Raw genomic sequence first — 57,671 nt, 5'->3', positions numbered from 1 at the left:
TGGTTATCGAAAGCTGCACCATCGATGTTTGGTAATACAACTTGGATATCTGCAAATAGAGCTTTGAAAGAGGCTTCCAGCTCATTGATTTGCAGTTCAGCTTCACCATTGCGAAGCGCACCTTCAATCACCGCTACCAGCTTGTTGGTTGTTTTGCCAGGTGCAGAAAGTACCACTGCGACTTCTTCTTGTTGTGCGTTGTTGGCGATGATATCCGCTGCTCTCAAAAAGCGATCTGCATCTGCTAATGATGAGCCGCCAAACTTTAATACTCGCATCCCTTCCTCCGATGTATCTTCTTAAATCTGTCTAAATTCTGTATAAAAAAGCATAAAAAAAGGCCTGTATCTTGTTGGATACAGGCCTTTTTTGTGAATTTCTTTCGCTCAGCAGCCTGCCCCAACATTGATCGTGTTGGTAATAATAATGGTTGTGGTCATTACTACTTGGCTGTGAGATGTCATAAATAAATATTCAACGATAATTATGTGTTTGCTTAACTCTACGTTTACCGAGTTTCGTAAACAGAGTCAACAAAAAATTGTTTATTTTCCGGCCTTGCAGAGATTTCTGCTACGCAATGTCATTGATATTTCAAAGTAATTACAAGGATTTACCGTTACAGCGGTTTGGGTTACTTTTTTGTGCACAGTTCGAGCCTCACTAAAAACCAAATCATCGAATGATCCTTGAGCCGATCTTAAACGCTGAGCACAAGATCAAAATGCCATCCTTTACTGACGTTACTTAACAAACACTTAACCGTGATCAATGTTCATAGGATCGAATTAAACAGAAAATAAATGAGCTGGATTTCATATTCTATGCTTTAATAGTGAGAAGCTTTTAGCACATACTAATAACAAAGTTAGACACAAGGAGTGGTCAACATGAAAAAATGGATTTTTCTGTTACTGTTCGTTGTGCCTGGCATTTCTGTCGCCAGTGATCTTCCGCCTTTACCGGGCAAAACTTCCTCGTCTCCACACAAACTTTTCATTTCTAGTGAAAACTACCAAACCGACAGCTTTGATGTCTGGAATATCGATGGTGGGTACGCGTATGAGCTGTTTGATTCTGTCGATCTTTACGTGGGTGCTCGCGTCAATAACTCTCCAATTCAGAATCAGAGCGGCTTTTTAAGTGGTATCAGCTATCACTTGAACGATCGCGTAACAGTAAAAAGTACGGTGCGTTCTTATAAAGGCGAAACGACAGAAGGCATACGTGAAGAAGGCAGTAGCCTTGCCGCAGAAGTATCGAGCCGCGTGAAAATCACCGAGAACTTGGATCTTCACGCCACTCTGGATTATCAAGACTGGCAACAAGGCTTTGAAGTAGGCCTAGGTTTCCGCTTCTAAAAATCCAACGCCTCTTTCGAAGTTAATACCCCATTCCAATCCGCATACACATAATGCTTAGGTTGTACGATCTGGTTTTGCATGGTCAGTGTCACGTTGACTTCTCCCATGCCACGCTTCTCAGTTTTAAACGGGCATGTACCCAATGCTTGAATACCGATGTCCATCTGTGACATCTGCGCCACATCACGAACCGCACCGTAAACGATGATACCTTCCCATCCATTTTCGATACCAAGAATCGCCAATTGATCGCCAAGCAAAGCTTTTTGACAAGAGCCGTGTCCATCCACGATCAGCACTTTTCCTGTGCCGTCTTCACTCAGTACTTCACGTACTTTGGAATTATCGTGGTAGCAGCGCACAGTGACAATTTCGCCGTGAAAGGCACTGCGTTGACCAAAGTTCTGCAATGGTAAGCTCAGCAGGGTAACTTGGTCCTCAAATTGGTCACAAATGTCTGGTGTTATGTCTCTCATAGTTCCTCCGTGAATTGTCTCATCCGAACCAACGCTAAGGTGAGTAGTATCCTTCTATACGAGTCGCGGTGTTATCGACCCTAGCTTGTGCATCACCTCTGGAGCGGAACAAGCAATCAAATAAAGTTCGTCATCAATAATGTAGTAAATCGCGTTCTGCTGGAACTTATTGGCCAACTCTACCGCCGCTTGTGGGGTTAACTCCGCAGCGTAACTTTCTTCCAACCACTCAAACGCCTGATCGCCTACCGTGACAGGCACGTACTTTACGTGGTTTAATTGTTTCTCGAGCTTATGATTACTTATGCAATTCTCTTCTTTTGACCGCAAATTACTGTAAGGGTTCCAAGCAGTTATCACTGCGTAGCTGGTAACCTGCCATTCAGCATGAAAACGGAAGAAAGACTTTGAATAAGCATTCCATAACGAAGCGTCTATGTTCGTATTACTTTTTTCTATCATAACTCTTAAACGATTAATAACAGTTACATTTCATCAATTGATGTAAATCAACAAACTGAATGGAATTAACATTTGAGCATTGTTAGCATGCTGTTAACAATATAAAATCCGCTCCATATCTTAGGGTGTTTACGTTTCAGGCCCCATAAATACTGGAATTGAAAGGTAAACAAGCCCTATAGAATAAACGTCGCCATTGGATACTGGTGAGTTGGCAAAATTCCAAGGAGGGCGGATAACTGAAAGAAGTGTTTTTTTGATCAACTTGATTTATTATCAAAATCACATTACCTGTATGTTATATTTTTGCCTAGAATTTATTCTATTAGCACAATTTTGTCACAAATTTAGGTACCGCCAATGCAAACCCCGCAGATTCTTATCGTTGAAGATGAGCAAGTAACTCGTAACACTCTTAAGAGTATTTTTGAAGCAGAGGGATACGCTGTTTTTGAAGCCAGTGACGGTGAAGAGATGCACCAAGTGTTGTCTGAAAATTCAATCAACTTGGTTATTATGGACATTAATCTTCCAGGCAAGAATGGTCTCCTTCTAGCACGTGAACTTCGCGAGCAAGCGAACATCGCTCTGATGTTCCTAACTGGTCGTGACAATGAAGTAGACAAGATCCTAGGTCTTGAAATTGGTGCTGATGACTACATCACTAAACCATTTAACCCACGTGAACTGACTATCCGTGCGCGCAACCTGCTAAGCCGCTCTATGAGCATTAACGCTGTACAGGAAGAGAAACGCTCGGTAGAAAAATACGAGTTCAACGGTTGGGTGCTAGACATCAACAGCCGCTCGCTAGTGAGCCCAGCTGGTGATAGCTACAAACTGCCTCGTTCTGAGTTCCGTGCTCTACTGCACTTCTGTGAGAACCCAGGTAAGATTCAAACTCGTGCTGATCTTCTTAAGAAGATGACTGGCCGTGAGCTTAAGCCACACGACCGTACTGTAGACGTAACTATCCGTCGTATTCGTAAGCACTTTGAATCAGTATCAGGTACACCTGAAATCATCGCGACAATTCACGGTGAAGGCTACCGTTTCTGTGGCGATCTAGAAGACTAATCTGCCCCAGTAAAAACAATAAGGGCTTGCTCTATGAGCAAGCCCTTTTTCTATCTGTAAACGAGCAAATAATACAAAAACCGTAATTAGTACAAACCTAGTGATTAGTACACCTTGTCGATTCGGATGCCTTTTTCGACTAACCAGCCTTTCTTACCTGCGTCATCCAACAACAGTGCTAAATCGACCGACTTCTCCATATCCGCCTCAATTTGCCATACAAACGCCACTTCCCACTGATTTTCGCTATGAGTACGCAGTTCGAGCAGATCACCATCGATTTCCCACTCAGAGTCACCCTGCTTGATGATCAACGAATCAACGGTCAAGTTTGCGGGAAGTTCTTTATCGGCCTTCAAGTACAGTGCACCATGCACGTTCTGTGCTTGAACTTCGCCAATGGTTGGCATTAGATTTACCCACAGATTGCTTTTCAGTTCGACATTCACCTTATTCATGGTGATTTGACTGTCCTCTTGCCAACCAACCTGAGGAGCAGAACTACAACCCGCCAGAAGCACCATTACCAGTGCTGCCGATGCAAATTTCTTCATGTTATTTCCTCTGTTCCAACCAACTTTTCAAGACTTGAATATCGTTTTGATACTCGTTTTTAATTTCTTCGACCCAATCAGAGATGTTCTCCCACCATGCTGGCATATCTGGAGACTGCGCTTTTTGAGCAACGCTTTGAATGTGTTTAAGACCAATGGAGCCCGCCGCACCTTTGATCTTATGAGCTTCGGAGACAATGCCATCTTGGTCTTTCGCCGTCATATTTGAGTCGAGCACTTCAATATAATCCGGCATCATGTCTTCGAACATCTTGATGCTATCGTACACAGGCTTCACGCCCACGATATCCACGTACGACTCTAGCATATCCAAATCAAGCAAATGGGTATTGATGACTGGTGATGGGGTCGGTGTAACATCCTCAACCACTTCAGGCTCGATAACGACTTCTTCTTGGCTTTCAATACGATTAACGAAGAACTTATCAATCACTGCCTGCATTGCCTGAACCGCAAGCGGTTTGCTGATGGCATCGTCCATACCATTATCTAGATACTCGCGACGATCTTTCATCACATTCGCAGTGAGTGCCACCAGCGGCGGCAGATTGTCGTAGTGCTCACGATAATACTTGGCGACATCAAAACCCGTCATGTCAGGCAATTGAATATCAAGCAGCGCTAAATCATATTCATCCGGTACAAAGTTCACTAGCGCCTCTTGGCCTGTCATTGCAACGGTCACGGTATGCCCCAAACTCTCAAGCAGTGACTTAGCAACGGTGACGTTCAACTCAATGTCTTCCACCATAAAAATATTCAGATGCACGTTATCGCGTTTTGCATCGACAACCGGCTCTGCGAGCCCAACAATTGGGACATGAATGGACACGGTGAAGGTACTGCCAAAGCCTTCTTCACTCGCTACGGTAATATCACCGTCCATCATGTTTATCAGCTGCTTAGAAACTGCCAAACCAATACCAGTGCCAACCGCATGCAGGTTATCTTTGCCAGATTTCACTTGATAGTACATAGCGAAGATCTTATCCAACTCTTCATCTGGAATACCGATGCCAGTATCTTCCACTTCCATGATGATGGTCGCGTAATCGTCTTCTACATCTGCGCTCACCGTCATCACTACGCCACCTTCTTTAGTGAATTTCATGGCGTTGCTAACGAGGTTCCAAATCACCTGACGCAGGCGGGTCGCATCTACTTCAATCGCTTTTGGCAACGAGCTCAGACGCTCTAGATCGAAGCGCAACCCTTTCTGCTCAGCCATCAGAGCCGAGATACTTTCGATTTCAGCGACGAAATCTTCAAAGTTCAATGGGGCTGGTAACAGCTCCAACTTACGACGGTCAAACTTGTCCATATCAATGATGTCGTTGAAGATGTTGCCTAACGTAATGGCACTAACATTAATGGTTTGCATGTGCTTACGCTGCTCTTCAGTCAACTGACTATCAAGCAACATACGGCTCAAGCCAACGATGCCATTTAATGGCGTACGCAGCTCATGACTGATCGTAGAGATAAACGTGGTTTTGTCACGGCTGGCTTTTTCTAGTGATTCTTCGTGGCGTTTACGCTCAGTGATATCACGACCGAAACCAACCAGACCAAGATGGCGGCCATCTTTGCTGTAGAACGGCACCTTGCGCAGTTCAAAGTAATGCTTACGTCCGTCAGGGTATTCCAGCCATTGTTCATAAGTAATGGCTTGATTGTCGGCAAAAACTTTTTGGTCGGTATCGACGATATGCTCCGCCACTTCTTTGCTGTAGACATCCCACGGGCTCAAGCCGACTAACTGATGCTCTTTCTTACCAGTTAGCTCTTCCATCGCGCGGTTACAGCCAGAGAAAACACCGTCAGCGTTACGGTAGTAAATCAAGTCTGGGGATGCGTCGATAAAAGAACGCAATAGTGCCGTACGCTCGGCAAGCTCAAGCTGAGTGCGTTCACGTTGGAACACTTCGTTCTCAAGATCTTGCATCGCTTCTTCGCGAGCTTCTTCTGCTTTAATGCGCTCTTCAATCTCTTGGTTGAGCTTCTCAATGTTCTGCTGTAGCTGGAAGTTCAGCTCTTGGTCACGAGAACGCATGTCTTTAAGCTTAGACACCAACTTGGTTAGTCTTTGACGTGACTCTTCTAGTTGATCGACCACCACAGACAGGAAGTACACAGCCCAAGGGGTGATCAACAAACCAAAGAACACTGAACGGACAATATCAATATCGTCGACATTGCCTTTCAGCGCTAAGGTAATCCCCACTTGCACCACAACAGCCAATGCCACCAACGCCAGCGCCAGCAATATCGAGAAACGGACAATCCCCAGCTTGACCAATAGGTCAACATAGTACTGGGCGAGATTTTTCATGGGCTTCATTCACTACTCCACGGAACAAGCTAGATATCGAACCCTGACAAAATGAAAAGCGAAACCGCTGAGCGAAGGAGCAACAACGATTTACATATTTGAAAGACACACGGATGGAGTAGCGGTGTTTCAGGGCTCATCAACGCCTCATCCTATGTGCTTGCAGTTTAACGTGTTTAATACGGTGATTTAAACTGCCTACTCTCAACTTAGAGCAAGCGGTCACAAAGCGTTAATAAGAACTTGGATGAACACTGGTGCAATCACGGCCATCAGCCTTGGCTTGGTAAAGCGCGCTATCTGCCATTGCAACGCCCATTTCTGGCTCATCACCATGATGAGGAACATAAGCGACAAAACCGATACTGACTGTCAGTCGGTCCGATGTATTTGAACTGCGATGTTCGACCGCCAGTTCGTGAATTTGCTCATGGATGCGCTGTGCGACTTTCAACGCCCCCTCCGTCGTCGTATTAGGCAGAATGAAAGCGAACTCTTCACCACCGTAACGCGCCACGCAGTCAGAAGATCGGCTCGCGACTTGTTGGAATACCGCAGCCACCTTCACTAAGGCTTCATCACCTTGCTGATGGCCGTAACAATCGTTGTAGTCTTTGAAGAAGTCGATATCACATAGCATGATTGTCAGTGGTAACTTCTCACGAATATGGTGGTACCAAAGGGTATGCAGTTGCTCATCAAAACGACGACGGTTGGCCACTTGAGTTAAGCTGTCTGAGAAGCTGAGTTTCTCTAGTTCTAAATTCGCTTCTTCAAGTTTCTGTTCAGCAAGATAACGCTCTGAAATATCACGTGCCATGATCAACACGCCATTGGTGCCAGAGGCTTTATCTTTGAACGGCGATTTCACCACATCAAACCATGTGTAGTAACCATCGGTGCTGCTCACCTTATCGATGTATCGAATTGGCTGAGTTTGTTGTAAAGCCTGTAGGTCACTCGCTTCTAAGCGGATATAGATATCCTCAGGAATGACATCTTGCAGGCGCTTACCAATCAAATCTCCCACATCGGAAATGCCGAGAGCGTTAACAAAGGGTTTATTACAAGCTTGGTAAACCATGTTTTCATTGAAGATACCGATCGAGTCCGGACTGGCATCCAGAATGGTTTGTAAGATGGTATCGCGCTGTGCCAAAGCGACTTCGGTATCTTTACGACGTTCCATCTCATCACGCAGGTTCTGCTGCATCTTATGCCATTCGGTGACATCATGGCTGATAGACAAGGTGCCGATCATCTCTCCACTTTGAGAGACTAACGAGCTCTGATTAACCTCAAGCAAACAACTTCGCCCTTGAGGATCTGTCGTCCAACGACGCTCACTTTTTCTTGTCGCGATCGGGCTAATGTTTGCAGAGCAAGCTTCTTCTCTCCGCCCCTCCCAGAAAAGGTCAAACGCTCGGTTAGTTGTTAACACTTTGCCCTGCTGATCTTGTAAGCAAATCAACTCAGATAGAGAATCGATCGCAGAGCGAGCAATGCCTAATTTTTCTAGCTCTTTCTGCTGCTCTTGAAGTGTTGCTTGGTAAGGTTGAGCGTAGATAATCCAGACACGATGACCACGCAGCACACTCTTTTTCCCAGACAGTTCAACTTTGAAGTTTTCTGTTTCAGATAATCGCCAATCAAATAATTGATGGCGGAAGTGGCGGCTAGAAAAGCTATCGAGTAGCGCCACCAGATCTTCAGTGTGAAAAGAGGCAGGATAAAGAAAGCCAGAACCTAGTGCGCGGATGCCAAGTAACTGCATCGCAGGATCGTTAGAAAGCAGTAATTGACCATGACTTGCGTCGAGTACAAGTACGGGGAATGGAGAGTCAGTAACGAGGTGTTTTAAAGCGGATTGAAATCGCAGATAAATCAGCGTAACAGTGATTACACATACCACAGAGAGCAGGACCACAAATCCGTAGTCGCCCTGCCCATCCCAGAGCCAATTGAGTAACTGATCCATTTTTCCGACCTTTAAAGCAAATCGGGAGAAATATAACAGTTCTTAATCGATCATTCTGCCCTTAATTCTGGTTTGCTATAGATGAAAGCATCACCAGTTAAGCTACCTTGTGCGCCCTCTCGGTCCAATGCGCGACCAATTTCGGTCATCGCGAGCCAACGGTTCTCACACCACAGTGGTGATAGCAAGGTTGGACGACGCGCCGCAGAAGAAACACGATGATAAATCACCTCTTTTGGCGTCATGCGGATCATTTCACTGGCGATAGCCACATACTCTTCAAGCTCAGGCGCTTCTAGCTTTCCAGCACGCCACGCTTTTGCCATAGTACTGCCTTCGACAATATGTAGACCGTGAAGCTTAATGCCGTCAGTACCGACTTCGAGCACTTTACACAGTGTCTCAACATTGTCGTCGCGTGTCTCTTTCGGCAAACCAACGATCAGGTGAGTACACACTTTGATACCAAGTGCACGAGCACGCTTGGTGATTTCTGCGTAGCACTCAAAATCATGACCACGGTTGATACGCTTGAGGGTGTCATTGTTGGCCGTTTGAAGACCTAGCTCTAGCCAAATCTCATAGCCTTGATTCACGTAATCCGAAAGCAGATCTAATACCGCATCAGGAACGCAATCAGGACGAGTACCCACACAAAGGCCGACGATATCAGCCGCTTTGAGAGCTTCTTCGTACATGTTTTTAAGAACTTGTACTTCTGCATAGGTACTTGTGTATGCCTGAAAATAAGCCAGATACTTCTTCGCTCGATGGATCTCTCCAGCGCGATCTTTCAATTGAGCGTGAATGCTTTTGATCTGCACTTCTTCGTCAGCAAACGAAGCCACATTACAAAATGTACAACCACCTCGGCCAATCGTGCCGTCGCGGTTCGGGCAGCTAAAGCCACCATGTAAAGTCAGCTTATGGACTTTTTCGCCGTAACGACGCTGAAGATCTTGGCCTAGTGTATTGACCAACTCATGTAACTGCATAGATTCTCACCAATAGTAAACCGTAATAAATCTCACTACGATTCATGTAAATAAATTACATCCCTGCAAGAAAAAACAAATAATTCTAGTCAATTCAAACAAACAGGTAGCGGTGTGAAATCAATAAAACTGCATAAAACCAACTCAAAACCCGCAATGTTGCGCAAATGTTAAACAAAAAGTGAATATTTAAACGAAAAAATTGGGTCACAAAAGCGACTTTTCGTTGCATTCTCAAGTAACAAAATTGTAGGATACTTACACAACCCCGTTTTTTTTGTGACTTTTATTACAACAATAACTGCGGGAATTGTCGGCGATATCCCGCTCCCACCTATATAAGTCACTTAATTGTGGCAATAAATAAAGGGATATCACCAAGGATTGTTTTTCTCGCAAAATTTTTCCTGCGAGATACGGAAAGGAATCAAGACTGGCCAACCTCGGCCAGTGGCGAATCATAAATATAAAGGACAAGACGCAAAGAGCGCACCTAAGGCAGTCGAGATCTGTCCGGGATTCTTGCGTCGACATTGAACTGGAAGGATGTATCTATGGTAGATAGAGAGCAAAATTCACAGGGCCTGTACACTCCGGAGCTGGAGCATGACGCTTGTGGTATCGGTTTTGTTGCTCACCTTAAAAACCGTAAATCTCATGAAGTAGTGACTCAAGCATTGGATATGCTGGCTCGCATGGAACACCGTGGTGGTCAAGGTTGTGACCCGTGCAGCGGTGACGGTGCGGGTATCTTGCTACAAAAACCTCATGAATTCCTATTAGAAGAAGCCGTTAAGTTAGGCGTTAAACTGCCTTCGTTTGAAAAGTATGGTGTTGGTGTCGTTCTTTTCCCGAAAGACGAATACAAACGCGAACAATGCCGTGACATTCTAGAACGTAACGCACAGCGTCTAGATCTTGAAGTTATCGGCTACCGTGTATTGCCAACCGACAACTCCATGATCGGTGCAGACCCACTAAGCACAGAGCCTCAGTTTGAGCATGTGTTTATCTCTGGTGGCCCTGGCATCACACCTGAAGAACTAGAGCGCAAACTGTACGTACTTCGTAACTACACTGTACGTGTTTGCCTAGAAAGCGTTTCGAACATTGGTGACGACTTCTACATTAACTCCATGTCTTACAAGACATTGGTGTACAAAGGTCAGTTAACGACCGAGCAAGTACCTCAGTACTTCCTTGATCTGCAAAACCCAACCATGGTGACTGCACTGGCACTGGTACACTCTCGTTTCTCTACCAATACCTTCCCAAAATGGCGTCTTGCACAGCCTTTCCGTTACATTGCCCACAACGGTGAAATCAATACAGTTCGCGGTAACTTGAACTGGATGAAAGCCCGTGAAGCAATTCTAGAATCAGACCTGTTTACTCAGGCTGAAATCGACATGCTTCTTCCAATCTGTCAGGAAGGCAGCTCGGATTCATCTAACTTTGACATGGCACTTGAGCTCCTAGTTCTTTCTGGTCGCAGCCTGCCACATGCATTGATGATGATGATCCCGGAAGCATGGCAAGAAAACAAAAACATGGATCCTAAGCGTCGTGCGTTCTATCAGTACCACGCGAACATCATGGAACCATGGGATGGTCCTGCTTCAGTATGTTTTACTGATGGTGTTCAAGTTGGCGCGACACTAGACCGTAACGGTCTGCGCCCTTCTCGCTACACAGTGACCAAAGATAACTTCCTAGTGATGGCATCTGAATCTGGTGTCGTGGATATTGAGCCAGAGAACGTAGAGTTCCGCGGTCGTCTACAGCCAGGTCGTATCTTCGTTGCAGACTTAGAACAAGGTCGCATCATCTCTGATGAAGAAGTGAAAGACACCATCGCAACAGCGCAGCCTTACGAGAAGTGGGTAGAAGAAAACCTACTGAGCTTGAAGAAGCTACCAGATGCGAGCAACCAGTTCAGCCAACCTTCTCCAGAGCGTTTGCTACACCGTCAACAAGCTTTCGGTGTGAGCACTGAAGAAGTGAACGAAATCATCGTTCCAATGGCGAATGACGCAAAAGAGCCATTATCAGCAATGGGTGCCGACTGGCCGCTTGCGGTTCTCTCTCATCAATCTCAGCATCTTTCAAACTACTTCAAGCAGCTGTTTGCACAGGTAACTAACCCACCGATCGACCCGATCCGTGAGCGTATGGTTATGTCGCTGAACACTTACTTGGGTAAAGACCAAAACCTTCTGACTGAAACACCACTTCACTGTCAGAAAGTCGAATTGGAATCGCCTGTTCTGGCGAACTCTGAGCTTGAAAAGCTGCGTGCGATCGACAATGAGCACCTACAAGCGAAGACGCTAGATATCGTGTTCCAAGCCAATGAAGATCAAGGCAAGCTTGAGCGTGCACTAAAGCGTATATGCCAATACGCAGAAGACGCGGTTATCGATGGTTACTCAATCATCCTACTAACTGACCGTGCAGTGAACTCAAACCACGCGGCGATCCCAGCAATGCTGGCAGTTGGCGCAGTGCACCACCACTTGATCCGTAAAGGTCTACGTGCGAAGTGTGACATCGTGGTTGAAACCGGTGACGCGCGTGAAACACACCACTTTGCAACGCTACTTGGTTACGGTGCAAACGCGGTGAACCCATATTTGGTTATCGAAACCATTATCGAACTGCAACGCACTAAGAAGCTAGATCCAGAAGCGAACCCTCGCGATCTGTTCAACAACTACCGTAAAGCGATCAATGGCGGTCTTCTGAAGATCTTCTCGAAGATGGGTATCTCTACGCTACAGTCGTACCACGGTGCGCAAATCTTCGAAGCCTTGGGCATCCACAAATCAGTGGTCGACAAATACTTCACAGGTACAGTTTCTCGTATCCAGGGTCTCACCCTTGATGATATCGCCAAAGAAGTACTGATCCGTCACCGCATCGGTTACCCACAACGCGAAATCCCAATTCAAATGCTGGATGTTGGTGGTGTTTACCAATGGAAACAGCGTGGTGAGAAGCACCTATTCAACCCAGAAACTATTTCTCTACTGCAAGAGTCTACGCGCAACAAGAACTACGATCAGTTCAAGCAATACGCGACTGCTGTAGATAAGCAAGGCGACAACGCGGTAACTCTGCGTAGTCAACTTGAGTTCATTAAGAACCCTGCTGGTTCTATCTCTATCGACGAAGTCGAGCCAATTGAAAGCATCGTGAAACGCTTCGCGACAGGTGCAATGTCATTCGGTTCTATTTCTTACGAAGCACACTCCACACTGGCTGTTGCGATGAACCGTCTTGGCGCAAAATCGAACTCTGGTGAAGGTGGTGAAGACCCAATGCGTTTCGAGCGCAAAGAGAACGGCGATTGGGAACGCTCTGCAATCAAGCAGGTGGCTTCAGGTCGTTTCGGCGTAACCTCTTACTACCTAACTAACGCTGAAGAGCTGCAAATCAAAATGGCTCAAGGTGCGAAGCCAGGTGAAGGTGGTCAGCTACCAGGCGATAAAGTAGATGACTGGATCGGTGCAACACGTCACTCGACTCCGGGCGTTGGCCTTATCTCGCCACCGCCACACCACGATATCTACTCAATCGAAGATTTGGCTCAGCTGATCTACGACTTGAAGAACGCGAACCGCGCGGGTCGTGTAAACGTTAAGCTGGTATCGGAAGCTGGCGTAGGTACGATCGCTTCTGGTGTAGCGAAAGCGAAAGCGGACGTTGTACTTATCGCAGGTTTCGACGGTGGTACAGGTGCATCCCCAATGTCTTCAATCCGTCATACCGGTCTTCCTTGGGAACTTGGCTTGGCAGAAACGCACCAAACGCTACTGAAGAACGGTCTACGTAACCGTATCGTGGTTCAAGCGGATGGTCAGATGAAGACACCTCGCGACCTTGCAGTGGCAACACTACTTGGTGCAGAAGAATGGGGCGTGGCAACCGCAGCATTGGTGGTTGAAGGTTGTATCATGATGCGTAAGTGTCATAAGAACACCTGTCCTGTTGGTATCGCAACTCAAAACAAGACGCTTCGTGAGCGCTTTGATGGTCGCGTAGAAGACGTCGTCACCTTCTTCCAATACATGGCACAAGGTCTGCGTGAAATCATGGCTGAACTTGGCTTCCGCACTATCGATGAGATGGTAGGTCAAGGCCAGAAGCTGAAGATTCGCCAAGACGTTTCTCACTGGAAATACAAGAACCTAGATCTGTCTCCTGTTCTCCACGTTGAGCAACCACGTGAAGCTGATGGTGTATTCAACCAAGCTCATCAAAACCACAACCTAGAAGAAGTACTAGACCGTAAGCTGATTCAAGCAGCGATTCCTGCACTCGAGAAAGGCGAAGCGGTGAACGCCGAGTTCCCTATCGTCAACACAGACCGCTCTGCAGGTACCATGTTGTCGAACGAAATCTCGAAAGTGTACAAAGATGCCGGTCTGCCTCAGCCAATGAACGTGAAGTTCAAAGGCTCTGCGGGTCAGTCATTCGGCGCATTCCTAGCTAAGGGCGTGAAGTTCGAAGTGGAGGGCGACGCGAACGACTACTGGGGTAAAGGCTTATCTGGCGGTACGTTAGTACTTTACCCAGATGCGAAATCAAGCATTGTCGCGGAAGACAATATCGTGGTTGGTAACGTGTGTTTCTACGGTGCAACTTCGGGTGAGTCTTTCATTCGCGGTATGGCTGGTGAACGTTTCTGTGTTCGTAACTCAGGCGCGAAAGTCGTAGTAGAAGGCGTTGGTGACCACGGTTGTGAATACATGACGGGCGGTGCAGCCATCATCCTTGGTTCAACAGGTCGTAACTTTGCCGCAGGTATGAGTGGCGGCGTGGCTTATGTATGGGATAAATCAGGTGACTTTGAGTCAAAACTGAACCCAGAGCTAGTAGACCTAGATCCAATCGAGCAAGAAGACAGAGATCTATTACTCGACATGCTAACTAAACATGTTCAATTCACAGGAAGTGAAGTCGCTCAGTCTTTCCTAGACAACTTTGAAGCAAGCCTAGCCTCTATGGTTAAGGTAATGCCGCGTGACTACAAAGCGGTTCTTCAAAAGCGTAAAGCTGAAGCACAGTCTCAAGGAAACGAAACTCAAGTGGAGGCCGTATAATGGGTAAGCCTACTGGATTTTTAGAGCATGGTCGTGAACTACCACAGAAGATCGACCCAGCTGAACGCATCAAGAACAACAAAGAGTTCGTTCTGAACGAGGAGTTTGGTGACAAGATCAATACTCAGGCTTCTCGTTGTATGGATTGTGGTGTGCCGTTTTGTCATAACGGCTGCCCTATCGGTAACATCATCCCTGAGTTTAACGACGCAGTTTATCGTGATAGCTGGGAAGAAGCATGGAACATTCTAAGCTCGACTAATAACTTCCCAGAGTTTACTGGTCGTGTTTGCCCTGCCCCATGTGAAAGTGCTTGTGTACTTGGTATCAACCAAGATTCAATCACTATCTGTAATATCGAGAAAACCATCGTAGAAACGGCGTATCGTGAAGGGTACGCCAAACCAAAAACACCACGCTCCCGCACAGGCAAAACCGTTGCGATCATCGGTTCGGGCCCTGCTGGTCTTGCGGCTGCTGAGCAGTTAAACAGCGCTGGTCATACTGTGACAGTATTCGAGCGAGACGAGAAAGTAGGCGGTCTGCTACGTTTTGGTATCCCAGATTTCAAACTGGGTATGGACGTGATTGATCGTAAGATCAACCTAATGGCAGAAGCGGGTATTGAATTCAAAGTTAACCAACATGTTGGTGTTAATGTGAATGCCCACCAGTTGCGTCAAGAGTTTGATGTGGTTCTACTGACTGGTGGTTCAACCGTGCCTCGTGATTTGCCAGTTCCGGGTCGTGAACTAAAAGGCGTTCACTTCGCAATGGAATTCCTAGGTCAAAACAACCGCCGAGCCAACGACATGGATCTTAAGGGTGAAGAACTTCACGCCGCGGGTAAGCATGTTGTGGTGATCGGTGGTGGTGATACCGGCTCTGACTGTGTGGGTACATCTAACCGTCATGGCGCAGCAAGCATCACTCAGGTTGAAATCATGCCGATTCCACCAGAGAAACGTCCTGCCAATATGCCATGGCCACAGTACCCGATGATCTTACGTACTTCGACGTCTCATGAAGAAGGCGTTGATCGTCACTGGAATATCCTAACCAAAGAGTTCATCGGCAATGACAAAGGTGAAGTTACAGGCCTTCGTTTAGCTGATATCGTTTGGCAAGATGCGAAACCAGGCGAGCGTCCAAGCTTCAAAGAAGTAGAAGGCAGCGAGCGTGTGATTCCATGTGATATGGCATTTCTAGCGATGGGCTTCCTACACCCTGAACCAACAGGCGTACTTGCTCAACTGGATATCGCGCTAGATGATCGCGGTAACGTAGCAACTCAAGGTTTTGCTACTAACCAAGAAGGTGTATTTGCTGCTGGTGATATGCGAACAGGCCAATCTTTGGTCGTTCGTTGTATCAATGAAGGCCGCGAATGTGCCCGTGCTATCGATGATTACCTAATGGGTGGTACAAACCTAGAAGCAAAAGCAGATTCACTGATGCTTTCAGCTTAAAGGGAGTGCGCTCACTTCCTCTTTTCGGAGCATAAATCCAGCCATCAGTACTATAGATGGCTGGTTGTCAGGAAAGAAAACAGTTCCTTCCAATCTTTTTATTTTGACCAGCATTTTGTGCTGGTCTTTTTTATTCCCTCCAGAATCAAATGTTACTTTTTTGTAACAATCACTTTTCTATCTCACTGTTTTTCTTGAACTATTTTAGCCAATTAAATGGTAAATCGCATATTCACGCGATGATTCACTAATAACTTGACCTTTTTTACAATAAGCTATAGCTTGTGAAGTTGGTGAAAATAAAACACACAATTTTTGTTAAGATATTTGACGAATTTTATTGAATAGATATACATAAAACTTAGAAATTGACGCATAGTTAGTCATCATTATCAACTTGAGCAGTGTTGATATATCTGTCGGGATGACAGATAAGCAAAGGGAGAATTGCAATGGCTCTTTATGATCCAAGTCTTGAGAAAGACAACTGTGGATTTGGCTTGATCGCGCACATGGAAGGCGAGCAAAGTCACAAGCTGGTACGTACAGCAATTTCTGCACTTGACCGCATGACCCACCGTGGTGGTATCGCCGCCGATGGTAAAACCGGTGATGGTTGTGGTCTTCTTCTTCAAAAGCCCGATTCCTATTTACGCCTTATCGCTGAAGAAAATGGCTTCAACCTTGGCAAGCAATACGCCATAGGGATGATTTTCTTCAACCAAGACCCGGTGAAAGCTCAACTCGCCAAAGACATCATCAACAAAGAGCTCGCACAAGAGACTTTGACGGTAGCAGGGTGGCGTGAAGTACCAACCAATTCAGAAGTACTCGGCCCAATCGCCGCCGATTCACTTCCAGACATTCAACAAGTCTTTATTTCTGCCTCGGCAGGTTGGCGCGAGCGTGACATTGAGCGTCGACTCTACATCGCACGCCGTCGCATCGAGAAACAAATCACCGAAGATCCTGATTTCTACATCTGTAGCTTGTCGACACAAGTTTTGGTGTACAAAGGCTTGTGCATGCCTGCGGACTTACCGCGTTTCTATCTTGATCTTGCAGATCTGCGCATGGAATCTGCTATCTGCCTGTTCCATCAGCGTTTTTCTACCAACACTCAACCGCGTTGGCCATTAGCTCAGCCGTTCCGTTACCTCGCTCATAATGGTGAGATCAACACCATTGAAGGTAACCGCCAATGGGCACGAGCGCGAGCTTACAAGTTCTCATCACCACTGCTGCCAGACCTACAAACCGCAGCACCGTTTGTGAACGAGACAGGTTCAGATTCTTCCAGCTTGGATAATATGTTGGATCTATTCCTTTCTGGCGGTATGGATATCTTCCGTGCCATGCGCATGCTTGTGCCACCAGCGTGGCAGAATCACCCAGACATGGATCCAGATCTGCGAGCGTTTTACGACTTCAACTCTAAGCACATGGAACCATGGGATGGTCCGGCAGGCATCGTATTGTCCGACGGCCGTTACGCTGCTTGTAACCTAGACCGTAACGGTTTGCGCCCTGCACGTTATGTGATTACTAAAGACAAATTTATCACCCTGGCATCAGAGGTAGGGATTTGGGATTACGCTCCCGATGAAGTTGCGGAGAAAGGCCGTGTTGGTCCGGGTGAACTGCTGGTTGTCGATACTCGTAAAGGGAAGCTCTGGCAGTCTAGCGAGATCGATAACGATCTGAAATCTCGTCACCCTTACCGCGAGTGGATGGAAAACAACGTTCGCAAACTCACACCTTTTGCTCAGCTACCTGAAGATCAAGTTGGCGAACGCAGCTTTGATGAAGACTTGCTTAAGACTTATCAAAAGCAATTTGCCATGAGCAATGAAGAGGTCGATCAAGTACTGCGAGTCCTTGGTGATATGGGACAAGAAGCGGTAGGTTCAATGGGTGATGACACCCCGATGGCCGTCTTATCGTCTAAAGAGCGCTTGGTGACTGATTACTTCCGCCAAAAGTTCGCTCAGGTAACCAACCCGCCAATCGATCCATTGCGTGAAAAACACGTTATGTCACTGGCGACCAGTATTGGTCAGGAGATGAACGTCTTCTGTGAAACCGATGGTCACGCCTACCGAGTGACCTTCGATTCGCCGGTATTACTTTACTCAGACATGCAGCAATTGCTCGAGCTTGGTGACGATCACTACCGTAATACCATTCTCGATATCAACTACGATCCACAACAGAAAGATCTCAAACAAGCCATTGATGATCTGTGTGAACAAGCAGAACAGGTCGTACGTGAAGGCACGGTTCTAGTCGTGCTTTCAGATCGCGCTTTGGTCAAAGGCAAACTACCAATTCCTGCTGCAATGGCAGTCGGTGCAGTTCAAACTCGCCTGATCGATGCGAACTTACGTTGTGATGCCAACATTGTTGTTGAGACCGCGACTGCACGTGACCCACACCAATTTGCAGTCTTGCTTGGCTTTGGCGCCACTGCAGTTTACCCGTACCTAGCTTATGAAGCGCTAGGTAAGCTGATTGATGATAAAGCGCTAGAAAAAGACTATCGCGATGTGATGCAAAACTACCAATACGGCATCAACAAGGGTCTGTACAAGATCATGTCGAAAATGGGTATTTCTACCATCGCCTCTTACCGCTGCTCGCAACTGTTTGAAGCGGTTGGTTTGAGCCAAGAAGTGGTCGATTTGTGCTTTAAAGGTGTTACAACTCGTATTGAAGGCGCGAACTTCGATGACTTCCAACAAGATTTGTATAACCTTTCTCGTAAAGCTTGGGCAAAACGTAAGGCCATCGAGCATGGTGGTTTGTTGAAATATGTCCACGGTGGTGAATATCACGCCTACAACCCAGACGTGGTTGGCACACTGCAAACTGCGGTTAAATCAGGCGAAAGTAACGATTATCAGAGCTTTGCTAAACAGGTAAACCAACGTCCTGTTGCCATGCTGCGTGACTTAATGGTGCTGAAAAAATCAGACTCACCACTACCACTTGAGCAAATCGAGCCAAGCACTGAGCTCTTCAAACGCTTTGACTCGGCGGCTATGTCCATTGGCGCACTTAGCCCAGAAGCGCACGAAGCACTTGCAACAGCGATGAACCGCCTTGGTGGTTACTCTAACTCGGGTGAAGGCGGTGAAGATCCACGTCGCTTCGGTACAGAGCGTAACTCGCGTATCAAGCAGATTGCTTCAGGTCGATTTGGTGTTACCCCTCACTACCTAACCAATGCAGACTTACTGCAGATCAAGGTCGCACAGGGTGCTAAACCGGGCGAAGGTGGTCAGTTACCGGGACACAAAGTCACCGCAGAAATTGCAAAACTGCGTTATTCGGTACAGGGGGTGACTCTGATCTCCCCTCCTCCGCACCACGATATTTATTCGATTGAAGATTTAGCCCAGCTGATCTTCGACCTAAAACAAGTCAATCCAAATGCATTGGTTTCGGTGAAGTTAGTTTCTGAACCAGGCGTTGGCACCATCGCAACAGGTGTCGCGAAAGCTTACGCGGATCTCATTACCATTTCGGGTTACGACGGTGGTACTGCAGCAAGCCCATTAACTTCAGTGAAATACGCAGGTAGCCCTTGGGAGCTTGGGTTGGCAGAAACCCAACAAGCACTGGTTGCCAATGGTCTACGCCATAAGATTCGTCTACAGGTAGATGGTGGTCTAAAAACCGGTCTGGACGTGGTGAAAGCGGCGATTCTCGGTGCAGAAAGCTTCGGTTTTGGTACTGCGCCAATGGTGGCAATGGGTTGTAAATTCCTACGTATTTGTCACCTCAACAACTGTGCTACTGGCGTTGCGACTCAAGATGAGACATTGCGTAAAGAGTACTTCAAAGGCCTACCGGAAATGGTGATGAACTACTTCATCGGTCTGGCGGACGAAGTGCGCGGATTGCTCGCTGAACTTGGTGTTGAAAAACTGACTGACTTGATTGGTCGCACGGATTTGTTGGAAACCGTTGAAGGTCTGACAGCGAAACAAACCAAGCTGGATTTGTCGAATATCCTTGAGGCACCAGTCTCTCCAGAAGGACACCCTCTTTACTGGACACAGCCAAACACACCATTTGATAAAGCAGAGCTAAACAACAAGATCATCGAAGACGCACTGCAAGCGGTTGAGAAACGTCAATCTGCTAGCTTCTTCTACAACGTGATCAACACCGACCGCTCTGTTGGTGCTCGCCTATCTGGTGAAATCGCTCAGCGTTACGGCAACCAAGGCATGGCGGCGACGCCAATCAAACTGCATTTGGATGGCACTGCAGGCCAGTCATTTGGCGTTTGGAACGCGGGTGGCGTAGAGCTTTACCTCACTGGTGATGCCAACGACTACGTAGGTAAAGGCATGGCTGGCGGTAAGGTGGTTATCAAACCTCACCTTGGCACTGCATTTAAGTGTAATGAGGCGACCATCATTGGTAACACGTGTTTGTACGGCGCGACCGGCGGTAAGTTGTTTGCGGCAGGTAAAGCAGGTGAGCGTTTCGGCGTACGTAACTCAGGTACGATTGCTGTTATTGAAGGCGCTGGCGATAACGCTTGTGAATACATGACCGGCGGTATTGTTGCCATTCTTGGCGCGACAGGCGTGAACTTTGGCGCAGGCATGACTGGCGGTTTTGCTTACGTATTGGATGAGAACCAAGATTTCCAAGGTCGCGTGAACAACGAATCGGTTGAAGCGATTTCTCTGTCGGATCTCTACATCCACCAAGAGCACTTACGTGGCCTGATTGCCGAGCATCTTGAAGAAACCGGCTCTAGCCACGCAGAAGATATCTTGGCGAACTTTGATGAATGGATTCCAAAGTTCTACTTGGTGAAACCACAAGCGGCGGACTTGCGCACGCTACTTGGCCACCAGAGTCGCAGTGCCGCAGAACTGCGCGTTCAAGCCCAGTAATCATGGAGGATGTTTGAATCATGAGTCAGAACGTTTATCAATTTATCGATGTTCAACGCGTAGATCCTGCGAAAAAACCTATCAAAGTGCGTAAGATCGAATTCGTTGAAATCTATGAACCATTTACCAAGCAACAAGCGACTGCGCAGGCGGATCGCTGCTTAGATTGTGGTAACCCATATTGTGAATGGAAGTGCCCAGTCCACAACTACATCCCACAATGGCTAAAGCTAGCCAATGAAGGTCGTATCCTCGAAGCCGTTGAGCTATCACACCAAACCAACAGCTTGCCTGAAGTTTGTGGCCGAGTATGTCCACAAGATCGTCTATGTGAAGGCTCTTGTACTCTCAACGAGGACTTTGGTGCTGTCACCATAGGTAACGTTGAAAAATACATTACCGACAAAGCCTTCGAAATGGGCTGGAAACCTGATATGTCCAAGGTGGAGTGGACCGATAAAAAGGTGGCCATCATTGGAGCAGGTCCAGCAGGCTTAGCAGCCGCTGATATCCTAGTGCGCAATGGCGTGAAACCTGTCGTATTTGACCGCTATCCTGAAATTGGAGGCCTACTGACCTTCGGTATCCCCTCGTTCAAGCTTGAAAAAGGCGTAATGGAAAACCGCCGTCGCGTCTTCACCGAGATGGGCGTAGAGTTCCAGATGAATGTCGAAGTAGGTAAAGATGTACAGATGCAAGAGCTACTTGATGAGTACGATGCCGTCTTTTTGGGTGTTGGTACTTACAAGTACATGCGTGCGGGACTAGAAAATGAAGGTGCGCCGGGCGTTTACGATGCTCTGCCATTCTTGATTTCAAATACTTACAAGGTCATGGGCTTGGAGCACGACAAACCTTTTATCGACATGGCAAAACAACGTGTCGTCGTACTCGGTGGTGGTGATACCGCAATGGACTGTGTTCGTACCTCTATCCGCCAAGGCGCGTCAAACGTGGTATGTGCTTACCGTCGTGATGAAGCCAATATGCCCGGCTCTCGCCGCGAGGTGAAAAACGCCAAAGAAGAAGGCGTGAAGTTTATGTTCAACCTCCAGCCTTTAGGAATTGAAGTCGATTCGTCAGGTAAGGTCTCGGGGGTCAAAGTGGTGAAAACTGCCCTTGGTGAGCCTGATGAAGCGGGTCGTCGCCGTCCAGAACCCGTAGAAGGCAGCGAGCACGTTCTACCAGCAGACGTCGTTATTATGGCGTTTGGTTTCCAGCCACACAAAATGGACTGGCTAGCTCCATTTGATGTCGAGTTGGACCAATGGGGCCGTATCAAAGCTCCTGCGAAACAAGAGTTCCAATTCCAGACCAGCAACAAAAAGATCTTTGCTGGTGGCGATGCGGTACGAGGCTCAGATCTGGTCGTGACCGCGATTGATGAAGGTCGAAAAGCCGCAGAAGGTATTCTCGATTACCTTGAAGTTTAATTACTGTTAACGTCTCAAAAAGGATCCTACTATTGGATCCTTTTTTCTTTTATTACATATAATTAAATTCCTAAGATAAGGGATAAAACCAATGAAAAAAGCCGCTCTCCTTTCCATTACTTTACTCGGCTTAACCGCTTGTAGCCAAGGAGTCACAACCATGACGGATCGTTCTCAATCACCTTGTGGTGACAAACCAAACTGTGTCTCCACCCAAGACACGCGTAAAGAATACAACCTAACACCATTCACCCTAACCGAATCCACGAACATCGATTCGATTGAGCAAGTGGCGCTTGAACTGCCAGGTGCGAAGACAGCCGTTAAAGAAGACAATTACCTACGTATCGAATGCACATCCAAAATAATGCGCTTTGTGGACGATTTAGAGCTTAAGATCGAAGGCGACCAGCTTATTGTTCGTTCTGAATCTCGCGTTGGCTATTCAGACTTTGGCGTGAACCGTAAGCGGGCCGAACAATTACGTTCACTGTTGGCGAATGCTGAGTTAATCAAATAACGACCACATATTGGTGCAGAGTGGTATACTCTCGCCAACTTAAATTTTTATCGAAAGAGAGTGTTATGAAAGTTGGTATCATCGGTGCGATGGAACAAGAAGTCACCATCCTGAAAGAAGCAATGACAAACTGCCAAACAGTAAGCAAAGCAGGTTGTACGTTTTTCTCTGGTCAGATTAACGACGTTGATGTGGTGCTGCTTCAATCTGGCATCGGTAAAGTAGCGGCTGCAGTAGGCACAACTATTCTGCTAGACGAGTACCAACCAGATGTGGTTATCAACACTGGCTCTGCGGGTGGCTTCGATTCAAGCCTAAACCTAGGCGACGTTGTAATCTCAACAGAAGTTCGTCACCACGATGCAGACGTAACTGCGTTTGGCTACGAAATGGGTCAAATGGCAGGCCAACCAGCGGCATTCAAAGCGGATGAGAAGTTAATGGACCTTGCTGAAAAAGCACTGGCTCAGATGGAAAACACTCACGCCGTTCGCGGCCTGATCTGTACTGGTGATGCGTTTGTTTGCACAGCAGAACGCCAAGAGTTTATCCGTAAACATTTCCCTTCAGTTATCGCTGTAGAGATGGAAGCATCTGCTATCGCTCAAACTTGCCACCAATTCAACACACCGTTTGTTGTTGTTCGTGCTATCTCTGACGTAGCAGACAAAGAATCACCAATGAGCTTCGAAGAGTTCCTACCGCTAGCAGCGAAAAGCTCTTCAGAAATGGTATTCAAAATGTTGGAACTGACTAAGTAAGTCCCCAGAATTTCATGGAAGAAATATTTCAACAGCTCTATGCCAATGGTGCGCTTCTCGTCATGTGGGGCGCATTACTATTCCACTTATTAATCCCTATTCCTCACGCAGCTCATCCTGTGACTTTGTGGCATAAATTCGCAGAACAACTAGCGAACAAAGTTAATAACAACCACAACTACTCACAAAGCATTCTCTCTGGCGGACTCGCATTGTTTCTTATGCTTGTACCCTGCTTGATATTACTGCTCGCGATGAAACCTTTAGTTTGGCAAGCGCCCTTATTTGAGCTGGCATTACTGCTTATTGCTCTCGATTGGCGAAACAACGAATCACTTGCGAAACAACTCGTTACTGCGATGTCTAATGAGAACAAAGCACAGTGCCGAGCACTACTAAAACCTTACCTTAACCGAGATACAGAGAGCTTATCACTGCTTGGGATTGGTAAAGCTGGTGCAGAGACCATCATCATGGGTTACGGACGTAACGTTGTGTGCGTGTTGTTCTGGTATGGATTTACTGGTGGAATTGGCGCATTAATGTATCGCCTAACAGCAGAGTTAGCTCGTGCTTGGTCCCCAAGTCGCCGTCAGTATTCACCTTTTGGTAAGCCTGCTATTCAGCTAACGGCTGCATTGGAGATTGTTCCTTTACGCTTGTTTGCCGTGTTCATTAGCATGGGTAAAAACCTATCGAGTGTTTCGACTGCCATGCTTCAACAAGCGAAGTCTTGGCCACTTCCAGGACCGGCTTGGTTGTTGTGCTCAATTGGTAACAAGCTTCAATTGTCAATTGGCGGTCCAGCGCTGTACCAAGGTCAAAGAGCTGAACGAGCTAAAATTGGTGGTCGTATAGCACCATCTGCTATTCATTTAGCACAAATCCAAACCCTCATTGTGTGGCGTATTTTTGTTTGGATCGTTATCCAAAGCCTGATTCTCGGACTCATTTATCAAGGACTATGATGAACAAACTTTGCTTTGCTCTTCCTCTTATCTTCTCTGCTGCTTCTTTTGCCAATGAACCAGCTCAACGCATCATCAGCTTGGCACCACACTCAACAGAAATCGCCTATGCTGCAGGTCTTGGTGACAAACTGATTGCCGTCAGCGAGATGAGTGACTACCCCGAGCAAGTTAAAGACTTAGAGAAAGTATCAAACTATCAAGGCATCAAGTTAGAGCGCATCATTGCCCTTCAACCCGATTTGGTTATCGCTTGGCCAGCAGGTAATCCAGCCAAAGAACTTGAAAAACTTGAGCAGTTTGGCACTCCTATTTATTACTCAACCACTGGAACGTTAGAAGATATCGCTACGAACCTTGAGCAACTTAGCCAGTACAGTGAGAAGCCAGAAGTTGGGCAAAAAGCCGCCGCAGAATTCCGGGCGCAGTTGGAAGCATTAAAAGAAAAATACAATACCGAGGATAAAGTCAGTTACTTCTATCAATTAAGTGAGAAACCGATCATCACCGTTGCGGGTAAGAACTGGCCAAGTGAAGTCTTCACCTTCTGTGGTGGCGAGAATATCTTTGCTAAAGGCAGTGCCCCTTACCCACAAGTCAGCATCGAGCAAGTGATTACTCGCCAACCCGAAGTCCTGTTTGCCTCTCGCCATGCCATGAGTAATGATGGCATGTGGGCAGAGTGGAAAAACGACATCCCTGCGTTAAGGAACAACCACGTTTGGTCACTCCATTCAGATTGGATCAACCGCCCAACCCCAAGAACCTTAAACGCGATCACAGAGGTGTGTGAACACTTTGAAGCCGTTCGGCAAAAACGCTAACGTTTTCGTTGGAAATCCCGTACAATTTCCGTCCCATTTCTGTTCCCCCACAATTTGTTTAAAAGGTACCAAGTAACATGGACTCCATGCTGCTTTATATGATCGATTTATTCGGTACTGCTGTCTTTGCGGTTTCTGGCGTTTTACTCGCAGGCCGATTAAAGATGGATCCCTTCGGTGTGATCGTACTCGGTAGTGTGACAGCTATTGGCGGCGGCACTATTCGTGATATGGCGCTCGGCGCAACCCCGGTCTTCTGGATCACTGACACCACTTATCTTTGGGTAATTTTCATCACCTGTCTGCTCACCATGATTGTCATTCGTCGCCCTAAGCGCTTGCCTTGGTGGGTTCTACCTGTCTGTGACGCCATTGGTTTGGCGGTATTCGTCGGTATCGGTGTCGAGAAAGCTCTCGCCTACAATGCTTCTGGCATGGTAGCGGTGATCATGGGCGTTATCACTGGTTGCGGTGGCGGCATTATCCGTGATGTGCTGGCTCGCGAGGTACCCATGGTACTGCGAAGTGAAGTCTATGCGACCGCATGTATCATCGGTGGTATTTTCCATACAACCGCATTGAGTATGGGACACGACCATTCAGTCGCCCTACTCGCAGGTGTCATCTCAACCTTGATTATTCGCCTTGGTGCGATTCGCTGGCACTTGTCACTGCCAACCTTTGCTATCAATCGTTGATCGATACGAATCAATTTACGCACAAGAGCCGACTGATACGTCGGCTCTTTTTGTTTGTAAAATCACCTATCGCTTCTCATCTCAAGCTTGGCTATATTAGGTCTATTATTCCCAACATTCATGGATAGACATGTTACTGGAAGGTATCGAAACACTATTAGTTTTAAGCAAAGCGAAAACAATGAGTCGCACTGGGAGTTTGCTGTATATCAGCCAATCTGCGGTGAGTAAACGTATCGCGAACCTAGAGAAAAAACTGGGAAAGAAGCTAGTAGAACCCTCGGGGAGAACCATTAAACTCACACCTGATGGCATGGCTTTGATCGAGAATATTGGCCCGTCTTTTAACGAGTTACGTGGCCTTATTTATGAACAGCAAGAGCTAGAGGACACATCATTAATCACCCTCGATAGCTCAAAGTCTCTTATTGCGGGTTATCTTGGAAAAACCATTGGTGATTACCTCAAGCAAGATCAGTACTTAACCATAACCACCAACCACAGCCCTAGAATCGTTGAGCGAGTTCAATCCGGTAAAGCGACCATTGGGCTTTGCGCTGGTTTGCTTCCACCTCATCACGGCTTGATGGCTTTTCATCTGTGCGATGAACCTTTTTTCCTCGTTAGTGATCAACCACTAAATGAACTTCCGAAAAAAGTCATCACAAATGATTTAGCTAACCCGTCCAATAGCTACCAACTGCCTGCGTTAGAGAAAATCGGCATCAAACCATTGATGGAAATGGATGCCTACACTGCTGCAGCCCAACTTGCACTTGGAGGGGCAGCGCCAGCATTAATACCGTTATCGATCGTTAGAGCGTTAAAGATCCCTGACCATCACTGCTTTATGTTCGAACAACTGACATCTTTAATTCGACCGATTCATATCTGCGTTAGGCAAAACGTGTATCAGTCACCAAGAGTTAAAACAGTGATAGAAACCATTGGTGGTGTTGTTGCCAGAGAAGTTTCGCAGCCATCAGCATAGACATAGTAATCACCAAAGGTCGAATCCACTTTTGGCCTTTGGTCACCACTACTTTGGCACCAAGCTGAGCACCAATAAAGCCCCCCACAGCCATGGTCAGACCGATTTCCCAAACAGGCAAGCCAGCAAGAATAAAGAACAGCAGGGCCGCGATATTTGAGGTGAAGTTGAGAATCTTAGTACGAGCGGTCGCATCAACTAAAGAGAAGTGACCCAGTGCGACAAAGCAAAGCGCGAAGATAGAGCCAGTACCTGGACCAAAAAAGCCATCGTAAAAGCCCACGCCGCCACCAACGCACAAAGCGAACATCGCTTCAGAGAGCTTTGGCTCCCCTTCCGCGGCTTTCGAAGTTGAAGAGAGCAAAAAATAGAGTGAAATCGCGATCAGCAAGACTGGGATAAGACTAGTGAGCACACCGACATCGATAAACTGCACAGCCTCTGCGCCAATAGCAGAGCCAATGAAGGTACATAGAATCGCTAAGCGCATCTCTTTCAGGCTAACAATGCCATTACGCACAAAGTACCAACTGGCAGAAAAGCTTCCAAACGAGCTTTGGAGTTTGTTGGTCGCCAATGCCTGAGTAGGACTTAAGCCTGCGGCCAACAAAGCAGGCAGCGACAAGAGGCCACCACCTCCCGCCATCGCATCAATAAATCCCGCAGCGGATGCGACAAAAAACAGGGCAATTAAGATTTCGAACGTAACTTCCACTTGTGCGTCCTTGTAAATATTTGTAACTAAGATGAGGCAACGATAGCACTGCCAAGCAAACGCACAAAAGGAAACTCAAGACACTAACCTATTCCACATTTTCATCAATTAGAAAGTTCTAAGAAATGATACGTTAAATGTATCAATTACATTTCCAATAGAATTGACTCTCAAGAGTATTTCAATTTTTTGATGAATACTCCCTCCTAAAAATGCTTTATCACCTCTTACTATGAAGTAGCTCAGAGTCGTAGAGAGCATCGAAGACAAATAAAAATATCAACAAGTAGAACAAGTTGCATAATCAAACAAAAAAGCCCGCTCAAATGAGCGGGCAATGAGGTTGTCATATAAGCCCTATTTTTCGGGCTTACTGATTTTTATCTATTACGCTTCTAGGCTAGCTTTCACTTTTGCGTGTAGCTCTTGAACCGAAGTTACCGTGCTCTTCGCGTCTGCAGTGTGTGCCATACAAGTTGCGAATGCAGCGTTTAGTGTTGTCGTGTAGTTCACTTTCTCAGCTAGTGCGCCGCGACGCAGAACTTTAGAGTCTTCAATCGCTTGGCGGCCAGCAGCCGTGTTTACGATGTAGGTGTACTCGTTGTTCTTGATACGGTCAAGAATGTGAGGGCGACCTTCGTGTACTTTGTTTACTAGACGTGGGTTAATACCCGCTTCACCAAGAATGACAGCTGTACCGTGTGTTGCATCTAGCTGGTAACCAAGTTTTGTCAACTTAGACGCTAGGTCTACAACGCGCTCTTTGTCACCTGCACGAACAGACAGTAGTGCACGACCACCTTCTGGGTAAATGTTGCCACAACCCAATTCTGCTTTCGCGTAAGCTTCTGCAAACGTAGCACCTACACCCATAACCTCCCCAGTAGAGCGCATTTCTGGGCCTAACAGTGGGTCAACACCAGGGAACTTGTTGAATGGAAGTACAACTTCTTTCACTGAGTAGTAAGGTGGGATGATTTCTTTCGTAAAGCCTTGAGCTTCAAGCGATTGACCCGCCATTACACGCGCAGCAATCTTAGCTATTGGTGCACCCGTTGCTTTAGATACGAACGGTACTGTACGCGCTGCACGAGGGTTCACCTCGATTAGGTATACTTGGTTGTTCTTAACCGCGAACTGCGTGTTCATCAGACCACGAACACCCAACTCGAACGCTAGCTTTTCAACTTGCTCGCGCATTACGTCTTGGATTTCTTGGCTTAGCGTGTATGCAGGAAGAGAACATGCTGAGTCACCAGAGTGAACACCCGCTTGCTCGATGTGCTCCATGATACCGCCGATAACCACGCGCTCACCGTCACAGATAGCATCGATATCGACTTCGACTGCGTCGTCTAGGAAGCTATCAAGAAGAACTGGAGATTCGTTCGATACGCTTACCGCTTCGTTGAAGTAGCGACGTAGATCTTGCTCGTCGTATACGATTTCCATTGCACGACCACCAAGTACGTAAGAAGGACGTACAACCAGTGGATAACCGATTTCACGAGATTTCTCTACCGCTTGCTCCATCGTCGTTACTGTCGCGTTTTCTGGCTGTAGAAGACCTAGACGGTCAACTGCAACTTGGAAACGCTCACGGTCCTCTGCACGGTCGATTGCATCTGGGCTAGTACCGATGATTGGCACGCCAGCTGCTTCAAGTGCACGAGCCAGTTTCAGTGGTGTTTGACCACCGTACTGAACGATAACGCCTTTTGGCTTCTCAACACGAGCGATTGCTAGTACGTCTTCCAGTGTTACTGGTTCGAAGTACAGGCGGTCAGACGTGTCGTAGTCTGTTGAAACTGTCTCAGGGTTACAGTTAACCATGATAGTCTCATAGCCATCTTCACGTAGTGCTAGCGATGCGTGTACACAACAGTAGTCAAATTCAATACCTTGGCCGATACGGTTTGGACCGCCGCCTAGAATCATGATCTTGTCTTTGTCTGTTGGGTTCGCTTCACACTCGTCATCGTAAGATGAGTACATGTAAGCCGTATCAGAAGAGAACTCAGCCGCACACGTATCAACGCGCTTGTACACTGGGTGGATGTCGTACTGGTCACGAAGACGACGGATTTCGCTTTCCGCAACACCTAGAATCTTAGATAGGCGCGCATCAGCAAAACCTTTACGCTTTAGCTTGTTTAGCTCGTCTTTGTTCAGACCCGCGAAGCCTTTTGCTTTTAGCTCTTGCTCAAGTTTAACGATGTCTTCGATTTGAACTAGGAACCAACGGTCGATTTGCGTTAGGTTGAATACGCCATCTACTGACATACCGGCACGGAATGCATCCGCGACGTACCAAATACGCTCTGCGCCTGCTTCTTTCAGCTCATGACGGATTTTCGTCAGTGCGTCTGGCGCATCTAGGTCAACCATCTCATCAAAGCCTGTCGCGCCAACTTCTAGACCGCGAAGTGCTTTTTGTAGTGATTCTTGTTGGTTACGACCAATTGCCATGACCTCACCAACTGACTTCATTTGCGTCGTTAGACGGTCGTTAGCACCAGCAAATTTCTCGAAGTTAAAGCGAGGAATCTTAGTTACTACGTAGTCGATGGTTGGTTCGAATGATGCTGGTGTAGCGCCACCAGTAATGTCGTTCATTAGCTCGTCTAGTGTAAAGCCAACAGCCAGTTTCGCTGCAATCTTAGCGATTGGGAAACCTGTTGCTTTCGATGCTAGGGCAGAAGAGCGAGATACACGTGGGTTCATCTCGATGATAACCATGCGGCCATCTTTCGGGTTGATACCAAACTGTACGTTAGAACCACCAGTTTCAACGCCAATCTCACGCAGTACTGCTAGAGATGCGTTACGCATTAGCTGGTATTCTTTGTCTGTTAGTGTTTGCGCAGGTGCAACCGTGATTGAGTCACCCGTGTGGATGCCCATTGGGTCGAAGTTTTCAATCGCACATACGATGATACAGTTGTCCGCTTTGTCGCGAACCACTTCCATCTCGTACTCTTTCCAACCGATAAGAGATTCATCGATAAGAAGCTCGTTAGTTGGAGATAGGTCCAAACCACGACGACAGATCTCTTCGAACTCTTCCTTGTTGTATGCGATACCGCCACCAGTACCACCCATGGTAAATGATGGGCGGATGATACATGGGAAACCAACCATATCGAGTACAGCGTAAGCCTCTTCCATCGTTTTTGCAGTATCTGCACGTGGACACTCAAGGCCGATAGACTTCATCGCTTTATCGAAGCGAGAACGGTCTTCTGCTTTGTCGATTGCGTCAGCAGTCGCACCAATCATCTCAACGCCGAACTCTTCAAGAACACCGTGCTTCTCTAGGTCTAGTGCACAGTTCAATGCAGTTTGACCACCCATTGTTGGTAGTACTGCATCTGGCTTTTCTTTCGCGATGATGTTGCGAACCACTTCCCATTGGATTGGCTCGATGTAAGTTGCATCCGCCATGTCTGGGTCAGTCATGATGGTTGCAGGGTTAGAGTTTACTAGGATAACTCGGTAACCCTCTTCACGCAGTGCTTTACACGCTTGTGCGCCAGAGTAGTCAAACTCACATGCCTGACCGATAACAATCGGACCAGCACCAAGAATAAGAATACTTTGAATGTCAGTACGTTTTGGCATTATCTACTACTCCGAATTAAGCGCTGTGTTTTTTGATTAGTTCGATAAAGTGGTCAAATAGCGGTGCCGCGTCGTGTGGACCTGGGCTCGCTTCAGGGTGACCTTGGAAGCTAAATGCTGGCTTGTCTGTGCGGTGAATACCTTGTAGAGAGCCATCAAATAGCGATACGTGAGTAGCACGTAGATTTTCAGGTAGTGTTGCTTCGTCTGCTGCAAAACCGTGGTTCTGCGACGTAATCATCACAACATTACGCTCCAAATCTTTTACTGGATGGTTTGCGCCGTGGTGACCAAACTTCATTTTCACTGTTTGTGCACCCGATGCTAGCGCAAGGATTTGGTGGCCTAGACAGATACCAAAGATTGGCAGGCCTTTTTCTAGGAATACTTTTGTCGCTTCAATCGCGTAAGTACATGGTTCTGGGTCACCAGGGCCGTTTGATAGGAAAACGCCATCTGGGTTTAGAGCCAGAACTTCTTCTGCTGAAGTTTCAGCAGGAACAACCGTTAGGCGGCAGCCTCGGTCAACCAACATGCGCAGGATGTTGCGTTTTGCGCCGAAGTCGTAGGCAACAACGTGATATGGTAATTCGCTGTCGTCTTTCGCTTCTGGTAGTCCACCCTCAAGCGTCCACGAACCTTGTTTCCATTGATACGCTTCTTTTGTTGTAACCTCTTTCGCAAGATCCATTCCTTTCAAGCCAGGGAATTCTTTTGCTTTCGCTAGTGCCAAAGCTTCGTCTGGGTTGTTACCAGCTACGATACAACCGTTTTGAGCACCTTTTTCACGCAGGATACGAGTTAGCTTACGCGTGTCGATGTCTGCAATGCCGACGATGTTTTGCGACTTGAGGTAATCAGAAAGGGATTGTTCATTACGGAAGTTAGAAGCGATAAGAGGGAGATCGCGAATCACAAGGCCTTGTGCGTGGATTGAAGAAGATTCTTCGTCTTCGGAATTGGTTCCGGTATTGCCTATGTGAGGATAAGTAAGAGTAACGATTTGTTGAGAATAGGAAGGATCAGTGAGAATTTCTTGGTACCCCGTCATCGAGGTATTAAAAACAACTTCACCAACGGAAATACCATCTGCTCCAATGGAAACACCGCGGAACACTGTCCCATCTTCTAGGACTAACAGTGCTAATTTACCCAAGACAACCTCCAGAATAAAAATGCATAAAAAATAAATTAAGCTGCAAATTTGCCTTCCTTTACCTTGATTATTTACATAAACAGGTATTTTTGACAAATTGGCGGTATTTTAAAGATGGACTTGGAAACTGTCAACACACATTGAAAAATAAATTATTACTTTCTAGCAAGTAAGGGCATTTCAAAAGAAAAAGCTCTAAAAAAGTAAGTTTTACCTATCTACATGCCACTTACCATGACTTTTTTGTGAATTTTACAAATTTGAACTTATTGCGGATCACAAAATTTTACGAGATTTTTGCGCAAACGTTCATCCGGCAAAATCAACCCTCACTTTTGGAGGTTACGAACAAATAAATAGTTAAACCACCCAAAAAAACCAATCAAACTATCGATAACACGCGCATCTCACGTACTCATTTCATTTACATAATTTTATTCAAATACAAAAAAGCCGGCTTACGCCGGCGAATAATTATGTATTTAAAGCTCATTTAGCCCGAGGACATCGGTCATGGTGTAAAAGCCAGCTGGTTTAGAATGTAACCAAACTGCGGCCTTTACAGCACCATTAGCAAAGGTCATACGATCCGTTGCTTTGTGGGTAATTTCGACACGCTCACCGATATCAGCAAACATTGCAGTATGCTCACCGACGATATCACCAGCGCGGATAGTCGCAAAACCGATCTCATCTTTGGTACGTTCGCCCGTGATACCTTCACGTGCATATACCGCAACGTCACTCAGTTTGTTACCCATCGCGCCAGCAATGGCTTCTCCCATACCAATCGCGGTACCAGACGGAGCATCAACTTTATGACGGTGATGCGCTTCTACGATTTCTATATCACAGTAATCGCCCATCACTTTGGCTGCTTTTTCAAGAAGCTTAAAGACTAGGTTCACACCTACAGAGTAGTTCGGAGCCATAACAACAGGAATTTGCTTTGCTGCTTCATCAATCAGGTCACGTTCTTCTTCACTAAAGCCCGTAGTACCGATGACAATGCTTTTACCATGTTGTTTACACAGCTCTAGATTCGCTAACGTGCTCACTGGAGCAGTAAAATCGATTACAACGTCAAAGTTGTCGACTTCCTTGGCTAAATCATCCGTCAGAAAGACATCAAACTTACCTTCACCACACAGTTCACCTACATCAACACCAACTAGAGACGATTCTGGACGTTCAGAACCAGCAGTAACGGATGCTTCTGGATTGATATGTGATGCTTTAACTAGATTGCGACCCATACGGCCAGCAGCTCCTGCGATTGCAATACGAACCATTGCGCTTTCTCTCCTTCTCTGGATAAACGAGGCTTACCTCGCCTTCTCTCGTTTCGCTGTATCTTTTTAAACTAACAATATCCCGTGTTAACCACAAGGCAGTTAGATGCAGGTTAAGAAAACTCTTTAACCACACGTTCCAGAATCGGCACATTCGCCTCAGGAAAGGCGTACTCAGGCAATGCTGCAATATCCACCCAACAACCTTCTTGGCCTTCGCGACCATAAGGTTGGTTATCGAATTGAGATACTGTCATAAAATCAAACTTCAGGGACTTATCAGGATAATCGTATTCCAAGTGTTCAAACAAAGCTTGCTCAGTCACCGTAATGCCAATCTCTTCCTCAAGCTCACGAACCATCGCTTGTTCAACCGTTTCGCCTTGTTCAACTTTACCACCAGGGAACTCCCAAAAACCGCCCTTGTGTTTGTCGCTTGGACGTTTGGTGATGAAGATTTGCGATTTGTCTTGGTTAAGAATGATCGCCGCAACAATGTGAATTCTTTTCATTAGATTCGTTCCTAGATCTATCAATACAAAAAGAGCCGCCTAAGCGACTCTTTATTTATGTTTTCAGACTGTATTAGTCGATTTTACCGTGGCACTGTTTGTACTTTTTGCCGCTGCCACATGGACAAGGCTCATTACGGCCCACTTTGCGTTCTTCACGAACCATTGGTTGGTGAGCGCCTTCTTCAGACTCTTCGCCTTCAGACAACGGGTTTTGTGCTGCCGCGTGTTGAGCTTGTGCACGACGAGCTGCTTCTTCAGCTTGCGCGCGACGTTGCTCTTCCATACGTTCAACTTCTTCTTGCTGTTGAACACGAACACGAGATAGAACAGTAATTACGTCTGTTTTCAGCGCTTCTAGTAGACCTTCAAACAGTTCAAACGACTCACGCTTGTACTCTTGTTTCGGGTTCTTCTGCGCGTAACCACGTAGGTGAATACCTTGACGTAGGTGATCCATCGCCGCTAGGTGCTCTTTCCATAGCGTATCTAGCGTTTGAAGCATTACTGATTTTTCGAAGTTACGTAGCACTTGTGCGCCAACCACTTCTTCTTTCGCTTTGTAAACTTCAACCGCTAGGTTAGTGATCTTCTCACGTAGCGCTTCTTCATATAGCTTGTCGTCTTCTTCAAGCCATTGCTTGATTGGCGCGTCTAGATCGAAGTCTGCCTTCAAGCGCTCTTGAAGACCTTCCACATCCCACATGTCTTCTAGAGATTGTGGTGGAATGTATTCGTCGATGATCGCAGTGATTACATCTTCACGGTTTTGCTCGATCATGTCGCTAATGTCGTCAACGCTCATTAGCTCATCACGCAATTCGTAAACCACTTTACGTTGATCGTTCGCCACGTCATCGTATTCAAGAAGCTGTTTACGGATATCGAAGTTACGGCCTTCCACTTTACGCTGTGCTTTTTCAATTGAACGAGACAGCATCTTAGATTCGATTGCTTCACCTTCTTCCATACCACTTTGGATAAGGCTAGCCATACGGTCTGAAGTGAAGATACGCAATAATGAATCTTCCATCGATAGATAGAAACGAGATGAACCTGCATCACCTTGACGACCAGAACGACCACGTAGCTGGTTATCGATACGACGAGATTCGTGACGCTCAGTACCGATGATGTGTAGACCACCAGACTCTAGTACTTGATCATGAACTTGTTTCCACTCAGCTTTAATCGCGTCGATCTGTTCTTTAGTCGGATCTTGCAGTGCTTCCACTTTCGCTTGCCAGCTACCACCTAACACGATATCGGTACCACGACCTGCCATGTTCGTTGCGATTGTTACTGCACCAGGTGTACCAGCTTCTGCAACAATCTCAGCTTCACGTTCGTGGAATTTCGCGTTCAGTACGTTGTGCTTAATCTTCGCTTTCTTAAGTGCGTTAGATAGCAGTTCTGATTTCTCGATAGAAACCGTACCTACTAGAGATGGTTGACCTTTCTCTACGCGCTCTTTGATGTCTTCGATGATTGCAGCAAACTTCTCTGCTTCAGTACGGTAAACCACGTCTGGCATATCGTTACGGATCATTGGCTTGTTAGTTGGGATAACAACCGTTTCAAGACCGTAAATCGATTGGAATTCGAATGCTTCTGTATCCGCTGTACCTGTCATGCCTGACAGTTTTTCGTATAGACGGAAGTAGTTCTGGAAAGTAATCGAAGCCAGCGTTTGGTTTTCGTTTTGAATCTTAACGCCTTCTTTTGCTTCAACCGCTTGGTGAAGACCTTCAGACCAACGACGACCCGGCATTGTACGACCCGTGTGCTCATCAACGATTACAACTTCACCGTCTTCGTTAACGATGTAATCTACGTTGCGTTCGAACAACACGTGTGCGCGAAGCGCTGCGTTTACGTGGTGCAGTAGGCTGATGTTCGTTGGAGAGTAAAGCGTATCACCCTCTTCCATCAGACCGTTTTTCACCATCAATTCTTCAACGAATTCTTGGCCCGTTTCTGTTAGGTGAACCTGTTTAGATTTCTCATCTACTGTGTAGTGACCGTCACCGCGGTATTCTTCAGAATCTTCTTTATCTTGCTTTTGAAGCTGTGGAATAAGCAGGTTGATACGAGTGTAAAGATCAGAGCTGTCTTCTGCTGGACCAGAGATGATCAAAGGAGTACGAGCTTCATCGATAAGGATTGAGTCCACCTCATCGACTACAGCGAAGAAACGCTCACGTTGAACACGGTCTTCATTGCGGAAAGCCATGTTGTCACGTAGGTAGTCAAAACCAAATTCGTTGTTTGTACCGTATAGGATGTCAGCTTGGTAAGCTTCTTTCTTCGCTTGAGGAGGCATGTTTGGCACGTTTACGCCAACAGTCATACCTAAGAATTCAAATAGTGGACGGTTAGTCTCAGCATCACGTGTCGCTAGGTAGTCGTTCACTGTGACTACGTGTACACCTTTACCTGGAAGTGCGTTTAGGTAAGCAGGAAGGGTTGCAGTTAAAGTTTTACCTTCACCAGTACGCATTTCCGCAATTTGACCGCCGTTCAGTACCATACCACCGATAAGCTGAACGTCGAAGTGACGCATGCCGTAAACACGTTTAGATGCTTCACGAACCGTAGCAAAAGCTTCTGGAAGTAGCTTATCAAGAGTTTCGCCTTGCCCTAGGCGCTCACGGAACTCAACTGTCTTCGCTTTTAGCTCTTCATCAGAAAGTGCTTCGAACGTTGGTTCGTAGTTATTAATCTCTTTTACAATTTTTCTAAGGCGGCGCAGTGTTCGGTCGTTGCGACTGCCAATTACTTTTGTCAGTAGCTTAGTTATCATTTTTCGTGGATCTCTCTTTAATCAGACCGTTCCCGATCTACTCGTAATGCCTTCAGTCTCTGCCAGTTTGGAACTAAGAATACTGAGATAAATCATTTATCAAAGATATTGAGTTCAAACATCCATATTTCAAGGCTAAATTTTGAATCAATGTGGCTTAGTGTAAGGATTTTTCATCGATACAACCATAAATAGACGTATTTGTTTGAAGCACTCGTAAGTTTTTAGACAAACTGATGGCGGATTAGCCAGTATTACACAGGCCTCACGGCGTAAAGTCAGCATTTTCAAAACAATCCGCTTTTACTTGCTAAACCCAAATCGTCTGGTGAAGTTGAAGATAAAGGCCATAATGTAAACTATACCTAAGCAGAAAGCTGCTCTAGAATACCCATATCTCAACAAAATTAGATTTTACCTATGCGTGATCATCGCCCTACCTCAACAGACGACCTTATTGCTGAATCTCAGTTTAAGCAGATTCAAGAGCATGCAGGGGAAATCTTGCAGCTGAATCAGGCATTGCAGGAGATCTTGCCAAAAGGAACGGCCGATCATTGCCGTGTGGCGAACGTTCGCAGCGGTCATTTATTAATTGATGTATCAAGTGCTGCAATCAAAATGAAGATCGATTACGATCGCCTAATGATCCTCAATAAACTGAGAACCCAAGGCTACGCAAAATTAATGAGTGTGGAGGTAAGAATCAACCCTTCCCTTTACCGTAATCGGTTCGAACAAGAGAACAAACCAAAGCGTCCACCATTAACCGAATCCGCGGCAAACTCGCTGTTGATCATTGCTGATATGGCGCCACCGAAGATCCAAGAACGCTTGAAACGCCTTGCCGATATGGCAGAGAAGAAAAGCGAAAAATAGCAACGAAACTTCAGATACTAAAAAGCCAGGCATTGCCTGGCTTTTTTAATTTGTTTGCGTTTGCGTATTTTACGCTAGAACCATATTTGGTTGTGCAAATGCGACTGGTGAACCTTCTTCTTCTTCAAATGTTGTCCATTCCCATGCTTCTTGATCAGCAAGAACAGCACGAAGAAGTTGGTTGTTTAGACCGTGACCTGATTTGTATGCACGGAACTCACCGATAATTGCGTGACCACACATGTAAAGATCACCAATAGCATCCAATACTTTATGAGTTACAAACTCATTGTCAAAGCGTAAACCTTCTTCGTTAAGGATACGGTAGTCATCAAGTACGATTGCACAGTCAAAACTACCACCCAAACACAAGTTTTGTGATTGAAGGTTTTCGATATCACGCATGAAGCCAAATGTACGTGCACGAGAAATCTCGCGAACGAAGCCTTGAGATGAGAAATCAAACATAAGACGTTGCTCGTCTGATTCGATCGCAGGGTGGTTAAATTCAATTTCGAAGTCCATACGGAAGCCGTTAAATGGAACAAACTCTGCCCACTTATCGCCATCTTCAAAACGAACTGGTTTCTTAATACGGATAAAACGCTTAGGCGCATTTTGCGTTTCGATACCTGCTTGTTGTAGCAAGTATACGAATGGGCTAGCGCTACCATCCATGATTGGAATTTCAGGTGCGTCAACTTCAACAATAATGTTGTCGATGCCCATACCAGCAAGTGCCGCGTTCAAGTGTTCAACAGTTGAAATACGCACGCCTTCGTCGTTCACTAGTGCTGTACATAGCATAGTGTCACGAACGGACGCTGGATCAGCTGGAAAATCTACAGGTGGGTTTACATCTGTACGACGGTAAATGATACCTGTATTAGCAGCAGCTGGGCGCAGAGTAAGTGTGACTTTACGACCAGAGTGGAGACCCACACCAGTTGTTTTCACTATTTCTTTCAGAGTACGTTGTCTGATCATCTGCTTGCCTCTCTAAAATATGCTACAAAACACGGCCGTCTGTAACGTCGACCGTGAATGCTACCATAATTTTGAGCTATGTCAAATTTACGGGTTAAAGATTAATCAGCCTGACGACGCAAAAATGCCGGAATATCTAAATAACCGCTTTCTTTCTCTTGCTTTGGTGCTGCTGAGCTTTGGCCCGCAGATGAAGCTGGAGAAGAAGAAACTGTGTTTGTCGGCTGAGGAGTTACCTGTGGCTTCTCTTGCACTGGAGTAGTTTGCAAAGTTTGTGCCGGTTTCTCTTCAGCTTGTGGCGCTACAGCTTGCTGTTGTGGTTGAGCTTGCGGCGCAGCCGTCGGAGCTACTTTCGCTTTGCCACCAGCAACTAGCGTAATGTCTGGTTTTTTCTCGTTGCCGATACCTGTCGCAACAACTGTTACGCGGATTTCGTCCGTCATATCTGGGTCTAGAGAAGTACCGATAACCACTGTCGCATTGTCCGAAGCAAATGCTTTCACTGTGTTACCTACTGTCTCAAACTCATCAAGACGCATGTCCAGACCAGCAGTGATGTTAACAAGAACACCACGAGCACCCGCTAGATCGATGTCTTCTAGAAGCGGGCTAGAGATAGCCATCTCTGCTGCTTCTTCTGCACGATCTTCGCCTTTCGCGATGCCGCTACCCATCATTGCGTGACCCATTTCAGACATTACAGTGCGTACGTCTGCAAAGTCGACGTTGATCATGCCAGGACGAGTGATTAGCTCTGCAATACCTTGAACTGCGTTCTTAAGAACGTCGTTCGCGCTTGCAAACGCTTCTAGCAGCGTTACACCACGACCAAGTACTTTAAGTAGCTTTTCGTTTGGAATCGTGATCAAAGAGTCAACGTGCTTAGACAGCTCATCGATACCTTGCTCTGCAAATGCCAAACGCTTTTTGCCTTCAAAGCTGAACGGTTTTGTTACTACCGCAACGGTAAGAATCCCCAGCTCTTTTGCTACTTCAGCGATAACAGGTGCTGCACCAGTACCAGTACCACCGCCCATACCAGCTGCGATAAACACCATATCGGCACCAGTTAGGGAATCTTTAAGTCTATCTCTGTCTTCGAGAGCTGCCTCACGGCCAACCTGTGGATTCGCACCTGCCCCCAGACCTTTAGTGATATCACCACCAATCTGAATGACATTGCCAACGCTTGTCTTACGAAGTGCTTGCGCATCAGTGTTGACGCTGATGAATTCCACACCTTCGATGGATTCACGCACCATGTGTTCAACAGCGTTACCACCGCCGCCACCAACCCCAACGACCTTGATTACTGCATCGTCAGACATTTCCATCATCGGTTCAAACATGTGTTGTCTCCGTTTATCCTGCAACTCAGGTTAAAACTCTTTTTGTATCCAATTACGCAATTTACCGAAAAAGCCAGTAACAGATGAGCGCTTAGGTTCATTATAATCGCTATCGTCACTAGACTGCATGTCTCTTGCGTAATGAAGTAATCCAACTGCCGTAGAATGGTACGGCTCTTTTACATAGTCAGTTAATCCGCTGACTTCGAGCGGTTTGCCGACCCTTACTTGGTTGCGGAATACGCGTTCCGCACATTCTACCACTCCCTCGATTTGCGCTGCACCGCCGGTAAGAACTACACCCGCGGCGAGATGGTGCTTAATGCCCTCTTCGCGCAATTTCGCTTGTACAGAGTCGATAGTTTGGTTAACCAGTCCCATAAGCTCAGAGTAGCGTGGTTCAATCACTTCTGACAAAGTCTGACGCTGCAGACTACGTGAAGGTCGACCACCTACGCTTGGAACGTTAACCGTGTCATCCTTACTGACCAGTTCACTCAAGGCGCAACCATATTTGACCTTTATTTCTTCAGCATCGCTCACAGGCGTACCAAAAGCAAAGGCAATATCGCTAGTTACAGCATTTCCTGCGTAAGAAAATACCTCTGTGTGACGTAATGCACCACCAGTCCAGATAGAAACATCCATCGTGCCAGCGCCAATATCGACCACACAAACCCCAAGCTCTCTTTCATCCTCGGTAATTACCGCGTTACTCGCAGCAAGCCCAGAAAAAACAAGTTGCTCTACTTTAAGGCCGCAGCGTTCTACCGCCTTAATAATATTGCGTGCCATATCATTATGGCATGAGATCAAATGGACACTCACTTCCATTCTCACTCCAGATAAACCAAGCGGATTTTTGATACCCTCTTGGTAGTCGATGGTGAACTCTTGCGGAATCACGTGAAGGATTCGTTGTTCATCACCGATTTTAATCGATTTTGCGGTATGGATAGCGCGATCCATATCTTCTTGAGAAACTTCCTCGTCCGATATAGTGCCCATGCCTTTTTCAATTCGGCTTGCGATATGCTTACCAGACAACGAAATAAATACTCGGCTGATTTGGCATTCCGCCATTAACTCAGCTTGATCAATTGCGCGTTGTACTGATTTTACAACCGACTCCAAATCATTCACGCCGCCTTTATCCATGCCACGTGAAGGGCTACTACCCGAACCAATAATATTTATTTGGCCATCCGGTAGAATCTCACCCACTAGAGCTGATACGGTTGCAGTGCCTATATCAAGACCAACAATAATGTTGTCATCAGCGGCCTTAGTCATTCGTACTCTCTTGTTCTAACTCATGTTCAGGAAACCAACCAACCGCGGCTCCCGTATCGTACCTAAGATCGATATAACTGATTCTTTGTGTGTCACTGCCAAGCTTGTTGTAGAGCAAGAAGAAACGCTCTATTCGCTCATCCAGAGACTCTTTACCGAGCTCTAGTCGAATACCGTTATCAAGGATGATCTGCCAAGCTCGTCGCTCGTTTAATACAAGAGACGATATAGCAAGACCCAGTGTTTGGAACTTAGGTCGGAGTTCGCGATAGGTTTGCAAGACTTCCGGCCCGGTTTCATTGGGTCCATATAACTTAACTTTCTCTTCCTTTAGCAGGCCGACATCGCCTCCAAATACCAAGCCATTATTATCTAATAACTCGTTGCCATTCCAGATGGCGACTGGGCGATGTTCTGTCAAAAATACTTTTACTGTGTCAGGCCATTGTTTGCGGATCGCGGCATGCGCAACCCAAGGAATGGCTTCAACACTATGTTGCAACACATCAATGTCTTGTGACATGAAGGTGCCAATATGATCAATCTGGCTAAACGCAGCTTGAACATCGTCTGCAGTGACATACTCCAGTTTTCCCTGAAGTACTATTTTGGAGAGAGGTAACCTTTGGTCATCCCACATCCAACTGATCGCTGAGTACAAAACAGAACTAATTAAGGTCACCACAACAACGAAAAATAGCGCACCTAAGATTTTATCTTGGCGACCACGGTTATTGTCCGTGTTAAGTCGCTCTTCATTAAGTGCAATATTCAACAACGTCTTCGTTTCCTGACTTTTGTCCTGTACTTTTCACCGTGTTAGCACACATTGGCAAAAGCATTGACTTTAACCTTGGGATTATACTGAGCTCTTGTAAACTATCAAACACTGATAGCGATAAATCACAACGTTCTTGACGCAAAATCGAGATCTAGGTCTTTCTCTGTACCTTGCGTCAACCTTGGTCGCTAACCGAGCATCTTGCTAATGTTCAATTCAAGTGCTGCTAATTGCTTCGCCACTTTACCAACATCACCCGCGCCTTGAGTCAAAATCAGGTCGCCGTCTTGTATAACGTTAGCCAAAACTGAAGGTAATTGCTCGATTTCTGGGACAAAAATTGGATCTACCTTCCCACGACTGCGAATGGTACGGCACAATGCTCGACCATCTGCACCTGATATTGGCTTTTCACCTGCGGCGTATACATCCAACATGATCAGCACATCAACTTGTTCAAGTACGTTTGCAAAATCATCGTATAAATCACGAGTTCGGCTGTAACGGTGCGGTTGGAAAATCATCACTAAGCGCTTATCTTGCCAACCACTTCGCGCGGCATGGATAGTTACGTCCACTTCTGTTGGGTGGTGACCGTAATCATCGACAAGCATGGCATGGCCGTTGCCCGTATCAAACTCACCCAAATGGTCAAAACGACGACCAGTACCTTGAGTACCTGCCATTGCTTTTAAAATCGCTTCATCGCTAATGTCATCTTCTGTTGCTACCGCAATTGCTGCTGATGCGTTCAAGGCATTATGACGGCCAGGAATATTTAGTGTGATATCAAGATTCGCACGACCTTCGCGTACAACGGTGAATTTGCCTTGCTGACCTTCTTGGTGATAATCCTCGATACGAACATCCGCATCTTCAGAGAAACCATAAGTGATCACTTGACGGCTAATTCGAGGAATCAATTCACGAATCACAGGATCGTCGATACATACAATTGCTTGGCCGTAAAACGGTAGGTTATGAAGGAAGTCAATGAAGGTTTGCTTCAAGGTTTCGAAGTCACCACCGTATGTATCCATGTGGTCCGCTTCGATGTTCGTTACGATGCTCACCATAGGTTGCAAATGCAAGAATGAAGCGTCACTTTCGTCTGCTTCAGCAATCAAAATTCGGCTAGAGCCCAAACGTGCGTTCGTACCCGCGCTCTTAACCAAACCACCGTTAACAAAGGTTGGATCCAAGCCCGCTTCAGAATAGATTTGCGTCACAAGCGCCGTGGTCGTTGTTTTGCCGTGCGTACCCGCAACAGCAATCCCATGACGGAAGCGCATCAATTCAGCCAACATCTCTGCGCGACGTACGATAGGAATACGTAACTCACGCGCTGCCATCACTTCTGGGTTTTCTTCGTTAATCGCCGTTGAAACCACAACAACACTGGCTTTTTCTACATTGCTCGCTTGGTGGCCGATAAAAACGGTTGCACCCTTTGATACTAAACGCTCTGTCACTGGGTTCTCTGATAGATCAGAGCCTGTGATTTGGTAGCCTTCGTTCAACAGCACTTCTGCAATGCCGCTCATGCCCGCACCACCAATACCGATGAAGTGGATGGATTTCACGCGGCGCATCTCTGGCACCATTGCGCGAATCTGAGCTAAGTCTTGTGTATGTTGGATTGTCATCAATTCTATTCTCAATAATTCGGTTAACGCTTTTCGGTCAAAGCGACAATGGCTTGTGCGACAACTCGGTCAGCATTCAATTTTGCAGCGCCACGCGCTTGCTCAGCCATTGTAAGTAAAGCTTGTCGATCCAATTGTTGGATCTGCTGAGTCAATGACTCAACGGTTAAATCTGGTTGTTCAATCATTTTCGCCGCACCGCAATCCACTAAGTGGTCTGCATTCAGTGCTTGCTGGCGGTCTTTATGCATAAACGGAACAAAAATAGCCCCCACGCCTGCCGCCGAGACTTCCGAAACGGTTAACGCTCCTGAACGACAAACCAAAAGGTCAGCCCATGCATACGCTTCTGCAACATCGTCAATGAATTCTGTAACGTCTGCATTCGCAACACCATTCGCTTGGTATGCTGCGTTCACCTCTTCAGCGGAGCCTTTGCCCGCTTGATGACGAATACAGTAATCATCACCCAATTTTGCCATCACTTCTGGCAGAATTTGGTTAAGAATACGTGCGCCTTGGCTGCCGCCCATCACCAAAATACGAATTGGACCTTGACGTTCTTGCATGCGCTCAGTTGGTGCTGCTAATTGAGTCACATCCTCACGAACCGGGTTGCCAACCACTTCAGCATTTGGAAACGCACCAGGGAAAGCTTGAAATACCTTCTTCGCGATTTTCGATAACCATTGGTTCGTCAGGCCTGCGACTGCATTCTGCTCGTGCAGCACTACAGGAATACCACTCATCCAAGCGGCAATACCACCAGGACCGCTAACATAGCCGCCCATGCCAAGCACTGCGTCTGGCTGCCAGCGTTTCATGTGAGTTCGAGCTTGCATGATGGCATTGATAATTTGAAATGGTGCAGCAAGAAGACGCTTAACGCCTTGACCTCGTAGACCTTTTACTTTGATAAAGTCGATTTCAATGCCATGTTTTGGCACTAGTTCGGCTTCCATTCTATCCGCGGTGCCTAACCAACGAATCTCCCAACCTTGTTCTTGTAGCTGCCTCGCTACCGCAAGACCCGGGAACACGTGACCGCCAGTACCACCAGCCATCACCATCAAACGTTTATTTTTCTTCATCGACTTGTTGTTCTGATTCTTTCTGGCCGCGCTTCAAGCGGCATTCGTGATCGATTCGCAGCAAGATAGATACTGCCACGGACATGATAATAAGACTCGAACCACCATAACTGATTAGTGGAAGAGTAAGACCTTTGGTTGGAACGATACCTGCTGCTGCGCCAACGTTAACCAACGTCTGAAAAGCAAACCAAATACCGATGCCAAATGCGAGGTAACCACCAAACATTTCGCCTTCATCAAAAGCGCGCTTACCAATGTAGACCGCTTTTAATACCAAGCTAAAAATCAGCATGAGTACTAATACCACACCAACAAACCCGATCTCTTCTGCCAATACTGCAAAAACGAAGTCGGTATGCGCTTCTGGTAGGTATTCGAGTTTTTGAATTGAGTTACCGAGGCCTTGACCAAACCACTCACCACGACCAAACGCCATGAGTGATTGTGTGAGCTGATAACCGCTACCGAATGGATCTTCCCAAGGGTCTAAGAATGACGTAACACGGCGAATACGGTACGGCTCAACCAAAATCAAACCAACGACCGCAGCGATACCGGCAATCATCAAAGCTAAGAACTGCGTGAGCTTAGCGCCTGCAATGAACAACATGCCAAACAAGGTCACCAGCATTACGACCACAGTACCTAAGTCGGGCTGACCAAGCAGCAAGACCGCGAAGAAGGCAAACACCATAATCGGCTTCATGAAACCGCCAAAGAAAGTTTGGCGAACTTCGTCTTGCTTACGCACCAGATAACCGGACATGAAGACAAATAGCGAGAGCTTGGCGACTTCGGCAGGCTGCAAGTTGAACAGACCCAGCGGGATCCAACGTGAGGCACCGTTCACCGACTTACCAGCGACTAATACGATGATGAGCAAGCCAAAAGCAAGCCACAGTAGGTAGTGGCTCTTCTTGAACCACTCCTGCAAAGGCACTTGGAGAATAACGGAGGAAACACCAATCGCGAGAACTAGGAAGGTGGCATGACGGAACATGAAGTGAAACGGCTGATCCGTCAAACGTGAGCTGATAGGAAATGATGCTGATGTCACCATCACCAAGCCAGTTAACATCAAACCCAGCGCAATCCAGACAAGTTGACGATCAAAGAGCGCCTCTGGTGCAGGATGCTTAAGCCAAGTGCCAATGCTGCGTTTAACGTTACCTAAACCCACGAAGTGTGTGACCTTTAATTATGCATATTTCTTAGCAAGAGCTGCGAATGCGTCACCTCTTGCCATAAAGTTGTCGAATTGATCAAAGCTAGCACATGCCGGAGACAGCATCACCATATCACCCGTTTTTAACTGCGAAGATATCTGTTGAATCACATCTTCCATGGTGTCGAAACGAGTTGCTGATTCATGCAGTGGCATAAATTCATCACCATCTGCACCAAAGCAGCAAAGTTGTAGGTTCAGTGTTGCGAAGATCGGTTTTAGTGGAGTGAAGTCAGCGCCTTTGCCAACACCACCAACAAGCAAGTACAGCTTGCCTGTCGACTCTAATCCAGAGAGTGCAGCCATAGTGCTTGCAATATTGGTCGCTTTAGAGTCATTCACCCATTTTACACCACGATTATCCGCAACCACTTGGCATCGATGTGTCAAACCAGTGTAAGTTTTCAGTGCATTCAATGATTTGTGATAGTCCACATCTGCCGCTTTAAGCAGAGCAAGTACCACAAGCGCGTTAGCTAGGTTGTGCTTACCAACCAGCTTTAATTCATCACTGGCAATCACACGCTGACCATGATCAAGCAACCAAGTACGCTTACCATCTGCTTCAAGGCCGTAAGCTTGCTCATCACTTCCGAATGTCACCAACGGTGTTTCAGTATCAGGGAAGGTTTCTTGATCATCACGGTTAACTACTGCCAGCTCCGCGTTATCAAAAATGCGCAGTTTAGCTTGTCGGTAGTCCGACATGCCCTCATAGCGATCCATGTGATCTTCGGAAAGGTTCAGAAACGCCGCCGCTTTAAGCTTCAGGCTTGAAGTGGTTTCTAGCTGGAAACTGGACAACTCAAGCACATACAAGTCTGCATCTTGCTCTAGCAAATCGAGAGCAGGAACACCGATATTGCCACCGACACCCACTGTTAAGCCTGCAGCCTTCGCCATTACACCCGTTAAGTCAGTGACTGTGCTTTTACCATTAGAACCGGTAATCGCAATAACTGGCTTATCGACTGCCCACGCGAAGAGTTCGATATCACCAACAACTGGCGTTCCTTTCGCAAGAACCGCTTGTATCTCTGGTGTCGCTAAGGCAATACCCGGGTTAGTCACCACTAAGTCAGCCTCTGCAAGCCACTCAGTATTCCAACCACCACTGTGCAGTTCAACCTGCTCTGGTAAGCGCTCAGCTCCCGGAGGAGTCGCACGTGTATCGATGACTTTAACCGTCAGTTGCGGCTGTGTTTTTGTTAGGTGTTTAACGACAGAGAGCCCGGTAATACCGAGCCCTACAACGACGACCTTATGTATGTTTTGCCAACGTTCCATATTTGATCACGCAATTTGTCTTGTTCTTGGAAGGTGCGATTAACGCACTTTCAGTGTCGCTAGACCAATCAGAACAAGAACCATAGAAATAATCCAGAAGCGCACGATTACGCGAGGCTCCGGCCAACCTTTTAATTCGTAGTGGTGGTGAATCGGAGCCATGCGGAAAATACGCTGGCCGCGAAGTTTGTAAGAACCTACCTGTAGAATTACCGATAGCGTCTCCATTACAAATACACCGCCCATGATCACCAGTACTAACTCTTGACGAACCAATACTGCGATTGTGCCAAGCGCACCACCAAGTGCTAGTGAGCCCACATCGCCCATGAAAACTTGTGCTGGGTAAGTGTTAAACCACAAGAAACCAAGACCTGCACCAACAATTGCCGTACATACCACGACTAATTCAGAAGCATGCGGTAGGTAAGGGATGTGAAGGTATTCAGAGAAGTTAACATTACCCGTCGCCCATGCGATCACCGCAAAACCAGCCGCAACGAGAACCGTTGGCATGATAGCTAAACCATCTAAACCATCGGTTAGGTTTACCGCGTTACTGGTACCCACGATTACAAAGTAAGTCAGGATAATGTACATCAAACCAAGTTGCGGCATGATGTCTTTGAAAAATGGCACCACAAGCTGAGTTGCTGCAGTATCCTTGCCGTAAGCGTACAGAGCAAAAGCCACTACAAACGCAATTGATGATTGCCAGAAGTACTTCCAACGAGCAATCAGACCGTCAGTGTTCTTGCGCACGACCTTACGATAGTCATCGACAAAACCGATCGCACCATAACCAAGAAGAACGGTCAGTACCGCCCAAACGTACGGGTTCGACAAGTCAGTCCATAACAGGATAGTGATAGAGATAGCAGCCAAAATCATGATACCGCCCATTGTTGGGGTACCACGCTTGCTAAAGTGGGATTCTGGACCTTCGTTACGAACAACCTGACCAATTTGGAGCATCTGTAGACGCTTGATCATAATCGGTCCCATCCATAGAGATAGACCTAGAGCGGTTAGAACGCTGAGGATTGCTCGAAAAGATAGGTATTCAAACAATCGGAAAAAAGATAGGTATGGCTGTAGCAGCTCGGCAAGCCAAATAATCATTAATAGTACTCCTTCAAAGCAGCAGCGACTTCAAACATACGTGCACCGTTCGCGCCTTTCACCAACATCGTGTGGTGTTCAGGAACCGCTTGGTCTAGATGCTGCTTGATGTAGTCAATCATCTCTTGATGTGTCTCGAAATGGATGCCATCGCAAAGCTCGCTAATGACCTTTGCATCCGCACCATACGTGAGAACATGTTCAAATTTTTGTGGGGCAGCATGTTCCCCGACTTGACGGTGAAGTGCAAGACTTTCCTCACCCAACTCCGCCATATTACCTAAAATCAACCAACGTTGACCTTGGAATGCCGCCAGCAAATCGACCGCCGCCTTCATGGCAGGAACGCTAGCGTTGTAGCTGTCATCAATAAGCTTGATTTTATCGCTCAGCTCTTCCACTTCAACACGACCTTTTACCTTGTTTAAGTGCTTAAGGCCTGAACGAATCTCTTCTAATGTCGCCCCCATTTTCAAGGCAATGATAGAAGCAGCAATTGCATTAGCCACGTTGTGTTTACCAATAATACCCAGAGACAGTTCAATTTCTTGTGAAGTTGCAGCGATATGTAAGTCAAAGCTTGCTTCACCTGCGGCGCTCATCACGATGTTGGAAGCGTAAAAGTCAGCATCCGCGTTACTTTGTGAAAAAGTAATCACATTCTTATCTGCTAATACTTCATCCCACTTCGCTCCGCCATTGCTATCTAGGTTTACGATCGCAATACCGCCAGCCGCTAGCCCTTGATAGATTTCACCTTTAGCTTGTTTCACGCCATCGATAGACCCGAAACCTTCAAGGTGAGCAGCAGCCACGTTGTTTACCATGGCAATGTCTGGCTTAACCAATTGCGTGGTGTACTCAATTTCACCAATGTGGTTCGCACCCAACTCGATCACCGCGTAGTCATCGCCTTGTTGCGAACGCAGCAAGGTCAATGGCACACCAATGTCGTTGTTGAAGTTGCCCGCAGTAAACAGCACTTTACCTTTCAACTGCAAAATACTGGCAACCATCTCTTTCACCGTGGTTTTACCACAGCTACCTGTAATGGCGACCGTCGGTGTTTGGCATGTTTGGTGAACCCAAGCTGCCACTTGACCCAATGCTACCTTACTATCGCCGACAACGACTTGAGGCACATTCACATTAACGCGTTTTTGTACCAATAGTGCGCCCGCGCCCGACTCTACTGCTTGTTGGCAGAAGTTGTGAGCATCAAAACGCTCTCCAACCAAAGCAACAAATAGAGCGCCTTGTTCGATAGATCGAGTGTCAGTCGAAACAGATTCAATAGAAAGATCGTTACCAATCCGTTCACCGCCAGTAATGTCGGCAATTTGAGAAAGCGTTACTGTGATCATGATGAAAGCCCCAATAGTGTCATGGCTGACTCGCGGTCAGAGTAATGGATGGTTCCAGAATTTAGAATTTGGTAGTCCTCATGACCTTTACCGGCCAGAAGGATAATGTCTTGCGAAGAAGCATGCTCAAGTGCGTAAGACAGCGCTTTGAAGCGGTCATGTTGCACAATCGCCGCAGCGGGTTTCGTTAAACCAGCCAACATGTCTTTCATGATCAACGCTGGATCTTCGCTACGAGGGTTGTCATCGGTAAGTACCACTGTGTCACCCAAACGTTCAGCGATTTCCGCCATCATTGGGCGCTTACCAGCATCACGATCACCACCACAGCCGAAAATAGCCCAAAGCTCACCGTCGCAATGTACACGCAATGCTTGCAGCGCTTTTTCTAGCGCGTCAGGCGTGTGAGCATAATCCACCACTACTTTGGCATTGTCGTCAGCTTGGAACAGTTCCATACGACCAAGAACGGGCTGTAATTGGCCTGCTGTTGCCAGCAAATCTTGCTTGCTGAAACCTAGACTAAGTAACGTTGTGAATGCCAACATCAGATTCGCGGCATTGAACTCACCGATAAGTGGTGCATGCAACGTACCTTCACCAAACTTGCCATCAAACTCAATCGTGATGCCAGATTCAGCATAAGCGATGTGGTTTGCATACACGCTTTGAGAAAATTCTGTTGTTGGTTTGAGTGATACGGCAAGCGCGTTGTTCAATTGCTTCGCCCACGCAGCACCCACAACATCATCGACATTGATAACAGCGTGACCACATTGATGTTCAGTAAACAGGGTTAACTTAGCGTTGGCGTATTCTTCCATCGTGCCATGGTAATCGAGATGATCACGACTCAGGTTAGTAAACACGCCAGCAGCAAAAGACAGCGCTTTAACGCGACCTTGAATCAAACCATGAGAAGACACTTCAAGCGCTGTGTATTGCGCTTTTTGCTCAGCGAGCGAAGACAGTGTTTTTTGGATTTCAACGGCGTTGCCGGTAGTATTCGCAGCTTCTTGTAGGTTGTCGAGAAAGCCATTCCCCGTGGTTCCCATTACCGCCGCTTTTGAACCGACCAAATCAATCCATTGAGCAATCAGTTGAGTGATGGTGGTTTTGCCGTTGGTGCCAGTGACACCAATCAAATCCATCGTTGGGTAGGTATACAAGTGACCTGCAATTTCAGATAGGCACTTATCCAGCGCATCAAGGTAAATCACTGGAACATCATCAATAATCTCAATCGTGCCATGCGCTTTTTGCTCACAAGCTTGAGCAATCACCGCATTCGCACCTTGCTCAATCACGGTTGGGATAAATTTACGCCCATCCATAACATGGCCAATAATAGCTACAAAAGTTGTTCCAGATTGAACTCGTCGACTGTCGAGTTCCAAATCAGAAACAAGAATGGACGACAAACTCGGGCAATCGACCCAAGTGGAAAGCAGCGTGTCCATACTGATGGCTTTAGTCATATCTATTCTCCGAGCATTAGCTCAGCTTTCTTCATTTTGTTTCTCAGTACGCTTATAAGCCTACTGTTGGAATTTATTTTCGTCAGGGGCAACGTTCAGAATTTGCAGTGCGCCTTTCATGATTTCAGAGAAAACAGGTGAGGCTACCGAACCACCGTAGTAATCATCACCTTGTGGTTCATTAACCACAACCACAAGCGCTAAACGTGGGTCACTCACTGGCGCAACACCAGCCGTGTAGTTGATGTACTCATCACTATAGCCACCTGCCCTTGCCTTTCGGGCAGTACCGGTTTTTGCACCGACTCGGTAACCAGGAACCGCCGCACGACGTGCAGAACCGCCTTTTTGCGTTACCGTTTCAAGCATGTCTAAAACGAGACGAGCATTCTCTTTACTCACAACTTGGCGTGCCATGTCATTATCGTTACTTTCGATAATATGGATCGGCTCATATTTACCCAAGTTACCTAGCGTCGCATAGGCATGCGCTAGCTGGATTGGAGTAACCGATAAACCATAACCAAACGAGATGGTTGCGCGCTCAATTGGAGACCAGCGAGAGCGGCTTGGGAAGATACCCACCACTTCACCGACCAAGTTAAGACCGGATAATTCACCAAGGCCAACCGAACTGTACAAGCCAAGTAAAGCTTCAACCGGCATTTGCATCGCCAGCTTGGTCACACCGATGTTACTCGATTTCTTTAGAATGGTAGTTAGGCTCGCTTTGCCGACTTTTGGCGCATCACGAACACGGCTACCACCGAGTTGAAGAATACCGTTACCCGTATCAACAATCGTATCCTTGTCTGCCACCCCATTTTCTAATGCGGCCAAAACAACAAAAGGCTTAATGGTTGAGCCCGGCTCTAGTGAGTCAGTAATCACGCGGTTACGCATTTTGTAACTTTGCCAATCACTGCGGTTGTTTGGGTTGTAAGAAGGCGCGTTGACCATGGCCAGTACCGCCCCCGTTTTAACGTCTAGAATAACAACGGATCCAGATGTTGCACGGTGATCCGCTACGGCCTGCTTGATCGCTCGATAAGCGACGGCTTGAATGCGTTGGTCGATCGTCAGCTGTAGCGGTTTACCTTCTTGCTTCTCTTCAAGAGCAATGTTCTCTACCACGCGACCATAACGGTCTTTACGGATGGTTTTCTTGCCTGCAGCACCAGTTAACCACTCGTCATAGCTTCGTTCCACGCCTTCTAGGCCGTGGCCATCAATGCCAGTTACACCGACTAAGTGAGCACTAACCTCACCAGCAGGATAGTAGCGGCGAGATTCCGACTTCAAGCCAACGCCAGGTAGTTTGAGTTCACGAATGTAGTTCGCCATCGCTGGGCTAACTTGGCGTTGTAGATAGATAAAACGACGTTTTTCGTTTTTCTTGATTTTGTTGATCAGGCCTTGGCGATCTAGGCCAAGTACGTCTGCAAGTGCGTACCAACTCTTCGTTTTCTGCAGAGCGCCTTCTTTGAAGATAGTTTTAGGATCAGCCCACACGGCTTCAACAGGAACACTCACTGCAAGCGGTTCGCCATTGCGATCAGAGATGATACCGCGCGCAGAAGGAATGGCTTTAACACGGACAGAGCGAAGGTCACCCTGTTTGATTAGGTTGTCAGGCTCTATAACTTGAATATAGGCCACTCGCCCAACGAGAAGTGCGAAGGCACAGAAGACAAAAAACAGCAGTAACTGAAAACGCCAACGAATCAAAAACGATTCTAACTCTTCAGCCACTTCTGCTTGTTTCGTTTCTTTGGTAGGTTGCGGCTTTGTAGCAGCTACTTTTTTTTCTTTCGCAGCAGACTTGCGCGTATTTCCTTGTTTAGATTTGGCTTTCTTTCCAATCATTTTAGCGTGATAACCACTTCTTTATCGCCATCTGGTCGTTTCATTTCAAGGTCCTTCTTTGCCAAGTCTTGAACGCGACTGTGTTCCGCGAGGGCTGTTTCTTCCAACATTAGGTTGCGCCATTCGCTATCCAATCGCTCTCGCTCAACCAATGTATGATCTTTTTCAGTGATAGCCTGACGCGCATGGTGGGTGGCAAACACCACTCCCATTGCCGTTGCGAAAATCAAAATCATCAGCAACAACGACCAGCGACCGACGGTAATTAAGTCCGTCGCAATCAACTTAGCAAGGTTAGGAGTGGTTTTCGTCATAATAATTAAAGCTTTTCTGCAATTCTTAGCACTGAGCTTCGAGAGCGCGGGTTCATGTCAATTTCTTGTTTCGTTGGCTTGTTCGCTTTACCAATCGGCTTCATGTTCGCACTACCAAGCGCACGGATTTGTTCTTCCGTCATCGGAATACCGTGTGGCACTTCTGGGCCTTTGCTCTCTTTACGGATGAAACGTTTCACCATGCGATCTTCCAATGAGTGGAAACTGATCACAGACAAACGGCCTTCAGGAGCCAAAATACTTGCCGCACCTTTTAGTGCCGTATCAATTTCTTCTAATTCACTGTTGATGTAAATGCGAAAAGCCTGAAAAGCACGGGTTGCTGGGTGTTTTTTCTCTTTAAAGCTCTTTGGTGCCGCATCTGAGATCAATTTTGCTAACTGACCAGTACGAACCATTGGCTCGTTTTCTTCATCTTCGCGGTAAGCTACGATCGCTTTGGCAATGCGGCGGGCGTGTTTGTCTTCACCAAACTCACGAATAACCCAAGTAATGTCATCAAGGTCGGCTTCCATCAGCCATTGAGACACAGGAATACCCGATGTTGGGTCCATACGCATGTCTAATGGGCCGTCTTTCATAAAACTAAAGCCGCGTTCAGCATCATCAAGTTGCGGAGACGACACACCTAGGTCTAGCAATACACCGTCAACTTTACCAACTAGGCCATACTCTTCTGCGTATTTCGCCATACCTGAGAACGGACCATGAATGATAGTGAAGCGCGGGTCATCGATTTTCGCGGCTTCTGCGATGGCTTGTGGGTCTCGGTCGATGCTATACAGTCGGCCATTTTCACCCAGTTTCGACAAGATAGTTCGGCTGTGACCGCCACGGCCAAATGTTCCATCGATATAGATACCATCGGGTTTGATAGCCAAGCCATCAATGGATTCATTTAATAACACGGAGATATGTTGAAATGTTTCGGTCATAGCTGTCTCGTTGAATGATCTTGAAGCGATTCTTTAGTGTACTGATTTCCCACATCATCGCTACCTCAAGTCTAAAGTTAGACGTGATTCAGCGCCAAGTTTATTGGTAATGACATAGTTTGCGTCAATTAAATGCAAAAAACCCATCACTACCGAAGTAGAGATGGGTCTCGAATAGGTGGAGCCGACACATAAGCCGGGTTCTGTTCCGCTTGCGCGGCGGTAGCCATTCGTCTAGGCCAGCAATCACTCACTGGCTCGAGCAACCTACCCGCCTCCTTACGCGAGCAACGCAATGTGAAGGCCTATTTGGTCTTGCTTCAGGTGGAGTTTACCCTGCTACGAACTATTACTAGTCGTCCGGTGCGCTCTTACCGCACCCTTTCACCCTTACCTGTGCCCTAGGGCCATCGGCGGTCTTCTCTCTGCTGCACTTGTCGTAGGCTTGCGCCCCCCAGGCGTTACCTGGCACCTTGCTCTATGAAGCCCGGACTTTCCTCCCCTTTGTCAGTCTCCCGAAGGACGTCAACGTCAGTCTCCCAAAGGGACTTCGACGTCAGTCTCCCGAAGGACATCAACAAAGCAGCGACTACCCAGTCAGCTCCGAGGGCGGATTGTATAGAGTTATCCCCCCAGAGTCTAGTGAGATCACAGAATTGCTGAAAATGGTTGGTTAAGTGGTCAAAAAGACAGCGATACATAGAGGCACTTCGTTTCGGGAGGCGAGAACGCTTCGCTCCGAGAGAAAGAAAGTGGAGAACTGCGTTTCGGGATTCGGGATTCGGGATTCGGGATTCGGGATTCGGGATTCGGGAACATGATGCTCCGAGAGGGACTTTGAAAGTAAAGTTGGAAAATAAATGCATAGCCATATTAACAACGCACTTTATTAGCCTTATCTATGTAAACCTAAAAGCAAACTGCCCTCACACAGGAAACTACCAACGCGCACCTCTCGAAGCGAAGCATTCTAAAAGCGCGAGAGCTCATCAAACAAAAAGGGAGCCGCGTTAACGACTCCCCTTATTAGTCTTATCCAAATAGCTCTGTAAACTAAAGGCTCTTGCAGGAAACGACCAATGCGCACTTCTCGATTCCCGACTCTCGAAGCGAAGCGTTCCCGAAGCGTTAGCGCTCTACAAACTTCTAGCCAAGATTCTCCAAGCCCCACTTATACAGTGCGTTTTTCTTGAGGCTGTAGATCTCTGCGGCAAGTGCTGCGGCTTTCTTCAATGGCAGCTCTTTCGTCAATATGCCCAGCGTACGGGTTGCTTCATCTGGCAACGTATCTTCAGTTGAATCGCGGTGGCCGTGGATAAGCAGAACCATCTCACCGCGCTGTTGGTTATCATCGCTTTTTACCCACTCAATCAGTTCGCCTAACGGCATTCCCTGAATGGTTTCAAAGGTTTTGGTTAGCTCTCGCGCCAAGACAACTTCTCGTTCTGGACCAAGAACGTCTAACATATCTTGTAGAGAGTCTAAAATGCGATGCGGTGATTCATAGAAGATACAAGTGCGTTCCACTGACGCAATTTCCAAAAACTTATCTTTACGGCCTTTGCTTTTCGGTGGTAGAAATCCTTCAAAACTGAAGCGATCAGAAGGTAAGCCCGATGCACTTAACGCTGTGATGACCGCACACGCACCAGGAAGAGGCACAACTCTTACGCCCGCTTGACGACATTTTGTTACCAAGTGGTATCCTGGATCGCTTATTAGCGGCGTACCAGCGTCAGAGACCAATGCAATTGACTGACCTGATAGTAGCTTTTCAACTAAAACTTGCGCCTTTTGCTGCTCATTATGATCGTGTAGCGCGAAAGTTTTGGTTTGAATATTGAAGTGAGACAGTAATTTGCCCGTATGTCGAGTATCCTCAGCGGCAATGATGTCCACATTCGACAGAACTTCGATAGCACGTTGTGTGATATCCGCTAAATTTCCGATTGGAGTCGGTACGATGTAGAGAGTTGGCCCCTCATTCGGCAACTTATTTTTATCTGTCATTTGTTTACCATCACTTCAACGATTAATATAGAGACAATTTTGTACAAAATTATAGAGAACTCACGGCAATGATGAACCATAAGAGACTCAGTGTACCACGCTTACTCACTCCTGTTGCACTGGCAATTACGCTCGCAGCCTGTTCTTCAGGCCCGCGACAACCAGACAGCGTAGACATTACACTTGAGCCGACACAGTCTGTTCAGAACTACATGATTCAAGCGGATAGCACCGAAGGCAGCTTGCAAAACGACTGGTTGATCATGGCGACCAAAGCAGCCATCCAAGCAAACAAATTGGATCAAGCGGAACTGCTGATCAAACGTCTTTCTCGTCAACAATTGACCGAAGTTCAACAAGCCGAGTGGCAATTAGCCCGTGCGACCATACAGCAAAAGCAAGGCAATTACTCTCAATTGCTACAAACACTGAACTTTAAACCTTGGTGGAAACTACCGAGCGAACAGTGGAAAGACTATTATGAGCTGCGTGCGGATGCTTACCAAAGCTTGAACCAACCATTCGAAGCAAACCGCCAGCTAGTCGCACAAGGTCAATATGCTTCGTCTGCCGAGCAACGTGAAATCTCTAGCCGTATTTGGATGAACTTTGGCAGCTACTCAGAGAGCGAACTGACATCACTGCAAACCGAACCAAACGAAGATGTTCTTGATGGCTGGTTACAGCTAGCTATTTATGCAAAGACGCTTTCAAGTAATATTCCTCAGCTGAAAAACACCCTTGAGCGCTGGCTAAGTGAAAACCCTTCACACCCAGCAGCCGTTTACACACCCGCTGAAATCCAAAACATCTTATCTTTAGAAATCGTTAAGCCAAACAACACGGCGCTACTGTTGCCTCTAACTGGTAAGTTTGCTCCGCAAGCTCAGTTGATCCGTGATGGCTTCATTTTTGCGATGATGAACGATGACATGCGCGAGCCGAGCGCAACCTTAACAGTCATTGATACCCACGCT

42 protein-coding genes, 1 other RNA gene and 1 other annotated feature (2 of these 44 only partly in view) are annotated in these 57,671 nt (G+C 46.7%); of the genes, 14 read left to right on the top strand and 29 right to left on the bottom strand.

The window, feature by feature from the left end:
- Nucleotides 1–278, bottom strand: partial view of a bifunctional aspartate kinase/homoserine dehydrogenase I gene (thrA, locus tag A8140_RS02805; RefSeq protein ID WP_005534182.1) — the 5' end (the start) only. 2,182 nt of this gene lie to the left of the window's left edge; 278 of the gene's 2,460 nt are visible here — the first part of the coding sequence; its start codon is at nt 276–278; its stop codon lies beyond the left edge, outside the window.
- A 53-nt stretch (nt 279–331) separates the two neighbouring features.
- Nucleotides 332–448 (bottom strand) — a sequence feature (Thr leader region).
- A 442-nt stretch (nt 449–890) separates the two neighbouring features.
- On the opposite strand from thrA, the gene A8140_RS02800 reads away from it, so the two are divergent.
- Complete coding sequence (locus A8140_RS02800) at nt 891–1,361, top strand: hypothetical protein (RefSeq protein WP_005528648.1); 471 nt, start codon at nt 891–893, stop codon at nt 1,359–1,361.
- Here the strand turns inward: A8140_RS02800 and A8140_RS02795 are convergent.
- A complete protein-coding gene (locus tag A8140_RS02795) occupies nt 1,358–1,840 on the bottom strand; it encodes a putative 4-hydroxy-4-methyl-2-oxoglutarate aldolase (protein WP_005426466.1) in 483 nt (160 codons plus the stop codon). The two genes, A8140_RS02800 and A8140_RS02795, sit on opposite strands and share 4 nt — an antisense overlap.
- 54 nt (nt 1,841–1,894) lie before the next feature.
- Nucleotides 1,895–2,302: a DUF3293 domain-containing protein gene (locus tag A8140_RS02790; protein WP_005528650.1), complete on the bottom strand. Its 408-nt coding sequence runs from the start codon at nt 2,300–2,302 to the stop codon at nt 1,895–1,897.
- A 360-nt stretch (nt 2,303–2,662) separates the two neighbouring features.
- On the opposite strand from A8140_RS02790, the gene arcA reads away from it, so the two are divergent.
- Nucleotides 2,663–3,379, top strand: coding sequence for a two-component system response regulator ArcA (gene arcA, locus A8140_RS02780; RefSeq protein ID WP_005528652.1), 717 nt, complete (start codon nt 2,663–2,665; stop codon nt 3,377–3,379).
- 104 nt (nt 3,380–3,483) lie between these two features.
- Here arcA and A8140_RS02775 read toward each other — a convergent pair whose 3' ends face one another.
- The 4 genes from A8140_RS02775 to mnmL all read right to left on the bottom strand — a co-directional run bounded on the left by A8140_RS02775 (nt 3,484) and on the right by mnmL (nt 9,259).
- A complete protein-coding gene (locus A8140_RS02775) occupies nt 3,484–3,933 on the bottom strand; it encodes a putative periplasmic lipoprotein (RefSeq protein ID WP_005528654.1) in 450 nt (149 codons plus the stop codon).
- 1 nt (nt 3,934) lies between these two features.
- Complete coding sequence (gene arcB / locus A8140_RS02770) at nt 3,935–6,295, bottom strand: aerobic respiration two-component sensor histidine kinase ArcB (protein ID WP_005528656.1); 2,361 nt, start codon at nt 6,293–6,295, stop codon at nt 3,935–3,937.
- Between the two features lie 223 nt (nt 6,296–6,518).
- Entirely contained in the window at nt 6,519–8,264 is a 1,746-nt protein-coding gene (locus A8140_RS02760; RefSeq protein ID WP_005528658.1) for a sensor domain-containing diguanylate cyclase, read from the bottom strand.
- A 50-nt stretch (nt 8,265–8,314) separates the two neighbouring features.
- The gene (gene mnmL / locus A8140_RS02755) at nt 8,315–9,259 is read right to left on the bottom strand and encodes a tRNA modification radical SAM protein MnmL/YtqA (protein WP_005528660.1); all 945 of its coding nucleotides are present in this window, start codon (nt 9,257–9,259) and stop codon (nt 8,315–8,317) included.
- 554 nt (nt 9,260–9,813) lie between these two features.
- On the opposite strand from mnmL, the gene gltB (A8140_RS02750) reads away from it, so the two are divergent.
- From gltB (A8140_RS02750) to A8140_RS02705, 10 genes are all read left to right on the top strand, one after another.
- Nucleotides 9,814–14,364 carry a glutamate synthase large subunit gene (gene gltB, locus A8140_RS02750; protein WP_005528661.1) on the top strand — a complete coding sequence of 1,517 codons (4,551 nt, stop codon included), beginning with the start codon at nt 9,814–9,816 and terminating at the stop codon, nt 14,362–14,364.
- Complete coding sequence (locus A8140_RS02745) at nt 14,364–15,833, top strand: glutamate synthase subunit beta (protein ID WP_005528663.1); 1,470 nt, start codon at nt 14,364–14,366, stop codon at nt 15,831–15,833. The genes gltB (A8140_RS02750) and A8140_RS02745 overlap by 1 nt, the downstream gene beginning before the upstream one ends.
- 452 nt (nt 15,834–16,285) lie before the next feature.
- Nucleotides 16,286–20,749, top strand: a complete 4,464-nt coding sequence (gene gltB / locus A8140_RS02740) for a glutamate synthase large subunit (protein WP_005528665.1) — start codon at nt 16,286–16,288, stop codon at nt 20,747–20,749.
- Nucleotides 20,750–20,769: 20 nt separating this feature from the next.
- Nucleotides 20,770–22,182 carry an FAD-dependent oxidoreductase gene (locus tag A8140_RS02735; RefSeq protein WP_005528667.1) on the top strand — a complete coding sequence of 471 codons (1,413 nt, stop codon included), beginning with the start codon at nt 20,770–20,772 and terminating at the stop codon, nt 22,180–22,182.
- Nucleotides 22,183–22,273: 91 nt separating this feature from the next.
- Nucleotides 22,274–22,702 (top strand): DUF1499 domain-containing protein, encoded by a 429-nt coding sequence (locus A8140_RS02730; RefSeq protein ID WP_005528669.1) that lies wholly within the window; start codon nt 22,274–22,276, stop codon nt 22,700–22,702.
- A 65-nt stretch (nt 22,703–22,767) separates the two neighbouring features.
- Nucleotides 22,768–23,463, top strand: a complete 696-nt coding sequence (gene mtnN / locus A8140_RS02725) for a 5'-methylthioadenosine/S-adenosylhomocysteine nucleosidase (protein ID WP_005528671.1) — start codon at nt 22,768–22,770, stop codon at nt 23,461–23,463.
- A 14-nt stretch (nt 23,464–23,477) separates the two neighbouring features.
- The gene (locus tag A8140_RS02720) at nt 23,478–24,431 is read left to right on the top strand and encodes a cobalamin biosynthesis family protein (protein ID WP_005528674.1); all 954 of its coding nucleotides are present in this window, start codon (nt 23,478–23,480) and stop codon (nt 24,429–24,431) included.
- The gene (gene btuF, locus A8140_RS02715; protein ID WP_005528676.1) at nt 24,431–25,255 is read left to right on the top strand and encodes a vitamin B12 ABC transporter substrate-binding protein BtuF; all 825 of its coding nucleotides are present in this window, start codon (nt 24,431–24,433) and stop codon (nt 25,253–25,255) included. The genes A8140_RS02720 and btuF overlap by 1 nt, the downstream gene beginning before the upstream one ends.
- A 77-nt stretch (nt 25,256–25,332) precedes the next feature.
- Complete coding sequence (locus tag A8140_RS02710; RefSeq protein ID WP_005436171.1) at nt 25,333–25,953, top strand: TRIC cation channel family protein; 621 nt, start codon at nt 25,333–25,335, stop codon at nt 25,951–25,953.
- A gap of 130 nt (nt 25,954–26,083) precedes the next feature.
- The gene (locus A8140_RS02705) at nt 26,084–26,944 is read left to right on the top strand and encodes a LysR family transcriptional regulator (RefSeq protein WP_005528681.1); all 861 of its coding nucleotides are present in this window, start codon (nt 26,084–26,086) and stop codon (nt 26,942–26,944) included.
- Here the strand turns inward: A8140_RS02705 and A8140_RS02700 are convergent.
- From A8140_RS02700 to secA, 6 genes are all read right to left on the bottom strand, one after another.
- A complete protein-coding gene (locus tag A8140_RS02700) occupies nt 26,880–27,659 on the bottom strand; it encodes a TSUP family transporter (RefSeq protein ID WP_005528682.1) in 780 nt (259 codons plus the stop codon). The two genes, A8140_RS02705 and A8140_RS02700, sit on opposite strands and share 65 nt — an antisense overlap.
- 387 nt (nt 27,660–28,046) lie before the next feature.
- Nucleotides 28,047–31,280 carry a carbamoyl-phosphate synthase large subunit gene (gene carB, locus A8140_RS02695; protein WP_005528685.1) on the bottom strand — a complete coding sequence of 1,078 codons (3,234 nt, stop codon included), beginning with the start codon at nt 31,278–31,280 and terminating at the stop codon, nt 28,047–28,049.
- Nucleotides 31,281–31,296: 16 nt separating this feature from the next.
- Complete coding sequence (gene carA / locus A8140_RS02690) at nt 31,297–32,436, bottom strand: glutamine-hydrolyzing carbamoyl-phosphate synthase small subunit (RefSeq protein WP_005528687.1); 1,140 nt, start codon at nt 32,434–32,436, stop codon at nt 31,297–31,299.
- A 482-nt stretch (nt 32,437–32,918) separates the two neighbouring features.
- Nucleotides 32,919–33,728 (bottom strand): 4-hydroxy-tetrahydrodipicolinate reductase, encoded by an 810-nt coding sequence (gene dapB, locus A8140_RS02685; RefSeq protein ID WP_005425407.1) that lies wholly within the window; start codon nt 33,726–33,728, stop codon nt 32,919–32,921.
- A gap of 113 nt (nt 33,729–33,841) precedes the next feature.
- Nucleotides 33,842–34,240 (bottom strand): 8-oxo-dGTP diphosphatase MutT, encoded by a 399-nt coding sequence (gene mutT / locus A8140_RS02680; RefSeq protein ID WP_005528689.1) that lies wholly within the window; start codon nt 34,238–34,240, stop codon nt 33,842–33,844.
- Nucleotides 34,241–34,313: 73 nt separating this feature from the next.
- Entirely contained in the window at nt 34,314–37,043 is a 2,730-nt protein-coding gene (gene secA / locus A8140_RS02675) for a preprotein translocase subunit SecA (RefSeq protein ID WP_005528691.1), read from the bottom strand.
- 420 nt (nt 37,044–37,463) lie between these two features.
- Here secA and A8140_RS02670 point away from each other — a divergent pair, with 420 nt between their 5' ends.
- Nucleotides 37,464–37,922 carry a DUF721 domain-containing protein gene (locus A8140_RS02670; protein WP_005528694.1) on the top strand — a complete coding sequence of 153 codons (459 nt, stop codon included), beginning with the start codon at nt 37,464–37,466 and terminating at the stop codon, nt 37,920–37,922.
- A gap of 69 nt (nt 37,923–37,991) precedes the next feature.
- On the opposite strand, the gene lpxC is transcribed toward A8140_RS02670, so the two are convergent.
- The 16 genes from lpxC to rsmI form a co-directional block, all read right to left on the bottom strand.
- Nucleotides 37,992–38,909 (bottom strand): UDP-3-O-acyl-N-acetylglucosamine deacetylase, encoded by a 918-nt coding sequence (lpxC, locus tag A8140_RS02665; RefSeq protein WP_005528696.1) that lies wholly within the window; start codon nt 38,907–38,909, stop codon nt 37,992–37,994.
- Nucleotides 38,910–39,010: 101 nt separating this feature from the next.
- Entirely contained in the window at nt 39,011–40,258 is a 1,248-nt protein-coding gene (ftsZ, locus tag A8140_RS02660; RefSeq protein ID WP_005528698.1) for a cell division protein FtsZ, read from the bottom strand.
- Between the two features lie 30 nt (nt 40,259–40,288).
- On the bottom strand, nt 40,289–41,551 hold the full coding sequence (gene ftsA, locus A8140_RS02655) for a cell division protein FtsA (RefSeq protein WP_005528700.1): 1,263 nt from the start codon (nt 41,549–41,551) through the stop codon (nt 40,289–40,291).
- A complete protein-coding gene (locus A8140_RS02650; RefSeq protein ID WP_005528702.1) occupies nt 41,544–42,329 on the bottom strand; it encodes a cell division protein FtsQ/DivIB in 786 nt (261 codons plus the stop codon). Before A8140_RS02650 ends, ftsA begins: the two co-directional genes overlap by 8 nt.
- 191 nt (nt 42,330–42,520) lie before the next feature.
- Nucleotides 42,521–43,978, bottom strand: a complete 1,458-nt coding sequence (murC, locus tag A8140_RS02645; RefSeq protein WP_005528704.1) for a UDP-N-acetylmuramate--L-alanine ligase — start codon at nt 43,976–43,978, stop codon at nt 42,521–42,523.
- Between the two features lie 23 nt (nt 43,979–44,001).
- Nucleotides 44,002–45,069: an undecaprenyldiphospho-muramoylpentapeptide beta-N-acetylglucosaminyltransferase gene (murG, locus tag A8140_RS02640; protein WP_005528707.1), complete on the bottom strand. Its 1,068-nt coding sequence runs from the start codon at nt 45,067–45,069 to the stop codon at nt 44,002–44,004.
- Nucleotides 45,056–46,252 (bottom strand): cell division protein FtsW, encoded by a 1,197-nt coding sequence (gene ftsW, locus A8140_RS02635; RefSeq protein WP_005528709.1) that lies wholly within the window; start codon nt 46,250–46,252, stop codon nt 45,056–45,058. Before ftsW ends, murG begins: the two co-directional genes overlap by 14 nt.
- Before the next feature lie 18 nt (nt 46,253–46,270).
- Entirely contained in the window at nt 46,271–47,584 is a 1,314-nt protein-coding gene (gene murD, locus A8140_RS02630; RefSeq protein WP_005528711.1) for a UDP-N-acetylmuramoyl-L-alanine--D-glutamate ligase, read from the bottom strand.
- 39 nt (nt 47,585–47,623) lie between these two features.
- Nucleotides 47,624–48,706: a phospho-N-acetylmuramoyl-pentapeptide-transferase gene (mraY, locus tag A8140_RS02625; RefSeq protein ID WP_005528713.1), complete on the bottom strand. Its 1,083-nt coding sequence runs from the start codon at nt 48,704–48,706 to the stop codon at nt 47,624–47,626.
- Nucleotides 48,706–50,070, bottom strand: coding sequence for a UDP-N-acetylmuramoyl-tripeptide--D-alanyl-D-alanine ligase (locus A8140_RS02620; protein ID WP_005528715.1), 1,365 nt, complete (start codon nt 50,068–50,070; stop codon nt 48,706–48,708). Before A8140_RS02620 ends, mraY begins: the two co-directional genes overlap by 1 nt.
- Complete coding sequence (murE, locus tag A8140_RS02615; RefSeq protein WP_005528717.1) at nt 50,067–51,548, bottom strand: UDP-N-acetylmuramoyl-L-alanyl-D-glutamate--2,6-diaminopimelate ligase; 1,482 nt, start codon at nt 51,546–51,548, stop codon at nt 50,067–50,069. Before murE ends, A8140_RS02620 begins: the two co-directional genes overlap by 4 nt.
- Before the next feature lie 60 nt (nt 51,549–51,608).
- Nucleotides 51,609–53,414 (bottom strand): penicillin-binding transpeptidase domain-containing protein, encoded by a 1,806-nt coding sequence (locus A8140_RS02610; protein ID WP_038862654.1) that lies wholly within the window; start codon nt 53,412–53,414, stop codon nt 51,609–51,611.
- Entirely contained in the window at nt 53,411–53,728 is a 318-nt protein-coding gene (gene ftsL, locus A8140_RS02605) for a cell division protein FtsL (protein WP_005428577.1), read from the bottom strand. The genes A8140_RS02610 and ftsL overlap by 4 nt, the downstream gene beginning before the upstream one ends.
- Nucleotides 53,729–53,733: 5 nt before the next feature.
- Complete coding sequence (gene rsmH, locus A8140_RS02600) at nt 53,734–54,684, bottom strand: 16S rRNA (cytosine(1402)-N(4))-methyltransferase RsmH (protein WP_005528721.1); 951 nt, start codon at nt 54,682–54,684, stop codon at nt 53,734–53,736.
- A 176-nt stretch (nt 54,685–54,860) separates the two neighbouring features.
- Nucleotides 54,861–55,289, bottom strand: an RNA gene (gene rnpB, locus A8140_RS02590) — RNase P RNA component class A.
- Between the two features lie 541 nt (nt 55,290–55,830).
- Complete coding sequence (gene rsmI / locus A8140_RS02585) at nt 55,831–56,694, bottom strand: 16S rRNA (cytidine(1402)-2'-O)-methyltransferase (protein WP_005428578.1); 864 nt, start codon at nt 56,692–56,694, stop codon at nt 55,831–55,833.
- Between the two features lie 68 nt (nt 56,695–56,762).
- Between rsmI and A8140_RS02580 the strand changes: the two genes are divergently transcribed.
- Nucleotides 56,763–57,671, top strand: partial view of a penicillin-binding protein activator gene (locus A8140_RS02580; protein WP_005528725.1) — the 5' portion only. 903 nt of this gene lie beyond the right edge of the window; only the first 909 of its 1,812 coding nucleotides appear in the window; it begins with the start codon at nt 56,763–56,765; the stop codon falls past the right edge of the window.

It is taken from the genome of Vibrio campbellii CAIM 519 = NBRC 15631 = ATCC 25920, assembly GCF_002163755.1.
GTDB lineage: Bacteria > Pseudomonadota > Gammaproteobacteria > Enterobacterales > Vibrionaceae > Vibrio > Vibrio campbellii.
Note: the sequence above shows the minus strand (reverse complement) of the source record. Positions and strands in the feature narration are given on the sequence as shown.

Bases quoted from the DNA above. Each gene is read 5' to 3' on its own strand.
- A8140_RS02800 (WP_005528648.1), top strand. From the start codon at position 891: ATGAAAAAATGGATTTTTCTGTTACTGTTCGTTGTGCCTGGCATTTCT.
- A8140_RS02795 (WP_005426466.1), bottom strand. From the start codon at position 1,840: ATGAGAGACATAACACCAGACATTTGTGACCAATTTGAGGACCAAGTT.
- A8140_RS02790 (WP_005528650.1), bottom strand. From the start codon at position 2,302: ATGATAGAAAAAAGTAATACGAACATAGACGCTTCGTTATGGAATGCT.
- arcA (WP_005528652.1), top strand. From the start codon at position 2,663: ATGCAAACCCCGCAGATTCTTATCGTTGAAGATGAGCAAGTAACTCGT.
- A8140_RS02775 (WP_005528654.1), bottom strand. From the start codon at position 3,933: ATGAAGAAATTTGCATCGGCAGCACTGGTAATGGTGCTTCTGGCGGGT.
- arcB (WP_005528656.1), bottom strand. From the start codon at position 6,295: ATGAAGCCCATGAAAAATCTCGCCCAGTACTATGTTGACCTATTGGTC.
- A8140_RS02760 (WP_005528658.1), bottom strand. From the start codon at position 8,264: ATGGATCAGTTACTCAATTGGCTCTGGGATGGGCAGGGCGACTACGGA.
- mnmL (WP_005528660.1), bottom strand. From the start codon at position 9,259: ATGCAGTTACATGAGTTGGTCAATACACTAGGCCAAGATCTTCAGCGT.
- gltB (WP_005528661.1), top strand. From the start codon at position 9,814: ATGGTAGATAGAGAGCAAAATTCACAGGGCCTGTACACTCCGGAGCTG.
- A8140_RS02745 (WP_005528663.1), top strand. From the start codon at position 14,364: ATGGGTAAGCCTACTGGATTTTTAGAGCATGGTCGTGAACTACCACAG.
- gltB (WP_005528665.1), top strand. From the start codon at position 16,286: ATGGCTCTTTATGATCCAAGTCTTGAGAAAGACAACTGTGGATTTGGC.
- A8140_RS02735 (WP_005528667.1), top strand. From the start codon at position 20,770: ATGAGTCAGAACGTTTATCAATTTATCGATGTTCAACGCGTAGATCCT.
- A8140_RS02730 (WP_005528669.1), top strand. From the start codon at position 22,274: ATGAAAAAAGCCGCTCTCCTTTCCATTACTTTACTCGGCTTAACCGCT.
- mtnN (WP_005528671.1), top strand. From the start codon at position 22,768: ATGAAAGTTGGTATCATCGGTGCGATGGAACAAGAAGTCACCATCCTG.
- A8140_RS02720 (WP_005528674.1), top strand. From the start codon at position 23,478: ATGGAAGAAATATTTCAACAGCTCTATGCCAATGGTGCGCTTCTCGTC.
- btuF (WP_005528676.1), top strand. From the start codon at position 24,431: ATGAACAAACTTTGCTTTGCTCTTCCTCTTATCTTCTCTGCTGCTTCT.
- A8140_RS02710 (WP_005436171.1), top strand. From the start codon at position 25,333: ATGGACTCCATGCTGCTTTATATGATCGATTTATTCGGTACTGCTGTC.
- A8140_RS02705 (WP_005528681.1), top strand. From the start codon at position 26,084: ATGTTACTGGAAGGTATCGAAACACTATTAGTTTTAAGCAAAGCGAAA.
- carB (WP_005528685.1), bottom strand. From the start codon at position 31,280: ATGCCAAAACGTACTGACATTCAAAGTATTCTTATTCTTGGTGCTGGT.
- dapB (WP_005425407.1), bottom strand. From the start codon at position 33,728: ATGGTTCGTATTGCAATCGCAGGAGCTGCTGGCCGTATGGGTCGCAAT.
- mutT (WP_005528689.1), bottom strand. From the start codon at position 34,240: ATGAAAAGAATTCACATTGTTGCGGCGATCATTCTTAACCAAGACAAA.
- secA (WP_005528691.1), bottom strand. From the start codon at position 37,043: ATGATAACTAAGCTACTGACAAAAGTAATTGGCAGTCGCAACGACCGA.
- A8140_RS02670 (WP_005528694.1), top strand. From the start codon at position 37,464: ATGCGTGATCATCGCCCTACCTCAACAGACGACCTTATTGCTGAATCT.
- lpxC (WP_005528696.1), bottom strand. From the start codon at position 38,909: ATGATCAGACAACGTACTCTGAAAGAAATAGTGAAAACAACTGGTGTG.
- ftsZ (WP_005528698.1), bottom strand. From the start codon at position 40,258: ATGTTTGAACCGATGATGGAAATGTCTGACGATGCAGTAATCAAGGTC.
- ftsA (WP_005528700.1), bottom strand. From the start codon at position 41,551: ATGACTAAGGCCGCTGATGACAACATTATTGTTGGTCTTGATATAGGC.
- murC (WP_005528704.1), bottom strand. From the start codon at position 43,978: ATGACAATCCAACATACACAAGACTTAGCTCAGATTCGCGCAATGGTG.
- murG (WP_005528707.1), bottom strand. From the start codon at position 45,069: ATGAAGAAAAATAAACGTTTGATGGTGATGGCTGGTGGTACTGGCGGT.
- murD (WP_005528711.1), bottom strand. From the start codon at position 47,584: ATGGAACGTTGGCAAAACATACATAAGGTCGTCGTTGTAGGGCTCGGT.
- mraY (WP_005528713.1), bottom strand. From the start codon at position 48,706: ATGATTATTTGGCTTGCCGAGCTGCTACAGCCATACCTATCTTTTTTC.
- A8140_RS02620 (WP_005528715.1), bottom strand. From the start codon at position 50,070: ATGATCACAGTAACGCTTTCTCAAATTGCCGACATTACTGGCGGTGAA.
- murE (WP_005528717.1), bottom strand. From the start codon at position 51,548: ATGACTAAAGCCATCAGTATGGACACGCTGCTTTCCACTTGGGTCGAT.
- A8140_RS02610 (WP_038862654.1), bottom strand. From the start codon at position 53,414: ATGATTGGAAAGAAAGCCAAATCTAAACAAGGAAATACGCGCAAGTCT.
- ftsL (WP_005428577.1), bottom strand. From the start codon at position 53,728: ATGACGAAAACCACTCCTAACCTTGCTAAGTTGATTGCGACGGACTTA.
- rsmH (WP_005528721.1), bottom strand. From the start codon at position 54,684: ATGACCGAAACATTTCAACATATCTCCGTGTTATTAAATGAATCCATT.
- rsmI (WP_005428578.1), bottom strand. From the start codon at position 56,694: ATGACAGATAAAAATAAGTTGCCGAATGAGGGGCCAACTCTCTACATC.